The 57,671-nt window shown below is 53.9% G+C and carries 53 protein-coding genes and 8 pseudogenes (2 of these 61 cut by a window edge); 32 read left to right on the top strand and 29 right to left on the bottom strand.

Annotated elements, in window-relative coordinates; all coding sequences use genetic code 11:
• Positions 1 to 353: the end of a PHP domain-containing protein gene (locus EAO80_RS17840; protein ID WP_122091180.1), read on the top strand. Its footprint begins 460 nt before the window's first position; 353 of the gene's 813 nt are visible here — the last part of the coding sequence; the start codon falls outside the window, past its left edge; the stop codon is at positions 351 to 353.
• Between the two features lie 218 nt (positions 354 to 571).
• On the opposite strand, the gene EAO80_RS20505 is transcribed toward EAO80_RS17840, so the two are convergent.
• The gene (locus tag EAO80_RS20505; protein WP_245998732.1) at positions 572 to 721 is read right to left on the bottom strand and encodes a hypothetical protein; all 150 of its coding nucleotides are present in this window, start codon (positions 719 to 721) and stop codon (positions 572 to 574) included.
• On the opposite strand from EAO80_RS20505, the pseudogene EAO80_RS17835 reads away from it, so the two are divergent.
• Positions 678 to 1,459: pseudogene (locus EAO80_RS17835) on the top strand (CaiB/BaiF CoA transferase family protein). The gene EAO80_RS20505 and the pseudogene EAO80_RS17835 sit on opposite strands and share 44 nt — an antisense overlap.
• 578 nt (positions 1,460 to 2,037) lie before the next feature.
• Positions 2,038 to 2,544, top strand: a complete 507-nt coding sequence (locus EAO80_RS17830) for a universal stress protein (protein ID WP_122091179.1) — start codon at positions 2,038 to 2,040, stop codon at positions 2,542 to 2,544.
• Between the two features lie 164 nt (positions 2,545 to 2,708).
• Here EAO80_RS17830 and EAO80_RS17825 read toward each other — a convergent pair whose 3' ends face one another.
• From EAO80_RS17825 to EAO80_RS17815, 3 genes are all read right to left on the bottom strand, one after another.
• Positions 2,709 to 3,887: a carboxylate--amine ligase gene (locus tag EAO80_RS17825; protein ID WP_122091178.1), complete on the bottom strand. Its 1,179-nt coding sequence runs from the start codon at positions 3,885 to 3,887 to the stop codon at positions 2,709 to 2,711.
• A gap of 359 nt (positions 3,888 to 4,246) precedes the next feature.
• Positions 4,247 to 4,675, bottom strand: coding sequence for a universal stress protein (locus EAO80_RS17820; RefSeq protein ID WP_122091177.1), 429 nt, complete (start codon positions 4,673 to 4,675; stop codon positions 4,247 to 4,249).
• Between the two features lie 168 nt (positions 4,676 to 4,843).
• A complete protein-coding gene (locus tag EAO80_RS17815) occupies positions 4,844 to 5,467 on the bottom strand; it encodes a zinc-binding metallopeptidase family protein (protein WP_122091176.1) in 624 nt (207 codons plus the stop codon).
• Between the two features lie 24 nt (positions 5,468 to 5,491).
• Between EAO80_RS17815 and EAO80_RS17810 the strand changes: the two genes are divergently transcribed.
• The gene (locus EAO80_RS17810; protein ID WP_122091175.1) at positions 5,492 to 5,803 is read left to right on the top strand and encodes a hypothetical protein; all 312 of its coding nucleotides are present in this window, start codon (positions 5,492 to 5,494) and stop codon (positions 5,801 to 5,803) included.
• Positions 5,804 to 5,859: 56 nt separating this feature from the next.
• Here EAO80_RS17810 and EAO80_RS21045 read toward each other — a convergent pair.
• From EAO80_RS21045 to EAO80_RS17795, 3 genes and pseudogenes are all read right to left on the bottom strand, one after another.
• A pseudogene (locus tag EAO80_RS21045) lies at positions 5,860 to 6,012 on the bottom strand (DUF7509 family protein); the annotation flags it as partial.
• Positions 6,013 to 6,191: 179 nt separating this feature from the next.
• The gene (locus EAO80_RS17800; RefSeq protein WP_122091173.1) at positions 6,192 to 6,539 is read right to left on the bottom strand and encodes a hypothetical protein; all 348 of its coding nucleotides are present in this window, start codon (positions 6,537 to 6,539) and stop codon (positions 6,192 to 6,194) included.
• A gap of 261 nt (positions 6,540 to 6,800) precedes the next feature.
• Complete coding sequence (locus tag EAO80_RS17795) at positions 6,801 to 7,643, bottom strand: ABC transporter permease subunit (protein WP_122091172.1); 843 nt, start codon at positions 7,641 to 7,643, stop codon at positions 6,801 to 6,803.
• A 174-nt stretch (positions 7,644 to 7,817) separates the two neighbouring features.
• Between EAO80_RS17795 and EAO80_RS17790 the strand changes: the two genes are divergently transcribed.
• On the top strand, positions 7,818 to 8,720 hold the full coding sequence (locus tag EAO80_RS17790; RefSeq protein ID WP_122091320.1) for an ABC transporter ATP-binding protein: 903 nt from the start codon (positions 7,818 to 7,820) through the stop codon (positions 8,718 to 8,720).
• Between the two features lie 162 nt (positions 8,721 to 8,882).
• On the opposite strand, the gene EAO80_RS17785 is transcribed toward EAO80_RS17790, so the two are convergent.
• Positions 8,883 to 9,485, bottom strand: a complete 603-nt coding sequence (locus tag EAO80_RS17785; protein ID WP_122091171.1) for an LURP-one-related/scramblase family protein — start codon at positions 9,483 to 9,485, stop codon at positions 8,883 to 8,885.
• Positions 9,486 to 9,825: 340 nt separating this feature from the next.
• Here EAO80_RS17785 and EAO80_RS17780 point away from each other — a divergent pair, with 340 nt between their 5' ends.
• Complete coding sequence (locus EAO80_RS17780; protein ID WP_122091170.1) at positions 9,826 to 10,032, top strand: hypothetical protein; 207 nt, start codon at positions 9,826 to 9,828, stop codon at positions 10,030 to 10,032.
• 209 nt (positions 10,033 to 10,241) lie between these two features.
• Here EAO80_RS17780 and EAO80_RS17775 read toward each other — a convergent pair whose 3' ends face one another.
• The 3 genes from EAO80_RS17775 to EAO80_RS17765 form a co-directional block, all read right to left on the bottom strand.
• Positions 10,242 to 10,559, bottom strand: a complete 318-nt coding sequence (locus EAO80_RS17775) for an RPA12/RPB9/RPC11 RNA polymerase family protein (RefSeq protein ID WP_122091319.1) — start codon at positions 10,557 to 10,559, stop codon at positions 10,242 to 10,244.
• Between the two features lie 300 nt (positions 10,560 to 10,859).
• A complete protein-coding gene (locus EAO80_RS17770; protein ID WP_122091169.1) occupies positions 10,860 to 13,142 on the bottom strand; it encodes a copper-translocating P-type ATPase in 2,283 nt (760 codons plus the stop codon).
• Between the two features lie 150 nt (positions 13,143 to 13,292).
• Positions 13,293 to 13,490 (bottom strand): heavy-metal-associated domain-containing protein, encoded by a 198-nt coding sequence (locus tag EAO80_RS17765; protein ID WP_122091168.1) that lies wholly within the window; start codon positions 13,488 to 13,490, stop codon positions 13,293 to 13,295.
• 81 nt (positions 13,491 to 13,571) lie between these two features.
• Here EAO80_RS17765 and EAO80_RS17760 point away from each other — a divergent pair.
• Positions 13,572 to 13,865: pseudogene (locus tag EAO80_RS17760) on the top strand (heavy metal translocating P-type ATPase); the annotation flags it as partial.
• A 270-nt stretch (positions 13,866 to 14,135) separates the two neighbouring features.
• Here the strand turns inward: EAO80_RS17760 and EAO80_RS17755 are convergent.
• Positions 14,136 to 15,422, bottom strand: coding sequence for a DUF389 domain-containing protein (locus tag EAO80_RS17755; RefSeq protein WP_122091167.1), 1,287 nt, complete (start codon positions 15,420 to 15,422; stop codon positions 14,136 to 14,138).
• A gap of 1,169 nt (positions 15,423 to 16,591) precedes the next feature.
• Here EAO80_RS17755 and EAO80_RS17745 point away from each other — a divergent pair.
• On the top strand, positions 16,592 to 16,801 hold the full coding sequence (locus tag EAO80_RS17745) for a helix-turn-helix transcriptional regulator (RefSeq protein WP_122091165.1): 210 nt from the start codon (positions 16,592 to 16,594) through the stop codon (positions 16,799 to 16,801).
• Between the two features lie 106 nt (positions 16,802 to 16,907).
• Here the strand turns inward: EAO80_RS17745 and EAO80_RS17740 are convergent, their stop codons facing one another.
• Positions 16,908 to 17,156 carry a hypothetical protein gene (locus EAO80_RS17740; protein ID WP_245998708.1) on the bottom strand — a complete coding sequence of 83 codons (249 nt, stop codon included), beginning with the start codon at positions 17,154 to 17,156 and terminating at the stop codon, positions 16,908 to 16,910.
• Positions 17,157 to 17,233: 77 nt separating this feature from the next.
• Positions 17,234 to 17,788, bottom strand: coding sequence for a metal-dependent hydrolase (locus EAO80_RS17735; RefSeq protein WP_122091164.1), 555 nt, complete (start codon positions 17,786 to 17,788; stop codon positions 17,234 to 17,236).
• 237 nt (positions 17,789 to 18,025) lie between these two features.
• Here EAO80_RS17735 and EAO80_RS17730 point away from each other — a divergent pair, with 237 nt between their 5' ends.
• The 3 genes from EAO80_RS17730 to EAO80_RS17725 all read left to right on the top strand — a co-directional run bounded on the left by EAO80_RS17730 (position 18,026) and on the right by EAO80_RS17725 (position 20,090).
• The gene (locus tag EAO80_RS17730; protein WP_122091163.1) at positions 18,026 to 18,235 is read left to right on the top strand and encodes a hypothetical protein; all 210 of its coding nucleotides are present in this window, start codon (positions 18,026 to 18,028) and stop codon (positions 18,233 to 18,235) included.
• Between the two features lie 722 nt (positions 18,236 to 18,957).
• Positions 18,958 to 19,230: a hypothetical protein gene (locus EAO80_RS19950; protein WP_162994077.1), complete on the top strand. Its 273-nt coding sequence runs from the start codon at positions 18,958 to 18,960 to the stop codon at positions 19,228 to 19,230.
• A gap of 116 nt (positions 19,231 to 19,346) precedes the next feature.
• Positions 19,347 to 20,090: a minichromosome maintenance protein MCM gene (locus tag EAO80_RS17725; RefSeq protein WP_122091162.1), complete on the top strand. Its 744-nt coding sequence runs from the start codon at positions 19,347 to 19,349 to the stop codon at positions 20,088 to 20,090.
• Between the two features lie 207 nt (positions 20,091 to 20,297).
• Here the strand turns inward: EAO80_RS17725 and EAO80_RS17720 are convergent, their stop codons facing one another.
• A complete protein-coding gene (locus EAO80_RS17720) occupies positions 20,298 to 24,116 on the bottom strand; it encodes a glycoside hydrolase family 97 catalytic domain-containing protein (protein WP_122091161.1) in 3,819 nt (1,272 codons plus the stop codon).
• An 87-nt stretch (positions 24,117 to 24,203) separates the two neighbouring features.
• Here EAO80_RS17720 and EAO80_RS20495 point away from each other — a divergent pair, with 87 nt between their 5' ends.
• Together EAO80_RS20495 and EAO80_RS17715 are read left to right on the top strand one after the other, a co-directional pair.
• Entirely contained in the window at positions 24,204 to 24,350 is a 147-nt protein-coding gene (locus tag EAO80_RS20495; RefSeq protein WP_245998731.1) for a hypothetical protein, read from the top strand.
• Positions 24,289 to 24,504, top strand: a pseudogene (locus tag EAO80_RS17715) (Fe-Mn family superoxide dismutase); the annotation flags it as partial. The gene EAO80_RS20495 and the pseudogene EAO80_RS17715, both read left to right, overlap by 62 nt.
• 206 nt (positions 24,505 to 24,710) lie before the next feature.
• Here the strand turns inward: EAO80_RS17715 and EAO80_RS17710 are convergent.
• Positions 24,711 to 25,919 (bottom strand): hypothetical protein, encoded by a 1,209-nt coding sequence (locus EAO80_RS17710; RefSeq protein WP_245998706.1) that lies wholly within the window; start codon positions 25,917 to 25,919, stop codon positions 24,711 to 24,713.
• Between the two features lie 433 nt (positions 25,920 to 26,352).
• Between EAO80_RS17710 and EAO80_RS17705 the strand changes: the two genes are divergently transcribed.
• The 3 genes from EAO80_RS17705 (at position 26,353) to EAO80_RS17695 (ending at position 27,757) form a co-directional block, all read left to right on the top strand.
• Positions 26,353 to 26,574, top strand: coding sequence for a hypothetical protein (locus tag EAO80_RS17705; protein ID WP_122091158.1), 222 nt, complete (start codon positions 26,353 to 26,355; stop codon positions 26,572 to 26,574).
• Between the two features lie 570 nt (positions 26,575 to 27,144).
• A complete protein-coding gene (locus EAO80_RS17700; RefSeq protein ID WP_122091157.1) occupies positions 27,145 to 27,378 on the top strand; it encodes an antitoxin VapB family protein in 234 nt (77 codons plus the stop codon).
• Complete coding sequence (locus EAO80_RS17695) at positions 27,368 to 27,757, top strand: PIN domain-containing protein (protein ID WP_162994076.1); 390 nt, start codon at positions 27,368 to 27,370, stop codon at positions 27,755 to 27,757. Before EAO80_RS17700 ends, EAO80_RS17695 begins: the two co-directional genes overlap by 11 nt.
• 237 nt (positions 27,758 to 27,994) lie before the next feature.
• Here the strand turns inward: EAO80_RS17695 and EAO80_RS19945 are convergent, their stop codons facing one another.
• From EAO80_RS19945 to EAO80_RS17685, 3 genes and pseudogenes are all read right to left on the bottom strand, one after another.
• A complete protein-coding gene (locus EAO80_RS19945; RefSeq protein ID WP_162994075.1) occupies positions 27,995 to 28,144 on the bottom strand; it encodes a hypothetical protein in 150 nt (49 codons plus the stop codon).
• A gap of 97 nt (positions 28,145 to 28,241) precedes the next feature.
• Positions 28,242 to 28,442, bottom strand: a pseudogene (locus tag EAO80_RS20920) (hypothetical protein); the annotation flags it as partial.
• Between the two features lie 113 nt (positions 28,443 to 28,555).
• On the bottom strand, positions 28,556 to 29,935 hold the full coding sequence (locus tag EAO80_RS17685; RefSeq protein WP_162994074.1) for a carboxypeptidase regulatory-like domain-containing protein: 1,380 nt from the start codon (positions 29,933 to 29,935) through the stop codon (positions 28,556 to 28,558).
• Between the two features lie 340 nt (positions 29,936 to 30,275).
• Here EAO80_RS17685 and EAO80_RS19940 point away from each other — a divergent pair, with 340 nt between their 5' ends.
• The 3 genes from EAO80_RS19940 to EAO80_RS17675 all read left to right on the top strand — a co-directional run bounded on the left by EAO80_RS19940 (position 30,276) and on the right by EAO80_RS17675 (position 32,110).
• Complete coding sequence (locus EAO80_RS19940; protein ID WP_162994073.1) at positions 30,276 to 30,716, top strand: hypothetical protein; 441 nt, start codon at positions 30,276 to 30,278, stop codon at positions 30,714 to 30,716.
• 168 nt (positions 30,717 to 30,884) lie between these two features.
• On the top strand, positions 30,885 to 31,286 hold the full coding sequence (locus tag EAO80_RS17680; RefSeq protein ID WP_122091154.1) for a VOC family protein: 402 nt from the start codon (positions 30,885 to 30,887) through the stop codon (positions 31,284 to 31,286).
• A 272-nt stretch (positions 31,287 to 31,558) separates the two neighbouring features.
• On the top strand, positions 31,559 to 32,110 hold the full coding sequence (locus EAO80_RS17675) for a DUF7342 family protein (protein ID WP_122091153.1): 552 nt from the start codon (positions 31,559 to 31,561) through the stop codon (positions 32,108 to 32,110).
• A gap of 8 nt (positions 32,111 to 32,118) precedes the next feature.
• Here EAO80_RS17675 and EAO80_RS20980 read toward each other — a convergent pair whose 3' ends face one another.
• Together EAO80_RS20980 and EAO80_RS20910 are read right to left on the bottom strand one after the other, a co-directional pair.
• Positions 32,119 to 32,427 (bottom strand): hypothetical protein, encoded by a 309-nt coding sequence (locus EAO80_RS20980; protein ID WP_211330760.1) that lies wholly within the window; start codon positions 32,425 to 32,427, stop codon positions 32,119 to 32,121.
• Positions 32,428 to 33,113: 686 nt separating this feature from the next.
• Positions 33,114 to 34,372 (bottom strand): annotated as a pseudogene (locus EAO80_RS20910) (cytochrome P450).
• A 452-nt stretch (positions 34,373 to 34,824) separates the two neighbouring features.
• Here EAO80_RS20910 and EAO80_RS17655 point away from each other — a divergent pair.
• From EAO80_RS17655 to EAO80_RS17640, 4 genes are all read left to right on the top strand, one after another.
• Entirely contained in the window at positions 34,825 to 35,091 is a 267-nt protein-coding gene (locus EAO80_RS17655) for an antitoxin VapB family protein (protein WP_122091150.1), read from the top strand.
• Between the two features lie 2 nt (positions 35,092 to 35,093).
• Entirely contained in the window at positions 35,094 to 35,486 is a 393-nt protein-coding gene (locus tag EAO80_RS17650; protein ID WP_162994072.1) for a type II toxin-antitoxin system VapC family toxin, read from the top strand.
• A gap of 184 nt (positions 35,487 to 35,670) precedes the next feature.
• On the top strand, positions 35,671 to 36,228 hold the full coding sequence (locus tag EAO80_RS17645; RefSeq protein WP_245998703.1) for a type IV secretion system DNA-binding domain-containing protein: 558 nt from the start codon (positions 35,671 to 35,673) through the stop codon (positions 36,226 to 36,228).
• 741 nt (positions 36,229 to 36,969) lie between these two features.
• A complete protein-coding gene (locus EAO80_RS17640) occupies positions 36,970 to 37,257 on the top strand; it encodes a DUF5789 family protein (protein WP_245998702.1) in 288 nt (95 codons plus the stop codon).
• Between the two features lie 1,057 nt (positions 37,258 to 38,314).
• On the opposite strand, the gene EAO80_RS17635 is transcribed toward EAO80_RS17640, so the two are convergent.
• Positions 38,315 to 39,448: a PQQ-dependent sugar dehydrogenase gene (locus EAO80_RS17635; protein WP_162994071.1), complete on the bottom strand. Its 1,134-nt coding sequence runs from the start codon at positions 39,446 to 39,448 to the stop codon at positions 38,315 to 38,317.
• Between the two features lie 411 nt (positions 39,449 to 39,859).
• Here EAO80_RS17635 and EAO80_RS17630 point away from each other — a divergent pair, with 411 nt between their 5' ends.
• A complete protein-coding gene (locus EAO80_RS17630; RefSeq protein WP_122091146.1) occupies positions 39,860 to 40,279 on the top strand; it encodes a universal stress protein in 420 nt (139 codons plus the stop codon).
• A gap of 263 nt (positions 40,280 to 40,542) precedes the next feature.
• Here EAO80_RS17630 and EAO80_RS19935 read toward each other — a convergent pair whose 3' ends face one another.
• The gene (locus tag EAO80_RS19935; protein ID WP_162994070.1) at positions 40,543 to 40,683 is read right to left on the bottom strand and encodes a DUF7563 family protein; all 141 of its coding nucleotides are present in this window, start codon (positions 40,681 to 40,683) and stop codon (positions 40,543 to 40,545) included.
• Positions 40,684 to 41,400: 717 nt separating this feature from the next.
• Here EAO80_RS19935 and EAO80_RS19930 point away from each other — a divergent pair.
• From EAO80_RS19930 to EAO80_RS17605, 7 genes and pseudogenes are all read left to right on the top strand, one after another.
• Positions 41,401 to 42,006, top strand: a complete 606-nt coding sequence (locus EAO80_RS19930; RefSeq protein ID WP_162994069.1) for a carboxypeptidase-like regulatory domain-containing protein — start codon at positions 41,401 to 41,403, stop codon at positions 42,004 to 42,006.
• Between the two features lie 184 nt (positions 42,007 to 42,190).
• Positions 42,191 to 42,568: pseudogene (locus EAO80_RS17625) on the top strand (sensor histidine kinase); the annotation flags it as partial.
• A gap of 1,390 nt (positions 42,569 to 43,958) precedes the next feature.
• Complete coding sequence (locus EAO80_RS17620; RefSeq protein WP_245998701.1) at positions 43,959 to 44,498, top strand: hypothetical protein; 540 nt, start codon at positions 43,959 to 43,961, stop codon at positions 44,496 to 44,498.
• 4 nt (positions 44,499 to 44,502) lie between these two features.
• Positions 44,503 to 45,726 carry a hypothetical protein gene (locus tag EAO80_RS17615; RefSeq protein WP_122091143.1) on the top strand — a complete coding sequence of 408 codons (1,224 nt, stop codon included), beginning with the start codon at positions 44,503 to 44,505 and terminating at the stop codon, positions 45,724 to 45,726.
• Between the two features lie 707 nt (positions 45,727 to 46,433).
• Positions 46,434 to 46,967, top strand: coding sequence for a hypothetical protein (locus EAO80_RS19925; protein WP_162994068.1), 534 nt, complete (start codon positions 46,434 to 46,436; stop codon positions 46,965 to 46,967).
• Positions 46,968 to 47,775: 808 nt separating this feature from the next.
• Positions 47,776 to 48,582, top strand: coding sequence for a helix-turn-helix domain-containing protein (locus tag EAO80_RS17610; protein ID WP_122091142.1), 807 nt, complete (start codon positions 47,776 to 47,778; stop codon positions 48,580 to 48,582).
• A gap of 320 nt (positions 48,583 to 48,902) precedes the next feature.
• A complete protein-coding gene (locus tag EAO80_RS17605) occupies positions 48,903 to 49,784 on the top strand; it encodes a DMT family transporter (protein ID WP_122091318.1) in 882 nt (293 codons plus the stop codon).
• A 248-nt stretch (positions 49,785 to 50,032) separates the two neighbouring features.
• Here the strand turns inward: EAO80_RS17605 and EAO80_RS17600 are convergent, their stop codons facing one another.
• From EAO80_RS17600 to EAO80_RS17570, 5 genes and pseudogenes are all read right to left on the bottom strand, one after another.
• Complete coding sequence (locus tag EAO80_RS17600) at positions 50,033 to 50,551, bottom strand: hypothetical protein (RefSeq protein WP_122091141.1); 519 nt, start codon at positions 50,549 to 50,551, stop codon at positions 50,033 to 50,035.
• Between the two features lie 14 nt (positions 50,552 to 50,565).
• Positions 50,566 to 51,150, bottom strand: coding sequence for a DUF7437 domain-containing protein (locus EAO80_RS17595; RefSeq protein ID WP_122091140.1), 585 nt, complete (start codon positions 51,148 to 51,150; stop codon positions 50,566 to 50,568).
• 507 nt (positions 51,151 to 51,657) lie between these two features.
• On the bottom strand, positions 51,658 to 54,009 hold the full coding sequence (locus EAO80_RS17585; protein WP_122091139.1) for a heavy metal translocating P-type ATPase: 2,352 nt from the start codon (positions 54,007 to 54,009) through the stop codon (positions 51,658 to 51,660).
• Positions 54,010 to 54,075: 66 nt separating this feature from the next.
• Positions 54,076 to 54,824: pseudogene (locus EAO80_RS17580) on the bottom strand (helix-turn-helix domain-containing protein).
• Between the two features lie 331 nt (positions 54,825 to 55,155).
• Positions 55,156 to 56,214, bottom strand: coding sequence for an asparaginase (locus EAO80_RS17570; RefSeq protein WP_245998699.1), 1,059 nt, complete (start codon positions 56,212 to 56,214; stop codon positions 55,156 to 55,158).
• Between the two features lie 220 nt (positions 56,215 to 56,434).
• Between EAO80_RS17570 and EAO80_RS17565 the strand changes: the two genes are divergently transcribed.
• On the top strand, positions 56,435 to 57,334 hold the full coding sequence (locus EAO80_RS17565; RefSeq protein ID WP_122091137.1) for a polysaccharide deacetylase family protein: 900 nt from the start codon (positions 56,435 to 56,437) through the stop codon (positions 57,332 to 57,334).
• A 232-nt stretch (positions 57,335 to 57,566) separates the two neighbouring features.
• Here EAO80_RS17565 and EAO80_RS17560 read toward each other — a convergent pair whose 3' ends face one another.
• Positions 57,567 to 57,671, bottom strand: the 3' portion of a protein-coding gene (locus EAO80_RS17560; protein ID WP_122091136.1) for a serine hydroxymethyltransferase. Its footprint extends 1,152 nt past the window's final position; only the last 105 of its 1,257 coding nucleotides appear in the window; its start codon lies beyond the right edge, outside the window — the gene reads right to left on this strand; its stop codon occupies positions 57,567 to 57,569.

The raw sequence follows: 57,671 nt of genomic DNA, 5'->3' as shown, positions 1-57,671 counted from the left end.
AACTCATCGCCGATGGCCGCCCCTGTTACGTGCCACGCGAGATCCCCCCGTTCGAAACGGGAATCGAGTTGCTTTCCGAGACCTGTGGCGTGGTCAGTCTCGCCCATCCCTACCGCTACGAGGATCCCGAGGCAGTGCTCGAACTGGCACCCCGGCTTGACGCAGTGGAGTGTCGATACCCGTATTCGAGTCCGAACATCGCTTCCAGTTCGGATCTCGACGTGCAGACGGCCGAACGTCAGGACCTTCTTCTCACTGGTGGGAGTGACGCTCATACAAACGAGCTCGGTCAGGCGGGAATCCGTAAATCGCAGTACGAACGATTGCTTGATACAGGGGGATTCAAAGGATGACCAACGCATAACGTTCTTCGAGCCGGATGGAGGGCTACAAGGATAACACGCAGGTATCGCCGAACAGCCAGCAGTACTCTTCGTATACGTGTCGTGTTCCTGTATGTGATTGGCATGATTGCGATCGACAGGGACCCGAGGCTGGACACCGTTTTCACTACGACATACATAGACCAACAGGCACTGGAGGACGTCCACGTTATCGACCTCGGATAGATCTACAACGGCGCGTACAGCTCGCTGATGCTCTCGTATCTGGGGGCCGACATGACGAAGGTCGAGCCCCCCTTCGGCGAGGACGGCCCCAAGAGCGACCGGCTGGCGATGGACCTCATCGTCCAAGCCGAAAGCGGCGTGATGGACGTCATCGGCAACCCTGAGGACCCGCCGACGAAGACCGGCATCGCGCCAGGTGACTTCCTCGGGGGATCCACCTCGCAGCCGGCGTCATGGCGGCGCTCTATCAGCGTGAGCGCACTGGCGAGGGCCAGTTCGTCGAGGCGAGCATGCAGGACGCGGTCTATCCCTCCCTGATGTCTCAACTGGCGAACTACTACAACGAGGACGACACCCCTCCACGGACGGGTAACCGCCACAGCAGCCTCGCAAAGGCGCCCTACAACGCTTACGAAGCCGAGGACGGCTACGTAGCGATCCTCTGTATCTCCGACGAGCACTGGGAGACACTCTGTGGGGCGATCGACCGCGAGGACCTCGCCGACGACGAGCAATTCGTAAGCAACGTCGACCGGGTCGAGCACATGGAGACGATCGACGACGCCATCGAGGAGTGGACCTGCGAGCGCTCCCGCGAAGAGATCGGATCGGTTCTCTCGGCGGCCGGCGTCCTCTGTGGCTCGGTTCAGAGCGTCGAGAAGGTGATCTACGATCCCCATCTGGAGGAACGCGAGATAGCCGTCGAGATCGACCATCCTTCGAAAGGGGAAATCCGCGTTCCCGGCAGCCCGATTCGACTCTCGAAATCGAAGATGCCCGAGATCGAGCCCTCGCCGCGAAAAGGTGAGGACAACTACAAAGTCTACCGCGACCGGATAGGCCTCTCCGAGGAGAAAATCGAGCGGCTTAGAACTAACGGTGTGATCTAACGAAACGACTGTAATGACAACACTTTGAGGCGTGCGTCGACAAAGAGTTCGCTAAGGAACGAGGAGTCTCTGGCCCAACTCTCAAAACTACTCCACGGGACAGAGCCCGACTTGTTAAGCAGGCAATTGGGCCAGAGAGACGATGAATCGGACGGTTTATATATTATTACAACCACCAGAGAGCGCATCAATCACTTGATCGAAGAACGCCAACTGATGAGGTGCTAAACTAGACAGGGGCATCGATATACTACACATATCTTTCGGTGATTTGACTATTGATTCACAGCAACGATCGATGAATGCTATGTCCTCGAGACGGAACCCAAACATTCCGAAAGTCGAACGATTTCGAGTTGTCCGAGACGTATGAAAAACGGATTGTAGTCGGTCTCGAATCCGTTGAGATTCCGGACGGCAACTAACGCCGGTTATGGAACGGAGCGTACGCGATTCACGCCCGTTCCTGGACGCTTCGTGTCCGGTTGACAGCCAGCACCTCCGGTTCTGCTGACGCCTATGCATGCCATGCTATCGCAACCCTGTTCTATTATGCGAGTAGGTACCAATATGAGACCATGAATAACTCTATTCTCGTTCCGGTCAACGGTATCCCCCCAACGATTGCAGCTCTCAACCATGTACTCACGTTGGAAGGATCACATGAAATCACGATTCTACAGGTCTGCCCGATCATCGAACGAGAGGAAAGCATTCGCCAAACAGTTATTCCGGACGCAATTGGCGAGCAACGAGAGGCCAGTAGACGGACGGCACAACAGATCTTCTCGAAAGCAACGGACTATGCCGCTGAACACGACGTAACAGTCGATACGGAGATTAAATCAGGCCATCCTGCTGATCAAATCAGCGCATACGCTGCTACCAACGGTATTACTCGTATCGTTATTGGAACGCAAGAACAGTCGCTTTTCTCACGCATTTTGCGTGGGAGTCTGCCGGACGAAATCATGAAACGGTCATCGGTTCCCGTGACAACGATCCAGATGCCGACTGAATCAGCTACAAAAACCGATAACACCGATCAGAAACGACCACTCACCTTCTCACGTGGAATAAACTGAGTGTCCCTATAGGGAACGACGAGAGGGCAGACGGCATACTATAACTGATTACACATGCTATTTGATATTAAAATACTATAGGTATGATATAAAATACGTATGTGAATCTTACCAAGTCTTGTAGACAAGTAGCTAGCCGAAACTCCTTTGCAAGCACGACTCGATTAGTTTCCGATATTTCGGACTTCACGAATGAACGAAAACGGGTCATCAAGCCGAAGATAGTCGAAATACGGCATCTCATAACAGGAACGAGCGATTTCCCATCCCGTCTCTACGAGTGACGGTGTTTCGACCAACGGCGACTCTTCGCGCACGATACTCAGAAGGTGCTCAGCCTCACCATATAAATAGTGACTTCCAACACCAACCGTATAGCCCGGCTCAACTAGATCCAAACGACCGCCAGCCTGAAGCCAGTACCAGTACGGGAAGTCCGCATCAGCGTGGACGGCACACGCCAGTGATTGCCACATACGAGGGTTGATCTCCGCGACCTTGAATTCGCCAGTCTCCGCATCCTCCATAAATTCGACACAGGCAAGCCCATGCCACTCGAGTTCATCGAGCAATCCTCGCCCGACTTCTTCCAGTTCCGGAATATCGACCGTCTCACGATAGACGCCGCCACTACCCGTATACGAATTGCCTCGAATCTGTCGATGTTGGAACGTCGCTACCGCCTTACCGTGATTATAGAGCGCTCCAAACACATACTCATCGGAGCTCTGTACGTATTCTTGGACGATCGGCGTGTGATTCATCTCTTCACGGATCGTCTCGAGATCGGGCTGTTCTCCTGGTTGGAGGTGTGTGATTGTCTTGACGATCTCCGATTCGTTGGGTGCATACGAGTCGACGTACTCGTCAGCAAGGAGGTTGAATCGTGCTTTGACAAGCAACTCCGGGTCCCAGTTATCGACTTCGTCGAGAAGTCGTGTCTCGGGCATCGGAACCCCTGCGTTCGCAGCGGCTTCAGCCAACTGGAGTCGATCGTGAACGGTTCGTAACGACTCAAGGGGTGGAACGACACTGCTCACGTACTCTTCGAACTCGTCGCGATATTTCGCGAGAACGTACGGATCCTGAGGCCGGATCGGAATGATTGTTTTGACGGCAGGCCGAGCAGCAATCCCCAGTAGCGCGTTTTTATAGGCGAGCAAATCGTCACGTGCTGAGGGGATAATGACGGATTCATCGCAGTAGCGCGACGCAAACGTGGGTAGTCGTTCGTCTTCGGCAGCAACGATCGTGTGGACGCCGTGTTTCGAGAGCGAGCGGGCACACGCATAGCTGTGGGGAAGCGGCGATGCGGGGATGAGAACGGCGTGTTGTTCGGCCATAAGTAAGGTCTACATTCTTCTTTGAGGATCGCATAGAAATGAGTAGCGATACATAGAGATGTATTTAGATATTCAAAATAATGTAGTACTTTAAGAATGAGGTTGGACGAATTCGAGTACTCACGGAAGAATAGAAACATACGTCGATTCGAGTGCGGTGCTTAACGCTGCTACAGAGGATTGGAAAGAAGAGACGAAAACATTCGTACTGGAAACCAGTTCTAATAACGATCGATCACGACCTGTTTCATTCGCTCGCGACCACTAGTTCGGTCACCGGCAGACTCTTTTGTTGGGATGCGATATCCGACTTATACTTTCTCGGAGCGGTTCTCTTTCCGGAATACACTCCATCGCTATCAGGTTGTACTGATTGGAACAAGCATGACCGGAATCGCATACGTATCAAGAACGGCTTCAGACATGCTTGACAAGAAGAATTCCTCGATGGGGCCGCGTTCGATATTCCCCATAACGAGGTACTCGTAGTCCCGATCGGATGATTCGATTATATCGACCAGTTGCTTTTGTTTCGAAACTTTGGAGTGCTCGAACTTCTCCTGTACTGTGCCGAGTTCTTCAATTGCTATCTCGAATTCAACAGTAGGAGCCGTTTGCTGGAGTACCTGCTCTATTTCACCCCGAACTTGATCGGGTGAGTTATCTTCGGGTTCATTGATATGATACACGAAGAGATCATCGTTTGCGGCCGCTGCGCGTTCTACGGCGAACTCAAGTACTGTATTTCGATGGGGATCCTTTCCATACGCGACAAGAATGGTTCCCATTCCCTACTGTTTGTCAGGCCTGTCCTTCAACCTACCCCCGTTGGTACTATCTAGTTAGTGACCTTCCGACCAGCGTTCATCCGTTGAGCAATTGATACGACCGTTGGAAACTGTAGTAATGCACGAATTACTCGACCCGCTCGCATGCGCTCGCCCGACTGCCGTGAGTTAGTCACCGCCGACAGTGTTAATGTTTCCTCCAATATCCGGATTAAACGTGGGTCGATCAATACCAAGTAGGTTGTAGGAATCCGCATCATCGGGCATCGGCGACTCGTAGTCGTTTGCACCGCTTCGTTCGTTGAACTCAGCGATAACATCGGCGAGCAAATTCGGATCCGTGAGCAGCTGGACAAGTGTCCGGCCAATTGTATCTGCAGCGTACAGCATTCCTTCCATACCGGTCGATACACTAGCAGCAACGGCTTGCCAAGAGTGAGCTGGAGTTCCAACCGGCCATGTTGCCGTTGTCATTCGATCGAGTGGGACGACTTGGCTCACATCACCAGAATCAGTGGAATAGGCTCCAGTTTCTCCGATATCCGTCGCTTCGATCGGTTTTGTGAAGTAGGCGGAATCCTGTGCATGTTCCCTATCATTAGGATCGAGCTTTGCGAGTTGGCCGGATACATCGCCCAATGACGCTTGTAAGTCGGCTGCAAGGGCTTCGTCTTCAACGGTAAAGGAGCCGATATCAGTCATTGTATTCCGAATCGCATCACCGAGAGTTTCGTTCGGCCGGACACCGTAGATGCCGCTTACCTGTGTGACATCGATGTCGACATCGGCCATGAGTGCAGCCCCCGTTACAGCATCATGGAACCAATTGCTGATCTCCTCGACGAGATCGCGACTCGGTGCCCGGATGAGATACTCGGCGGTAGCTTCGGGTGGGACAACGTTTGGAGCAGCGCCGCCATTGGTGATCACGTAGTGAAGCCGTACTGGATCGGGAACATGCTCGCGCATATACTCGATAGCCCCTACAATATCACAGATGGAATTCCAGTAACATTCTATAACACCACTCTGTCCGGAGTAATCCTCCTTTTTGCGCCTTCTACATTCATTACAGGAGCGGCAAAGTCTAGTATGAACACCTCGCCACCCTCTATAGTTAACGAGTAGTATTACTTAACATAATGAGTGAAAAGAGACAGCCAGCAGTTCGCTATTAGTTTAGTAATACTATAGATGTACTCAAGAAACGACAGTATGAACGCAGTTGCATTGCTGTATCGGGTGTACTCAATGGTCTGGGTTGCCGTATCTACCTCGTCAATATCTACATTGACATCGAGTGCCAGAAACGCATTTATACCGGAATCAACGCGAAGTTTATCCTTGCACAAGCCCCGTTTTCTGAAAAACCCTTCGTAGATGACATACCTGCCTGATAGTCGGCTTAGAGTGATTCGCGTCGCTGTTGATTTTCCACAGATGGCCTGTTAGGGGCACCCAGCGCTATATACAGGTCATGTAGTGACCAGTCGAAGGTTGGCTATTTGGAGACGATCTACTGATCAACTTCTTCGTGCACCGATTCACCCTTTCCGGGCTTCGATTCCCATTCCCACTCATCTTCAACTCTAATACGACCATCGTCGAGAAGCTCGACATCACCAATGGAGTGGCCAGTAGCGGTTTCGTTTTCTGTATTTATTTGAGTGTATCGGATGTCCCACTGTTCCCCGTCGAAGGTTCCAACCAGATGTCCATCCACAACACTGCCACCAAAATAATTCGCATATATTCGCTCGCCCTCCTGCTCGAAGTGAAAGAGGGTATCTGCACTCACTTCTCCGTCTTCATCATTTGCAACGCCAGCAAGAGTCCGACCATCCAGTGAAATATCGTCTGCCACACGCTACCCGCGTCAACTCAACGAATAATACTTCTGGTGTTCTATTCGCACATCTACCTAATAGTTACTTCATCCTCTCAGCTGGGAACTGAAGGTCACATACAAATGAAGTATATATTGGTCAGTACAGTACAACGGCTGAACATGTACTGGTATTTATTAGTAACTAAAATTTCGCGTTACGTGCTAGTGCAGTAGACCATATTTGATTAGATTTTCGCCCGTTTATAGTAGAAGTGCTTCAACCAGTCTGGCAACAGCCTACTCAATATCCGCTCTGCTGAAACAGACATATCCAATAGTTACTGGAATTACAATCCACAGTGCAAGAACGATAAAGCCGTACCAGTCGACCCAGATATTCGTCTCTATATATGGAAATTGAGAGATCTCACGATATTCAGGTAGAACTGCTCTTGCAGTATGGGCAAACGCTGTCGAAGGATTTAGACTAGAGAAGATCGCTAACCAGGCCGGTTGCTCTCCTACCGGAACTTCGTAACCGATTATTGCCGTTTGTAATAGTGCCGTGATTACATCCCAAAATATTAGAATCACAGAGTATACAGCCACTGCACCAGCGAGCGCGCGCGCTCGCGACTTCGTACTTGCTGAAAATCCTATTGCGATAGACACACAGGCCAGAGCATATAGCAGTGTGAGTAACGTATAGAGCCCAAATTCAATGAGTGCGAATGAATCGTACGTGACCAGTGCGACGAGAGCAGCAGCACCATATCCTATTAATATTGCTGTTGAAACCACAGCAGTCTGACCGAATAGCTTACCGAAAAATATCTCCCTGCGGGTGTTTGGCAGTCCGAGAATAAGTCTAATACTGCCGCTTGAACGTTCGCCAGCAATTGCTTTGTACCCAACCATGATCCCAACTAATGGGACCAGATAGAGAGCGGGTTGTCTCATACTGTTCAGGAATGCTAGCGTGTTTACGTCTCCATTAGCACTAACACCAGACATATTCGGAATCCATTGAATACCTGCTAAAAAGGTGGTGAACACCACGAACAGCGCTATGAGTCCAATGAGTGTGTACGAACGTATCGAGTCGAGGTATTCTTTTCTCGTAACAGCGATTAAACTCATCGTTTCGATTATGATCTGTTTCTCACTTAATGATAGTGATTACTTTTCTCTATTGGTCGCTATACCGTGCTAGCTTCGCTATTTCAGTGCATACTTGGAATCCTACACTCTCGTAAGCAAGAATAAGAGGAGCACATCACACACTTTTATGAAAACAATACAAAACTCATGATAATGGCCGCAATCGATCTTGATGCTGTGACTAAACAGTACAATGGTGTCACCGCTCTTCGAGAGTTCGATCTGACCGTGGAAGAAGGCGAAGTCTATGGTTTCCTCGGACCAAATGGAGCGGGTAAATCAACGGTAATCAATATTCTACTTGATTTCATACGCCCGACAGCTGGTCAGGTACGGGTTCTTGGCTACGATACACAACAAGAAACCCAACGGATCCACGAGCGTGTCGGCGTTCTACCTGAAGGATTCAGCACCTATGGCCGACTAACCGGACGTCAGCACCTCAACTTCGCCATCGGATGCAAGCACGCAAATGATAATCCTGACGCGCTTGCTGAGCGCGTGAACATCGATGACGCAATCGATCGGAGGGCGAGCGGCTACTCAAAAGGAATGAGCCAACGGTTAGTACTCGCAATGGCGCTTGTCGGCCAGCCCGATCTATTAATCCTTGACGAACCTTCTTCTGGACTCGATCCTGCAGGCACACGTGAGATGCGCGAAATTATCCGAGAAGAACAAGCACGTGGCGCAACCGTCCTCTTTTCGAGCCATATCCTCGATCAAGTCGAAAGCGTCTGTGACCGTGTGGGAATTCTCCGAGATGGAGAATTGGTTATAGAGGATACTGTCGAAGGACTGCGTGAAGCCGCACAGGCCGAAGTGACGCTCCACATCGAAGTCGATCATCTATTGGATACCGAACTTGCAAAAGTGCGCTCGCTACCAGGCGTCTCAGAAGTGAGCGTTGATGACACTACTATCCACGTTTCCTGTGATGGTGATTCAAAGACTGCAGTACTCTCTGCTCTTGATGAAGTAGACGCGTCAGTCACTGATTTTACTACTGAAGACGCCTCACTCGAAGAACTCTTCATGAATTATACGACCGATTAGCCGAACCAGTCAGGAAAGCAGATCCGGAAGTCCGAGTATAAGTTAACTACCTTCTCCTGAATGAGTGAGTGCTTGATATATTTGTTCGAACATCTATATAAATATATGTTTTTCAAATAAATGACTCTATCTTCTCGTTCGGGAGTTATTGTCCGTAGAACGTTATTGATTCTCGAGAGCATCAAGGATGCACGCAGAAGCGATTACAGCCTCTTTTGGGATATCACTGGCATCGTCGATACTGACTGTGTAGGTATCCCGCAGTGAGAATTGTCCTTCAATGTCACCGACGTGATCACCGTCGGCGTCAAATATTTCGTACTTGTTCGGGATGAGGTTCGCAACGGAGACAAAGTGCCGAAGTGCTGAGAAGGGTTTGCTCTTTGATTGAATAGTCGCCAACACCGCCCCCGTGTCGGGGTCTCGAATCGTCCAGTTCTCCGCAAACAATGAATAGTCCTCGTCAAGGACAACGACTTCCTCGCCGGTGCCTGCGTCCGTGATGGTATAATTTCCTGCAACGTCCATGATACCGCCAGCTTTCACGGTGAACGCGTCCTCGCCGTCACCAGTGACGAAGGGGAACTCCTCTTTCATCTTGAACATTTTTTGTTTCCCGCGGAGGACGACATTGCCAGTGCTATCACGGACAACGTACTTGTTTCGGATTGATGACTGCGTAACCTCGTAGTAGTCGTCGTCAAGAGTAACTGTAGAGATGGCGTAGTCATCTGACGGTGAATTGGATTCTGAGAACTCAACCATATCTAACGGTGGATATAGAATATTATAAAAATATTCTTTTCTCTTTCAATTTCTGATTGTTTAGATATTTGATGTGCAAGGGTTAATCAATAAATAATAAGAAATATCCAATATGAATGAGTAGAAAGGAATCGCTATCGCACCACTAATTTTTGGAATCATCTTCATTGGTCAATCTCTTCGTCAACTTGCGGAGACTGGATTCTCACTGTTACTCGTTATTATTCTCATTAGCGGAGATAGCGCTGTTCTCGTCGGCGTTGGCATTATTTTTGGTTGGGGAGATTTTGGAACAGGAGAAATCGAATCAAACTAGTCGGGAGTAAATCCGAGGTGATCTGTGAGTGGTTCGCCGACCGCGACGAATTACAGCGCGAGATTGAGCGCACCCACCACAAGAAGCGTCTTATCCTGGAGCAACGCGACGGAGCACACTGAACTGGTCAACACTGTCAAAGAGGAGCAGAACCTCGCGAAACGGAAGGTCAATGCCAGCGTGCTCACGCGGGCGAAGTGGTGGCTCGTTGGTATGAGCGGTGAGGAGTAGCGCAGAAGTTTCGACTAGCAGTTTCACTGCAGATGAACTCACGGTGTTCAGTACATCTGCGAATTGAGTGGGTTGGGTTATCGGGGAGTCCGAACACTGCCCCATCTTCGGTTCCGTTTCTGGAGAGAGACTGTTCCAACGATTACCGCATCGATAATCGGAGGAATGAACATCCCAACAACGGTTCTTGTGACAGATGTTGTTGATCGTTAGGACTCGCGCCACTTGTGGCCGCACTCGATACATGTGAATAGCCGAACCTCGTAGGAGCCGCCCGGCTTCGGTATCATCTCGTAGTAGGCCCGGTCGCTGTCGCAGTCGTCCGCCGGACAGGGCTCCTGCATCGTCTCGGTAGAGTCCTGGGTCGCGTCGGCTACGGCGGGTGCCCCGTCGTCCTGCTGTCCATCCTGGGTCACCATCGTCGCTTCCGCTTGCGGGTCTCGCGGCTTCTCGCTCTCACAGGAGCGACACACCCACGTGTCGGCCTCCGTGTGCATCATCGAACCACACTCGTCACAGAATTGCATGTTGAGGAGGAATACTTGATTGTCGAATATACGTGTTAACTTCCGATCCGTCGTTGATTTCAGGCAACTGCTCATGCTGACGGTATTGAATACTGTCGAACGGTTGATCTGGAGTCATGGCTCTTGCTCGATGATTAATAGTTGAGGCAGGACGTTTCAATGCATAGGGCCACGGTTTCAGAGGTTGACTTTGTTGCGTGCCTTGATTATACTCTATCCTGCAACGGCCGTTAGGTAGATAGACTGACCCAACGTCCCTTCCAGAAGAACGATAGCAGAAATATCTGCCTTCCAAGTCGGTCAGTCCGCTGCTTGGGGCTCGCGTGGTGATGAGGTCTCCGAGAGCGTTGACAGCGACAGATCAACTCGTCGGAGTAGCTGCGCGTTAATCGCGACGATGATCGTACTCAACGACATCAGCAGTGCGCCCACAGCGGGCGATAGCAGGATTCCGATCGGAGCCAACACGCCCGCTGCAAGCGGGAGTGCGAAGACGTTGTACCCGGCCGCCCACACGATGTTCTCCTGCATCTTTCGGTAGCTCGCCTTGCTCAGTTTCACGAGTCGCACGACGTCCATCGGGTTGTTCTGCACGAGGATAACGTCAGCCGATTGGACGGCGACGTCGGTGCCGCTCCCGATAGCGATTCCGACGTCGGCTCGCGTCAGCGCGGGCGCGTCGTTGACGCCGTCGCCAACCATCCCAACGAGGTTGCCCTGGTCTTGGAGTTCCTGCACTTTCTTGTCCTTGTCGCCGGGGAGGACCTCCGCGAATACCGTGTCGATGCCCAGTTCGTCGGCAACAGCGTTGGCGACGTCTTGGGAGTCACCGGTCAACATCGCTACCTCGATGCCGAGGTTGTGGAGGGCGTCGACGACGGCGTAACTCTCCTGGCGGATCACGTCGGCCATCGCGAACGCGGCAATCAACTCACCTTCACGAACAAGATACACCACGGTCTGGGCATTCTGCCCAGCTTTATCAGCGAAGCGCTGGAGGTGGTCAGGAATCTCTCTATCGAGTTGGGTCAACAGGTTCGGCCCCCCAACGTACACCTTGTTTCCGTCGACGTTCGCGCGGACACCTCGGCCTTTGATCGCCTCGAAATCGGTGGCGTCAGGAACGGTCAACTCCCGCTCCGTGGCGGCCTCGCGGATGGCTCGCGCGATCATGTGCTCTGAGTCGCTCTCGACGGCTGCCGCCAAGGCGAGTGCGTCGTCCTCGCCGACGCCGTCGACGGTCGCCATGTCGACGACACCGTGCTCGCCCTCGGTGAGCGTCCCCGTCTTGTCGAAGATGATGGCGTCCAAATTTCTCGCTTCTTCCATCGCGATGCGGTCGCGAACGAGCATCCCGTTGCGAGCCGCGAGTGACGTGTTGATCGCGACGACCAATGGGATGGCGAGCCCAAGCGCATGTGGGCAGGCGATGACGAGCACCGTGACGACACGCTCGATAACCGTTGCGTCGAATGAGACCGCGATTGTCCACGCGATTGCTGTCACGACTGCTGCTGCGAGGGCGACGTAAAACAGCCAGCCGGCCGCTCTGTCGGCCAAGACTTGAGTTTGAGACGTACTCTGCTGGGCTTCCTCGACGAGTCGCATGATGCCCGCGAGCGTCGTCTCCTCGCCCGTCGCACCGACACGCACACGGAGACTGCCGTCACCGTTGATCGTCCCGCCGATGACCTCGTCGCCAGGTTCTTTCGAGACTGGTTTCGACTCACCTGTGATCATCGATTCCTCAACGTCCGAATCACCCTCCTCAACGATGCCGTCAGCAGGGACACTTGCGCCCGGCCGGACGAGCATGAGGTCGCCCTCGGAGAGTTCACTAACAGGGACTTCCTCGGTCTCCCCGTCGTCGGTGATTCGCTCGGCAGTATCGGGCATCAGCTTCGCCAGCTCGTCGACTGCGCTCGAGGCACGGCGTACCGACCGCATCTCGATCCAGTGGCCCAGCAGCATGATATCGATTAGCGTGACGAGTTCCCAGAAGAACGCCGACTGTGCAGGGAAGATGACGGTGGCCAGGCTGTAGACGAACGCGACCGAGATGGCCATCGAGATCAGCGTCATCATCCCCGGTGAGCGGTCTTTCAGCTCCGGCACCGCCATCTGGAGGAATGGAACCCCACCGTACACGAACACGATTACCGCGAATACGGGGTTGATCCATTCGCTACCCGGAAACACTGGGACGGAGAATCCGAGCCACTCCTGTAGCGTTTCGCTGTACAGGAGAACTGGGATCGAAAGGAGTGTAGAGACGAAAAAGCGCCGCCGGAACATCTGCTCGTGGCCCTCGTGCATGCCACCATGGCCCTCACCATGCCCCTCGTGGCCGTGGTTGTCCCCTTCATCCTCTTGTTCGGCGTGCTCATGCTGCTCGTGGAGAGACGCCTCACCCTCCGCGGCAGGTTGAGCTTTCTCCTCCAGTAGCTCCTGTTCTACTTGTTGCTCATCAGACTTATCGACCGCTTCATCGTGGTCGTCGAATCCGTGTTGGAGGTAACTGCCGTTGTCTTGCTGGTTTTCCCTTCCCGTGGGGCTCTCATTTGTATCTTGGTGGTCGTCCATGGGTTATATTTTCTCTTGAGGTGGATTCGCCGGCTTCCTGAATGTTTGGGCCCTGAAACCGTACGCCAGGTTCAGTGTGGGCAAACCCCGAAGAGAACGGCGGGCTGATCGCCCAGAAGCGTTCTGTGCTATCCTCAGACCGTGTTATACTCAGGTGTGAGCGGTGTACCCAGCGTCCTCGACGGCTTCTACAAGGGTCGTAGTATCTACGTCACCATCGACGCTCGCCTGTTCGTCGTCTCGGTCGACGGTCATGTCGGTTACACCGGACACGTCTTGAAGCGCCTCTTTGACCGTCTGTTCACAGTGACCGCAGGTCATTCCCTCTACGGTGATAGTCGTCGTCATACAGGAATACATACGGTCCCCTTTCTTTTGCGGATTTCCACTTTGATCGCGTGGTAATTAGGGCTCCTAACTTTAGATTCAAAGGCAATGATGGTGGGTGACGGCGTCAATGACGCGCCCGCTCTCGCGGTGGCGTACGTCGGGACGGACATCGGCTCCAGCACGGACGTCACACTGATGCGCGATGATCCGCTCAACGTCGTGAAAGCCATTCTCATCTCCGAGGCCACGCTCGTGAATATCAAGCAGAACCTCGTGTGGGCACTAGGTACAACACGGCCATGATTCCGCTAGTCTCCCTCGAGCTGCTCCAGCCTGCTGTTCCGCCGGTACACTCCCAATTACGACTACAAGCTGCTTGGCCGTCTCCGCTGAAGGTCTCCCTCTCGATGACATTCAATATTTTACATACCGGTCGAAAACCGGCTTGAGCAACAGTTAGAGACCGTAGGTCGCGAAGTTGGACTGTCCTGTGGTCGTTCCTAACGGGTAGTAGCGGCTATTTCCATGGACTTCCCAATTGAGACTATCGCTCTCGCGGTTGATCGAGTATACAGCCAGTATGACCAGCTGCCGCAGTCCTTCCCGCAGGACACTTCTTGACTACGATGGTACCTCCATCGTTTCTGAGCAGCAAACGATAGCTTACACAACTTCCGTCTGATTGGCTTGTTGGAATGTATTGAAGCGAACGGTTACTTGTGTGCTGCCACTCTCCGACTGAATCTGATTACGCAGTTGCTCTGATAAGTTCGGATATGATTCATTCGACGCACTAACCGTAACTGTCGCCGATTTAGACGAAGACGTCAGATCTCTCCCGATTCCGGCATATTCAGTTTGGACTGAAACCGAGTCAACGCCCGAGTAGGCTGGATCATCAAGAACGGTATCAACGCTCTGCGTCACTGTTTGCTGAAAGAGCGCTTGTTGAGAGACTGCGACCCCAGTAGTTGCAACCGCCACTACGATGAGAACGGCAGTAACGAATGCTGCTCGACTCGGGGTTCGATCTGCGAATGAGAGCTCACCCAAGTCATGATTCCGGTACAGCACCCATAATACGAGGACCATTGCGAGGTTCACAACCGCCATCGTACTCACTAAAAGGAGTCCACTCCCAAGTGCAACGAGATACTCATTCCACGCTATCGCGATTCCGACAGTTGCTGCAGCAGGAATGAGTGCGGCAGCGATCATCACACCTACAAGCGAGTTTGAGCCTTTCGTCGTGAGTCCGAACGCTGCAGCTGCGCCAGCAGCCGCTCCAACGATGATCGAAAAGGGTGTTGGAGCCGCACGAAGCGATATCAGTTGTAGTGACGTTATGTCAAGCGAAGAGGGAGCGAGTCCGATGGTTTTGGCAAAGAATCCAAATAGAACAGCACCGATCACGCCAGCGATGAGACCGAGTGCTTGGATCCGAATGCTGTCGATGAGCATAGGGCGATCGCCAGCAACAGCACCAACTGTTGCAGTAAGAACTGGTCCGACGAGGGGAGCGATGACCATTGATCCGATGACGATTGCCGGTGAGCCAACGAGCAACCCCGCTCCAGCGATGATAGCGCTCAGAAATATCATCGCCGCATACGAAAGCGGATCTTGGCTCTGATCGCGTGCTTTCGAACGTAATTCAGGAAGGCGAAGTGGGTCGTAGTCGTTGGCGTAGCGGGCTTGTAGGTCCTCAATATGAGGTGTGTTCGCATTCTCAGCATTCAGAACGATGATGTAATCATCGTCAAGTCCTGCTTCGCGAATCTTCTCGAGAATGAGTCCGAGACCATCGGTTGGAATCGGGAATTCAATCATCTTTGAGTCCGGAGAATCTTCATCACCTGGTGTAACGATGAAATCGATGTCGTTGTCGTTGAGAATATCAAATATTTCCCCAAGATGTTCTTCGTCGGCTAACAAACGAATGAGGCGCACAGTGGTATTGCAAACAGGAGGATCAAAACTGTTCGTTTGTGATCTTCAATATATTCCACGTCATCGTTTCTCTGAATAACAATACGGTAGTCGCACTTTTATTTGAAGAGGGAGAGTGGACACAGCGGGTACTCGCAAATGATGCCGACGGACGCCCCACATTGACGAAACTTTTGAATATATTGAATAGCGCTGGTCCTCAATAGTCGGTGTGGTGTTGTGAGCGACAACTGATCCGGTTCAGCCAACTGCAGAAGAATTCTCCGGACGGAAACTCTGGACCAAACGTCGAGGTACAAGAAATACACTCGGGATGGCAGGTGCCTGCACTACCTATTGGTAGAAGCTCTGCGTAGAAGAGTACGATAGGGCAACTATTGACGAAAGTGCTGAAGGCAAGACCGTCGTTACTGCCGATGGCTCGAAAGTAGGAACTGTTGTTGATGCTGATAATTCGACGGCACATCTCGAGCCAGATCCTAGCTTGACGGATGAAATTGCAGCCGAACTCGGCTGGGGTGACGGTGACGAAGAAACCTACGAATTGGATAACGACGCCGTTGAAACTGTCACGGACGACGAAATCAGACTCGAAGAGTAACAACCGACACTCGCTTTCCTATCAGTATCGTACCATCCCAGAGTAAGTCTATTGAGTATTAATAAGTGATAGCTCACACGGAAGCTACTATCATCAGCACATTCGGGACCAGTACCGATATACTCAGATTCGATAGAAACTACAAACTATCGTTGCAACAGCCCCGCTAGGGAGTTCCGGCCTTCTAGACCGGCCAAAGCCCGATCGCATCCTCCTCTCCTCGCCTGCCTCCATGATCCTGCTTGCGCCTACAGGGCGCTGTGCGGCTTCCCCAGGGGAGAGGATGCTAATGTGTCTCAGTCATCTCACGTCGCTCAGTTACAGAGTCATTTTGCTGGTAGGATTTGACCCGAATTCTCGGCCGCACCTCCGGTTAGTAATCCTGGTCTCCGAAACATCCGGCCCCGCTAAACCTACGTTAGTTTGATATATCTCATGCTAGTCGCTATCGTGGATCGAAGTCGTTGTATATTTGCGCTTCTGTGCTTGATGAATCTCCTGTTGATCTTCATCTTTGGAGCTGTCCACTGGCGTGTGACCCGGCAGTATAGATGAGCGTGGAGTGGTTATGAGAACTAATATTACTGCTTACCGTGAATGCGAAGGATTGAGTCAAGGAGAACTCGCGACAGCTGTCGGCGTTTCACGACAGACGATAAACGCGATTGAACGAAATCGGTACGACCCCTCATTAGAGTTGGCGTTCAAACTTGCGGCCTACTTTGAGTGCTCGATTGAAGTTCTGTTCGAGCCTGATATCGAACCAGTTGGAGAATGACCGATATGTACGTATATCTTGAAGGATATTTCAGATAGTTCTCAGCAAGTAAAGACAACCACTACCCAGATGCTTTCAACTAATTCCTTCCAATTGTTCTGTGGATTTATCGGAAGGCGCACTTCTCGGCGTGGAATTTTAAGCGTTCTACGTCCCCACGACTGGGCGACTCACGCCCACAATCCTCACACCTGAAGCACGTCGCACCACCCTGCTCGTCCAGTTCCGTCCACGGCCCGGTGATGAGCGTTTCGTCGATGTCGTCGTCCTGCGGGGCGGTCTCGGTCGCAACACCACCGTTGGTCACGACCACGGCATCCTCGGCTGGACGGTGCTCGACTGTCGAACCATCCAACCGTGGTACTGATCGCGAGCGGCAATCATCATCTCGACGTCTGTCTCCTCATCGAGATCGGGCACGCCGCGCCGTCCTCACTTCGGGAGTAGTCGATACCGGTGATTGATCGGAGTCGTCAGATATGCGAGTGCGATGTGCGCTACCACCATCACTGAAAAGAATCCAATGTTGATCCACGCAGCGTTGTACCATACAAGGTCAATACCAAGAGGCTGGGGATACAGAGGCCAGAACGGTTCTATCGGCGTCGAGATATCAGGTGCTGAAAGGATGTCAGCACTCAAGTGACTCAGACCTCCGACCAAGAATCCTATTGTCGTGAATACGAATAGACTGGACGTATCAAATCGCTCGCTTTGAATCCAGTTATCAATCTGAGTGCTGAACAAGCCGGTAAGAACTGTACCGACGACTATACTCGCAATAGTCACGACCAATACCGTATGCGTCACACCATGATGGTGTATTATCTCATGGAACCACCGACTGAGCCATAAATCGATGTCTGGAAACAGCGAGGCGACGACAGCCAGGAGGATGAATCCAATGCTGGCTCTATCATCCCAGAGAAACCACGCTGGAAGGGCGAACAAGAGGCCGAACGCAATGTGACCTGTTATGTCTACCATTGTTTCTGCATAGTTGGTATTCCCCTATATCCCATTTTGTATGTCAGCTGAAGAGATATGTCTTAGACGAGTGTTTCCAATGACCAATCTCTTTCTTGCAGCCCACACCCGCGAGAGGACGTTCATCGACGGAGTAGAAAGAGGGGTTTCCGCTATAGCTACCCATCCGTCCTCGGACTCTTCCTCGCTCGACCGATGGGCTGATTCATTCGGAAAGACCAGAACCAGTACAACTGGATGCTGGACGACTACTTTTCGGCGGACGTCACGACCGACGCCGAGAAGACACTCACGGCCGCTCGCGAGGAGCGAAAGGAACTCTTGAAGATCGGGAAGGGCGTGTTCGGACCGGGTAGCTGGACCTCGGAGAACGCCGAGAAATCGACGGGCGAACTTGAAGCGGGAGTGTTTGGTTCGGACACGCACCCGGTTCCGCGCTCGAAGTAGAAGGCGGACCTTCGAGAGACGGAGGCCGACGCTTTCGATCTCTGAGCGGCCTCGAATCAAACTAACCCAATGGACGAACAGACAACTCTCGCCGACTACGCTGACGTCGATAGCGAGGACGGGTACACTCCCGACACCTCCGAGGGTGGCACTCAGTACTGCGCTCCCGATAGAAACAAGGTATCGGTGGCTATGCCTCAAAGAGCGTCCGAAGGATGCACTCGGAACAAAGCGTCGCCCGCGCGGCGGTAGTGGCGGGTTCGACTTCGCGCCCGCACCGGTCGCACGCGATCATGTCGTTCATAGTACACCTCCGACAAGGTAGGCACCCGTAATAATTCCCCCGACGAGCGCAACGAGGAGCGCCAGGACGTGCCGACGGATCGCTTCTCTTGAGGTTGGCGGTATCACTACTGTCTCGCGCGAGCGAGGAACCCCCGTCTCAGAGCGGCCGAAGGCCGCGAGAATACGGCGTTTCTTGCTCACGAGCGAGGGTTCCGGTGTGCTAGCTGTGGGGTCAAAAACGCATCTCAAGGAGAGATCGGCGAAAGGCTGTATTCTACGGTACATACAAAACCGAGAGTAATTGTACACTCCTTTCTCCGAATCAGCGAGCTCGGATCAAAGGGCGAGACTCGCTCAATCACCTTGGTCACTCGATGACCACGAGACGTTGTCGGTCGGAACGTTATGTCTTTGTGATGGCGTAGTGGCGATACAACATGGCCTCTGACGTGTCCGAAACTCCTGCTGATTCCGGAGATAACTACAAACGACTGCTAGCACTGTTGAACGGCTACGGCATCTCAGAACGTCTTCAACGCCTGCTCGCACTCCAGCTGGCCGGTGGCTGTACTCGGACCGAGAATGAAAAAACTGTCCGCGGTGAGATCAACCTCCAGGTGGTTGTCGATCCAATTGTGGACCAGACTGGACTACTTGAGATCCTCTCTGGACTGACGCCCCCAGTACGACGATCAACGGGACCGATGTGAGCTTCAGCGGGTTGTTCGCAAATGCCTCCGGACGCTCGCTTGAGAATGGCGTCCTCCTCGATGACCAGTACCACTAGTATTTCATCTATCAAGCGTCCGATCTCAGCCACCAATCGATGCAGGCACTCGGTAGCCCGCTCGATTCGGGCACTCATACTGTGACTAAATCCGGCATCCACGAGTGTCTCGAAAACCACGCAAGTCACCTCTTGATTGATACGCCGAAATACGGCCACTGGGATTCGTATGAGCCACTGGTTGAGCAGATTTCCCCGTCTGGTGAGATCTCTTCGAAGGTCGACCTCGTTGCGGCGAGTTTCTCGCCCGAGCCAGTCTCGTACGACATCGAGGCGTTCACTGTCGATGAGGCCGCAAAGTATCTCGGCGCCGTGCGGATGATCACGCCGACAGTCTCCGACGTGTTGGCCGAGAAAATCGCCGCCTCCACTCACCAGATGAACGAGACTATCGAAGAGGCGGACGTTCCGCTGCAAATCCATCCTAACGCGGTGCCGCGATTAACCGAGGCGAACGCCCGTCTTACCTCCTTCGAGGTGGTTGAGGAGAGCCACCTCACTGACGTAGTGGTACTAATCGAGGAATGTCTCGAGCAGTTCGGCATCACCACTGAGGAGGAGGGTGAATACGACGTTGAGGTAATCGAGACCGGACGAGCGAAGACGGACCGCGAACACGTGGAGTGGATCAAGACTATCATCCGTGAACTGCAGGAGATGGACAACGGCGGGCGCGGTGCTCCCGAGGAGAAGGTTTACGAGCGTACTGGGCAGGAGGGCATACCGCCGAAGCGGACCAAACACGAGATCCAGAAGCTCCGCGACATGGGCGAGATCTACTGAGCCACTGGTCACTCGACCAAGACCACCTCCAATTTGTGTGAAAGGATCCTTCCTTTCAGGTATCCGCTGATATCTGAACGCAATACTACCGTACGGCGTGTTCGCTCGTGGGTCGCGTCGCAAGCGACCAGCGCGCATGGCATGGGGTCGCTTCGATGTACGGGTGAAACGGTTCCATCGACAGATCGCTGCGGGACCGGAGACCGTCTATAGCGACGTAAACGGAATCGTCGCGAACGACTCGGCGTCGTATGCGAGTGCCGCTTCCTGCTCGACTTTCTCGGGTATCAGGAGGTCAACGACCCGTGGGGCGTTCCCGACCGCGCCCTCCCGCGCGCCGCCGAAGACGAACGGGCCGGCCTCGACCTCGACCGGGCGAAGCGTTCCGTTGTCCTCGCTCCCAACAAGGGGTGCGATCTCCATGTCGGCCACGTCAAGGTCGCCCAGCGTGTCCTTCTCGACCGAGACGATCACCGTGTTGCTCGTGAAGTCGACTCCGAGACCCGGCGTGCCAAGGTCAGTTCCCTCGCTGTCGACGATCCCCCGTCCGAACCCGTTGGCGTCGATCCGGTAGTGCCACTCCTCGGCGAACTCGGCTGTGAGACCGAGGTCGCCCAGTTCCGTCGTCCGTCCGCCCAAACTTGAGGAGTCGCGCAGATAGACGAGGAAGTAGTGGGGCGAGAACTCGCCGCCGAAAGTGTCGTAGAGGTTCTCGACCTCGAAGGCGAAGCGGTACTCGGTTTCGATCTCGTAGACACCGACCGAGCGCAGGTCGAACGCCCCCTCTTCAAAGGCGCCGTCAGTCGGATAGACGTATCCGCCAGGGCCGTGGTCGTCGCCGCTCGGGTCCTCGAACTCGGCGATCAACTCGCCGGGCTCGACACTGACGGTCCCGGAGGCGACCTCAGCGCCGCTCTCGAAATCGCGCACGACGACATTGTAGGTTCCGATGGAACCGATTCGGTAGCCCAGTTCGACGGTTTCATCCGATGCACCGGGTGGAAGACGGACGTTGTCGACGGCAACGACCTCGCCGTCGACCTCGATCTCGACGGGCGTACCGCCGATGAACTCGCCGTCGTTCGAGCCGGTCGCCGTGATAAACGCCTCGTCCAAGCCGGCCTCCGACGTGACCGAATAGGTGATCTCCTGTTCGGGACGTTTGTAGCTCGGAAGCTCGCTTCGCTCCCGGCCCTTCGCCCGGCGGAGCCGAATCGCCGTCCCGCCGCTTGGCGCCATCGAGGCCAGGACCGTGGAACTCGGGTCGACGATCGCCTCGTCGATCCGCACGCTGGTCTGATCGGCGTCGACGCCGGCACCGACTCCATCCGAGTAGATTTCGGCGACGTACTTGGGGCCGCTTGGACCCTGCCCACGTCCGCCGCCGGACTTGCCGGGCGCGAGGAAATCGAGCGGCACGTCGATCGCGCGCCCGCCCTCGTCTGTCATCGCGCCGACGTACCACTCCTCACCCTTGCGTCGGGCGGTGACGATATAGTCGCCGATAGCCGAGTCGACCACACGGGTCTCGTCCCAGCCAGCGGCTGGAACGTCCTCGATGAACGAGAACTCAGGTTTCGCGTCGAAGTTCTCGTCTTCGGGCGTATAGCCCTCGTACTCGGCTGGGATCGGTGAAGGGTCGCCGGCTTCGGTGATCGCGATGGTATTAAGATTGAATCCGCCGACGTCGCCCTCGAAGGTATCGCCGTTCTCGTAGTCCAGTTCGATCGCGATCTCGTTGCCACCTTCTTCGAGGTCGATCTCGGTCGTGAACACCTCCCACTCGTCCCAGTAGTCGGTGAACCCGGGCTCAATCGTCTCGACCGAGTCGTTGACGCGAAGCGTCGCCCGCGGCCCGCCGGCCTCGATCACGCGCTCGGCGTTGTCCTCGGGCGCGCTCGCGTACCGGAGATGCAGGTCATACGTGCCCGCCGACTCGACGTCCCGCACAGTGAAGGAGACTGACGACCCGCTCGGCACACGGTTGGGGTCGACCGCGACGGCGTTCGTCCCGAAGGCGTTTCGCCACTCGTCAAGCGTGATTATCCCGTCGAGATCGCCCGAGGCCGCCTGGAGCGCCTCGCCGACCTCGAATCCGCTGTCGACGTACGCCTCCATTCGGTCGGCGGCCATCTGAAGCCCGCTCAGGTAGTTGGGATACATTGCGAGCTGCTTGGCCCGCGTCGTCTGGATCTGTCCGCCTCGGTCGTCGTTGAACGTCAGATCGAAGATGCCGGGCTGGTAGCTCGTTGGGCCGGCGAGCATCCGCGTAAAGGGCAGCGTGACGTGATGGTCCCGTCCGACGTCCGAGTTCAGATAATCGAATCCGTCGTACTCCTGGGCCTTAACGACCTCGCGGTTGGCGACGTTGGGATACGTGCGGATCTCGCCCGTAGGCCTGATTCCCTCGTGGATCTCGAGCATTTGCCGATCGGCCGCCGCCTCTTGCATGACCAGTCGGTGGTGATTGACCGCGAGCTGGTTGTGCTGGTTGTGTGTCGGCTGGGGGTTCTCGTCCTCATCGGTGATAATGAGGCCCGGGTCAGAGACGTAGCCGTTCTTGATCGAGTGAATCCCCTCGTCCTCGTACTGCGCGAAAATATCGTCCTCCGCAATCTGTGTCTCGTACTGTGGGAGGTTACCCGCCGTCTCGTTGTGGATGGTCATCTCGACCTCGTCGTCCAACTCCCGGCCGAACTCGGTGACCTCACGCACGTCGAAGTCCGAATAGGAACCGTCGACCGAGAAGTCGAGCCCCGAGCCGTCGCCGGGGTAGGTGTCCCAGCCCTCGTTCCACCCCTCGACGAGCACGCTGTCGATCCCGTTCTCGCCCGCGAATGCCATGTAGCGTTTCATCCGCTCGGTCCGGGCGCCGTGGATGTAGCCCGCGGCCTCTTGGGGGCTCTCGAAGGACTCGTCCGGCCGGTACTCCCAGTTCGCGGAGCCGGCGATCATCGTCCACCAGATGCCGACGTACTTTCTGGGAGTAATCCAGTCCGTATCGGGCTCGTCCCCGACGGTCGGGAATGCCGACTCCTCAAGCGGATCAGCTAGTAGTGGAATCAGCTCAGACTCTACGAGATCGCCCGGTGAGTTCCCGACCTGGATCGTCCGCCAGGGCGTCGCCGCCGGCAGTTCCAGCGAGGCCTTCGTCCCATCGGGCAGCGGTGTGAGTTCGGTTGTAAACTCGGTTCCGCCTTCCTCCGAGCGGGGCGCGAGCGTCGCCGCGGCATAGTCAGCGAGATTTGACTCGTGGACGCTCAGGTAAACGTCCTCGGCATCCACCGTCAACGGCGTGTGCGTGCCGTTTCGAATCTGGGTGTCGGTCGGTCGGGTCTCCCGTGTGCCGCCAGGAATCTCCGAAAGCGGCGATTCGGTGTACTCCTGTTCGAACCGGGGGTTCGTAACCTCGTTTCTGATCCACCACGCGATGTAGTCGTCCGCGAAGTCGAAGCCGGTGTTCTCGGAAGTGACGACCGCCCGCTCGGAGTTGCTTGAAAAACCCTCGTCGAGAACGAAGCGAAACCCCACGCCGTCGTCGAAGACACGAAACTCCAAGTTGACTCCCCGGCCGGGACCGTCCGTTTCCTCCAGTCCAACGGAGAGAGTGTTGTACTCGGCCGAGACGCTGTTGGTCGCACCCCAGACCGGCACCCACTCTTCGGTGGCCGACTCGTGCTCGCTGCCAGTTACTACGAGGGCGGCTCCGTCCCCTCCCTCGCCCGCGCCGAACGGAGGCTGATTTTGGAAGTCGAAGCCGAGCGTCGAGGGGGCGATGTAGGTCGTCCCATTGCAGGCCACTTCGTAGCTCGGGACCCCGTCGGCGACGTCGATAGTCACCGAGATCGAGCCGTCGGGCGAGGTGACACGCTGGACGTCGCCGTCCTTGTCGTTCGCTACACGGGCGGCCACCGCGGTGGGAATGTCCCGCGTGTAGGCCGCCGCGGCGACAAGTGCCCCGACACCCCCCAGAAATCCACGCCGACTCGACCCCGTGACCTCTCGTTGTGGTCTCTTCTCACTCATTTACGAGTGAACATCAACTATAACCATTAATAAACCTAAGGAGATATTATATATAATATGATTTTGATTTGAACCCGACGTGCGCGAGTGGCGGTCCTCGCCGACCTTGAAAAGGAGGACGTCGAATTGAAGAAACGGCGGGGCAAGAAGTTCGTTGTCGTCGATTCAGAGGGGACAGGTCGAAAGCCAGAAGCGCCTCGCCCATCAGAATTCGACGCCGTTGCTCGTCCTTGATATATGGGAGCACGCATACTATCTCCAGTATGAAAACGACCGTGGGAAGTACGTTGATGCTTGGTGGAACGTGTTCGACTGGAATGATGTCACCGGCCGGTATGAGGCGGCACCATCGTACTGGCAGTGCCACAGCCCCGCGATGTCAGGATAACCAATTGTGGTGGTTCTGTTGAACCTCTCAAAGAAAGACATTCGGAAGAGACGCTCTCCTTGCCACTCACGACCAAAGTCGTTGCAACTTACCTCGGTACGAAACCGCAAGACATGAAGAGAGTTTCAACAGAGCTGTTGACTCTAAGATACTGAGAGCAGCAAGTAATCCCTGACGACGTTTCTCACCGATCAATGGTTTGCCGGCTATCGATCGTTGAGATTGACCGGTGCGCCAACCCCTGGTTCATGCGGTTCGCCAAGGCCGTATTGATTGTCTGAAGACTGCCAATCATGCCAGCCGCTTCCGACGTTGACTTGCCGATACGGAACGGACTGACCGCTCGTATTCACGGGGTTCTCGAAGTCAGAATCGACGTCGTGGAGGAACCGGTTGTTCTCCGTGATGTACTTGTCGTCAGGATACCCGCGGAACGCGATCGCCTGTGTCGGATTGTCCGTAATCGTGTGAGTGAATGCGAACGTACAGCGACGGACTTCGACGCGACCACCGGCAGTGAGGTCGTCTCCGTAGCCATTCTCGGCCAGACTATGCATGTCGACCGCGTGGCTATACGTTATCGGACCGAATACGCTATCTTTGAGTGTGTATCCGCAGGTCGGATGTCCGAAGCCGATGATCGAGTGACGCGTCGCATTGAAGTAGCTCATCTCGATCGTCGGGTGACCATTCAATACGTCGATGACGTAGCCTGCACCCACCATCATACAATCGTGCCCGTAGATATGATGAATGTGCGGTGAAACAGCTATTGACGCCGAGCCAATAGAGATAGCCTGTATGGGCCAGCCGTAAAGCTCGCAGTTATCGACCTCGACGTCGTCATTTACGATCCGTATCCCACGAGCGTAGCGTTCCTGTCGCATCTCTTCGCGCTTTTGATAACTATCGGCGTCATCGAGTGGAATGTAACCTGGATAGGCGGGGTCGTCGTAGTAGTCATGATACGGCCCGCGGAGTCGGACACCACTGATACGCGACCCGCCGCGCATCGTGATCAGTCCCCGGCCTGAGGAACCGCCGTCCCATGCCGGAGAGTCCGCACCGTGATCGGTCGTGTACAACAGCGCTCCTGGTGAGCCATCGATCCCACGATCTGAGACAATCATCTGTCCCGAGAGTGTGAAGTCCCGACCCGAGAGGTCGATCTGGGCCGTACCGGGAACCCCGATGACATCAGCCGAGGAGTCGAGCGCATCGAAAAACGCCCCAGTGCTCTCGACGGTTACGTCGGCATCCTCAAGGCTAATGTCCGCACGGTGGCCGACACCGCCGCCAATCTGATGGCCCTCAAGGCTCTCGAGAATGCGTTCGGCGTTCGTGAGAGATTTTGCTTCTTGGGCTCGTACACTCGCGGTTAGGCCTGCGATGCCGGCCGCGCCAACCGCACTCATAAACGTCCGCCGTGTCCACTTGCTGTTCAGCTCTGTTTCGCCTGCAGTTGTTTCTTCAACCATTCTTTATACTGGTTAAATATTTCTCCCAGAAAATGTAATTTAGCTAACTATGTGGTTAGTGGATAGCGTACGTGAGAGTAAGGATGGTGTAGATTGGCGCTGCTAGTTGAGGACGTTTAAGAATGGAGTTGGTTGTAGCGAGACCTCACCGCCTCGTTCCGGACAGGCCGGCGGTTCCCGTTAGTCGGGATACGTCGATGTGAGTCCCATCCGTATCTAATAACAATATGAGGAGAGTTATTAGGTACTGGATAGTATACTGAGTTAGGTACGGATCACTGTCGATATGGAGCGCGGCGGCGACCTTCACGAAGTGATCAAAGTGTATGCAGAGACCGAAGGTATCCGGCTCCCCTAAGCGTATGCCAAGTTGCTTGAGCAGGCGATAACTGGGGATGATGACGCTGAAGACATAGAAGAGAGATTAGATATGAGTCCAATAGACGTGTTCCACCACAGCGGCGAATTGGTTTACGAGATACTGATGGCGCTCTCACAACTTGTCCTCGACATGACCGGCTACTCCGGCAGCCCGGAGGGTGTCTTTGGGATGCTCCTGATAGGAGCGATAGTTGCGCTGATCTTGAGCTAACAATACCGCCAATGAAACGGAGAGGCATGATCGCTGGAATAGCAACGACAGTAGGTGTGGCCGTAACGGGAGCAATGACATGGCTGTTCACACGCAACGATAGCAGTGACGAGAAGTCCTCTGAATCCGCTCCTAAGAGTGACGGGAACGGGGCGTGGAATGGGGGTCACGAGAATGGGACTGCACCCGAGGCGGGTAGAGAGGCCGTGCAGAATCAAAGCGAGCACGCCAAGGCAGCGAACCCGGAGCCGGACGCAGGCTCCCGGTCACCCATGAGTTACGGATTGAGTGTTCTCGCCGAATTAAAAGTACAAACCCGTAGCCGAAGCTGGCGAGTTCGGTGTTGAAACAGGATTCGTGGCCGTCGAAAACGGCCTCCTCGACCTCATGTCGACCGGGGGCTATTCCGCAAAAAACCGACCCCGAGGACGGCCGACGTAACAAGGCGTTGGTTGCCACTCTCGCCGCCGCGAGTGGGTTGATTGGTGGAACTTCGCGGTTACAGTGATCGTCTTATCACATATATGAAGGAGACAGTTTTATAGAACATGTGCACGTACACGTACGTGTATGGCTACAAAGACACTCACGATCACCGAGGACGCATATGAGCGCCTGAAAGCTCACAAGCGCGGTGACGAGAGCTTCAGCGATGTGGTAAACCGGCTCTCGAAGTCAAGAGATGACCCGACAAAAGCTCGAGGACTCTGGGATGACATCGATGCAGGGCGGGACCACGAGGAGAAACATCAGCAACTCGGCGAGGAGATAGACGAGCACTACGATGAGATGTTTGGACAATAGCGTCCTGAGCGACTATCTTCGCTCCGACAACCCTCACCATGAGCAGGCGGCCGACGTGATCGAGTCCTACGATGGGGCGTGGTATCTCCCGACGCCAGTACTGTGGGAAGCTCTGCGATACGGAGCACAGGCCTCTCGGAAGCCCGGTGTTACCGAGACTGAAGCAGCGCTAAATTGGGCCGATCCCCTTCCGGTGACAGCGGGCGCGGTCACGGAGACGGCCATGATTGAGGCCGAACTTCTCGACCAGGGCACACCGATCAACCCTCTGGATATGCTAATAGCAGGAATCGTCCGCGAAGCGGGCGCGGAGATCGTTACCCGTGATAGTGATTTCAGCCGTATTGGCGGGCTCCGAGTCGCCAATATTGACGAGTAGAATCTATCGTTGCTTACTCCTCGCCGTCTTCGGTCGTCTCGGTGCGGGTCTCACGCAGGGTGAGGTACTGTGCGTCTCCGTAGCGGCACTTCATCCAATAGAGGACGTTCACCAGTCTGAACGACCACCACGCCGTTAGGAGTGCCCACACGACGTGCCAAAAGAACAAACGTAGCGAGTGTGGTGGGTTTGTTTATCGCCCATGCGACGCCCGGCCTCGGTGCGGAGAGGATTGAATCATACCAATTCGTTCTCCAGCACCTCAACGAATTCACTGAACTTCTCCTCGCTAACAGTTTCCTTGCGCAGCTTCTCAATTTCAGTCTCTAACCACTCGTTCTCCTTCCGGAGTTCATCGACCTCGTCCTCCAGACGCTCAACGCGCATTTCATATCCATCAGGACGCTCGGTGGTCTCGGTGGCCCATTCGTCGGTTAACTCGCGACCTTTGTCGGTGAGTCCGAATATCTGTTCGGCGAAGCCCCTACCCTCGGTATCGTGGCCGACGATCTTGATGTCCCGAGAGTTGTTCAGCGTGAAGGCGGTGCGCTCGGTGACGGCCCTTCACTTGCTGGACGCGATCGAAGTTACGGAGCCGGTAGCTAAGTTCACTGAGACGCGTAACGTCTCCTTAACAAAACAACGATTCAAGACACCACTCTCTTTGGGGAGTGTGACACGTGTTTTTAAATGAGAACTAGTCGGGGCTAACCTCTGTAAGACCCTCTAAATATACCCGACTTGGTGGCTTTCAAGTTCGGAAGAGAATACCGGAAATGGTCGTGGGTAGAGGAACCGCTACACTGCGCTTTCGTTCGGGGGGTTAGATTCGTTCGGTTCGTCCGGGGGTTGCAGATGCTCCGACTCTAACGCAATCGTCCGGTTTGTATCGTCCGTTATCGAGATGGTCGGCGTCACCCCCAAATATCCGGGCGCTTTGATATTGAGTTCGTAACTATCGTGTTCGGCGGCCGTCGTCGAGAATTCACCGTTGGCGTTCGTCTCGCCGCCGAACATCATGTCCATACCGCTCGGCAGTCGCCCGCCAAGCGCCTCGATCGACGCCCCTTCGATGGGCTCGCCGGTCCGGTTATCGACGACGGTAAACTGCACGTCGTGGATCTCCGGGTCTTGAACGAGCTCCATTGTGATGTCGAGGTCGTCGCCCGTCGAAATTTCACTGCCGGGTGACGTGATACCCTCGACAGTCGAGTAGCCATCGACGTTCGCGTCCAACCCGACGTGGTAGGTATCGCCGCCGGGTTCACTCGTGTTCGGGAGGTCTTCGTCGAACGTGACCGTGCCGTCAGTGGTGTTGCGCGTGAGTTGCGTGCCGTACCCTTCTAGGTAGACTTGGACCTCGCCATCGAGGCTCTCGCTCGTCTCAGCGTCGACGAGTGTGACGGTCAGCGTAGTGCGCTCGTCGTCGGTCTCGTTGGACTCATTCGAGTCGTTGGAGTCGTTCGTTTCGTTGGGCTCTTCGGAGTCGTTCGGGTCCTCCGGTGGGTCCTCGGGCTCTTCAGGATCTTCAGATGGCTCCTCATCGGGGTCATCCCCGTCGGGAGTCTCTTCATCCGATTCGTCGGTGTCGCTGTCCTCTTGCTGCTCGTCGTTCTCGACGGGGGCGTCCCCGTCGCCACCAGAGGCATCACTGTCCGTCTCGAGCGTCGTCTCCGTATCGCCGTCAACTGTCACGGACTCGGTGGCCCCACCAGCCGAGAGGGCAAACTCGCCGTCGAGGACGTTGAAAACAACCGTGCCATCGCCGTCAGTAGTAAGTGTCCGTTCTTCGCCGGACGCCTCGTGCGTGGCCGTGACGTCGACCCCTTCGACCGGGTTGCCGTCGGTGTCAGTAACGGTGACGGTAAGCGAACGGTGTTCTGCATCGGTATCACCGTCGCTTGAGTCCGGGGCGTTGGCATCCGAATCACCGCTTGCTGATTCGCTATCGTCGGAGTCGCCGGACTGCAAACTCGTCGATGGCGGGTCCGAGTCGTCGCTCTCAGTATCGGATGTGTCCGAGCTTCCCTCGGAGCCGAGTGGCGTCCCCGAGGTGTCCTCGCTCTCGTCCGAAGTGTTGTTCTGTTCGTTCTCGAGATTGTCGGACTGGTTGGGCTCTTCACCTGGGTTGTCCCCTGCTCCGTCAGTTCCCCATCCCGTACATCCCGCCGTGAGCATAATGCTTACAAGCGCGATTGCTAGTAATTGCTGTCTACTCGGCATTATCAGAATTTTATCGTGATTCACCGTTAGTATTTCTTAAAAATAGTTGTCGTTTCTGTCCAGTGTTAGTTATCGAGATAGGCGCTCAAATGCAGTACCAGATATCCAAACTGTTTTTTATTATCTATTTTGAGTCATATAGTGATTTTCGGATTACTTCTTTGGGTAGGAAATTCTCTATACGCACGTTAGATGCACGCTCTCTACCCACCAGAGGGTCTCTCGATCTTGTTAGCAGCTAAGAATTCCAACAAAGTCCCATAATTACATATTGACAGACAATCAAAGTGTTTGTATGCCCGCAAACATCCCGACACGAACAGCCCTCCAAGCCACCAAGTTACTGCTCGCCGGAGCAGTCCTTCTCATTGCTGCAATGTCATTTAATTATCTCCCGCAACCATACTCAACGTGGCCAGCCATTGGATCAATACCAGTCAATCCTGAACTCGTTGTTCCGGCACTACTCGGCGTTGTTGCCATGGTTGAAGCGTTTGTAGAGCAATTTAGAATTGTGTCTGTCGCTCTTGCTATTCTCGGTGGGATGACGTTCTTATTCGGTGCAACAAGCTTATACACATTGTACGCAGCCGAATCTGGTGGGGTGTTCTTCGGTGGACTCTTTACTATTGTGGCAGGGGTTCTCCTTGCTTTCGGGGTTTTTCTCCACACAATCGTGCGAACAGAACGTTTCCAAACTGCTTATAATGAAATGACATCGTCAATTGCTAATTAGTTGGCTTTATTGGAATCCTATTCTTTAGACACACTGTAGAATGGAACAGCCGGTAGATGGGAATATCTACCTAACAGCTGCTTCATCCTCTCACCTGGAAATTGAAGCCGGCACCAACCGTTACATACAGAGCATAACCTTATCGCTTGTGTACCTCCCTTTTAAGGTATGGAACCGAAAATTACACTCGTAACCCTCGGTGTTGACGACATCAATGAGTCCATTCGCTTCTATCGAGACGGGCTTGGATTCCCAATGCAGGAACGGGAGGACGACAGTGACGTAGCATTTTTTGATCTTGAAGGAACGTGGCTTTCACTCTATCCACGGGAGAAGCCTGCCGAGGATGCGACTGTCTCTAACGACGAAACCGGATTCTCCAGAGTTACCTTAGCACACAATGTACCGACCAAGGAAACAGTTGAATCGATACTCAAAGAAGTAGAATCCGCTGGCGGTCGTATAATTAAGCCAGCTCAAGACGTCTTTTGGGGAGGGTATTCTGGATATTTTGCCGATCCCAATGGCCATCTTTGGGAAGTCGCATACCCTGAACTTACTGCTGAATAACTATCTCCCGATATGCTTGAATCGTGTCTCGATAGATTCGTACAAACCACCTACTAATTATTTCATTTAACTATCTAAGAAATTAAGAAAATATGATACCTATAGAGCGTGGGTCTCTGTATCGGCGTACCAGTGGAACCGGTATTCTCGCTGAGTCTCATTTCGAATTTCAACGTCCGGATCCCCACGGTCACGATCTCTTCGTGATTATACGAGAGGGTACAAACATATATGCAAATAAGACGCGAACAGTGTTGATAGAGGTACCCAGTATGTCCGAGTTCTCGCGAGATAGGGTCCAGTCGTGGACCAAGTCGATGAGCGCGCGCGAACGCATTCGGGCGGTCGCCGAGACGCTTCGCGAACCCCAATCAGTCAACTGGATCAGCGATCAAGCAGACGCCGCCTGGAGTACGACTAACGAGGAACTTCACGATCTCGTTGAGCAGGGCCAGCTGCGCCGCGTCGAGGCCGGCGAGAAGACACTCTATCAATCCAACTACACGCGATTGCTCTTTGAGGAAATCCGCACGCTCATCGAGGAGAATCCACGCGAGGAGCTTCGGAGCGAATTGACTGCGATCACCGAGGAGATTGAGGGGTGGCAGGCGACCTACGACGTTGAGACGTGGGAGGATCTCGAACTGTCGCTTGCCGACGGTACTCTCGCAAGTGATGAGCTCCGTGAACGCCGGGATGTCATCGCGTTCTGGCGTGAAAACGAGGAAGATCGTCGACTGATCAAGCACGCACTAGAACTCTACTCGGATGTTGAATCCGCTCGCGAACAGATGACTACTGTGACAGACCGTGCCACGAGCTAATTCTCGATTCACACTATGATTTTCTCGCTGGTCGTGACCGATATACACAGCGGACCCTCCTCCGAGACGTTCACGACCGATTGACGAATGAGGCTAGTTGTGAGAACGTGCGTTATCGCCCGTCTCGACGACGGCCTCGGTACGTCATCACGGATATCGATTTGGCAACATTTCTGGGTAATCCCTATGATGCGGAGAGGGCACGACTGGAGATTCGCTTCTGGTACCCGGCCGGTGTCGATCACGAATACTACCGCATCAACTGGGTCGAACCGGATCGAGGCCTGATACTCGGCTTTCATCAGGACGCCGATCATCCGGACCTTGGGTCCTGCCACATTCAACTTAATTATGAAGACACACCCGGCGATCGGCTCGCTTACCTGGGAAAATGGAACTCCCTCACTCCCTCCATGGCCGGTCTAGACAGCTAGTTCATCGAGCGTTTCTCGATGCGTTCAGATAGTCGTTGTAGTGACGTTCCCAGCCTCTGCAACTTCGGTTTGTGTCACCTACTGATCCCGTTCCAACCCATCCGGCAGGGCCCCCATCCTGTGCTTTCGGTATGACGACTGTCCTGAGCGAGCGAGGGTTCCGGTCGTAAGCTGTGGCTCGTATCAGAGGTCAGTTCGTATCTGGAGGACCGATAGATACAGGGTAGCGATGGGACACACTCGAATTGGAAGATCTAGTATTGAATGCTAACTCTAAAAGAGATCAGTCGGGTACGGTATCAGTCGAATTAGCTGCTTTAAAATCATTTTGCGTGGGTTGTTCTGAGGCTGGTAATGAATCCTGTAACTGGACGACGACTGAACGTGCTTTAGATTGGATGAGCCCGGAGACGGTGTGAGCACCCGTCTCACTCCCATTTTCTCACAGACTCGCTCCCCATTCGAGTTTAAGTAGTTCTCGCGATAAGGAGTATAGTAAGAGGAATTTTGCAGGCGTATGACCGAGCTTAGAGTATCAGTCCCTGCTAATCAGTAGACGACGTCCATGTTTACCTGAGTGGCTTGATCCTCGCTGCAACTCCCTTACCAGGACGGAGTGTCGGTGTGGGACGCAGATCTCGTAATTCGTGAGCTTGGACCCGGATATCAAATTTCTGTGTAAGACGAGCGAGAGAGAGCGTTGCTCCCGACAGGGCAAACTGCGACCCAATACACGCGTGCAGGCCAGTGCTGAACGGGAAATATGCACTCACTCCGTTCGGAGACCGGCGCTTCCAGCGCGATGGATCAAACTCAGCAGGATTGTCAAAGTATCGTTTATCCCGATGGACAGACCACTGCGGAAGGATCACCGCAGATCCCTCCACTACTTCGAAGTTGCCTAATCGAATATTTTCACTCGCCTGGCGAAACACCGCCCACGCCGGTGGATACAGTCGTAGACCTTCTCGGTACACGCGGCGAGTGTAGGAAAGATCTGTGAGATGCTTGTACTGGGGCTGTTCATCACCGATCACCCTGTCCGCCTCGCTGCGAACCCGCTCTCGAATAGTGGGATTCTGAGCAAGTAGACCGAGTGTATAGGTCAGACTGAGCGCGGTCGTCTCATGCCCCGCGATGAGAAATGTGGCGACTTCGTCACGGATCTGATTCTCCGAATACGTGACCTCGGGATCCGCTTCAGCGCGTAACAGGAGCGCAACATGTCCCGTGGCGGCTGGTCCTCGTCTACTGCCGCTAACTTGGCCCGTCGTTGCTCGATGATCTCCTCGCTCAGGGTACGAATGCCTTCAGCCGCCTGCTTGAACTCTGGTGAGATCCGTTGTGGAAGCCAGTTCGGACGCACAGTCGACGGTGAGAACTCGAATTCGATTCCAGCAATATGCATCCATTCATGGAACTGTTCTGCCCGCTTGCGGCCGAGGTCCTCACCCAAGAGAATCTCCGAGGCGACCCGGAGCGTCATTGCGGTCATCTCTTCGTGTAAGTTCCGCGTGTCTGGCCCTCCCGCCTCACGCCACTCTGCTGCGAGTTCGTCGACCATCTCACCGACAGCGTTTGCATAGGCAGTGACCTGTTTTCCTCTGAACGCTGGCCCCATAATCGAGCGCTGTTGACGCCAGAGTGGGCCCTCACTTTGGACAAGTCCCTGTTCGGCGATAAGGGCGGCCGGACCTTGCGCATGAACCCGACTGAACGCCTCCGGACGCGAGAGTACCTCGTGAATCAATGCCGGATTCGTGACGACAACCAATGGCGCTCGGCCGGGGATGGGAACTGAGACGATCTCCTTAAATCGTCCTTGCATCCCCTCAAGAAAACGAAACGGATCCGACCCGAATCGGAGTGCGTTAAGAATGCCAGCATCCGGTGGGTGCGGGATTGCCTGTTGCATATGCGATATACGGTTACTCTATCTTGATTCTATTGTTCACTCTCTGATACCCCTCCTTGTGCAACAATTGGTCTTGCACAGAGTGATATGTTGCACAAGGTTGACCAGGGCGTCGATAGCAAGGTGTGATACCAACAGTTCGGTGAGATCTAAGCAGTGGATATGTGGAAGGAGAACTATGGAGTATAAGAAATACTGCCAGTCCGAAGAGTGAGATGGGTTTCCGAAGATCCACCCACCCGGCGACGAGTATCCCCATCGTATGCCAGAGTAAAATGATATCTAACTATCACTTATAAGCTCACGGATATAGCCACGGTTCCGTGGCACAAATACTTATAGTCGTAGCACAGGTAGCTATAATCATGGCATCGACCGACACAAAAACGATCGCACTTAGTGAACGCGCATACGATCTGTTAGCCGCGAAAAAGCGCGAGGGAGAGTCGTTCAACGACGTTGTCGAGCGACTTGCAGGCGATCGCCCACTACTCGATATGGTTGGAACAGGGGAAGCTGACGACGGATACGAGCGCGCAGTCACCGACGCCCGCGAAAGCATTGACCGATCAACCGACCGCTACGCGAGCGAATTCGACGCAAATGAATCAGATTCGGCGGCGGATCACTAGCCGTGATCCTCGATACGAGTTTTCTACTAGACGTTCGACACGGTGATAGCGGGGCGATCCGACTGGCGAGCCAGCTTGATTCGGACCACGTCTATCAGCGCGTGTCATCGATAACCATTGCAGAACTCTTTGCGGGCGTTCCGCGCTCGTCAAACCCAAATAGAGAACAGGAAAACATCATTAGCGTCGTTTTGTCGAAGGAGGTCGTCTCAATTGATGAACGCATCGCACAGCGCGCTGGACGCCTACACGGCGAGTTCTACAACGATGGAACGCCAGTGGAGATGCACGACTGTCTTATTGGAGCAACGGCGATCGGCTTCGAGGAGCCTGTCGTGACGCGTAATATCGATCACTTCAATCGTTTTGATGACGTTGCTGTCCACGAGTATTGATATGAAGTATTAAAGCGGCGTATGACGTCACGGAGGACGAACTGTATATCGATATCTACCGAGACAGCAAGAAGATCGCTAATCACGAACTTACGTCACTGCTTTCAGCGAACGACGCAGTAGAGAGACCTGATCACGAGACCATCTGGCCGAGCATCTCGAAGGTACGTCGGAGATTCGAACAATGACATGGGATCGATCCCAGGAACCAATGCCGAACGCCGAGCTCGTGAACTACTTCTCACGAGCGACACCCGAGAAGATACACGAGCACCTCACTCGGGACGGTCACGAGGACCTGACGGCCGCCGCGAGTGCCATCAATCCTGAGACGGAACGGCAGGCTGGATCCGTATTCGTGACCGCGCAACAGCAGATCACGGATCTGTTCGTCGGTGACTTCGCGGAGAGCGGCGAGTTCTCGATTCGGGAGTACATCCAGAACCCCGACGGGCGGGTCTTGGTACTCAATTACCCAACCCGGCAGTCCGGCACGATCGCGTCCGTGTTCCGCTACCTGATCGACCAGTCGATCATGCACGGTATGGACAATCCGGACCGGTCGGCGTACTACCTCCTCGACGAGATCGAGCACCTGGACGCGACGATCAAGCGCCTCGGCGAACTGATCAACGTCGGTCGGGGCGTTAACTGTCAGGCGATTCTCTCGCTTCAGTCCGTGGCACAACTCGAGGACACGTATGGAAAAGAACGTGCCCATACGATTGAACCGCTCAATTGAGTAGAAACATCAGTTGTGTCACTCGATTATCCACAATTACTACGTACTGACTGATATGGTACTCTCGGCATATATTTCCCTATTTGTATTGAGAGTTGGTACGAATAAGGTCCCGGCCCTGAGGCCTCGGCCGGAACCGGGAGGGGTACCCCTCCCATACAAGAGGAGGAAAGACTGTCTCTTAGTTACCAGTAAGCTAATGTGTCATTTTACCGTTAGTCTCTAGTAACTACCTTGCGTGTTGGTATTTTTCGTTATATTCCACTAGTCTTATCCAACATAATAACAGATAGTCTTCCGGTTACGATCAGTATCTGCTCAAGCGTGCATGACTGCGGCTAGATGCTCATCAAGAGCCCCAGAATCGACTCTCTGATTGTATTCTCGAAAGGGCATGGACGCCTGAGTGCTGCGATCGAGCGGAGGAGTTAACTATGGCCTCAGACCTGCCCTCTCAGTCAGGCTAGGCCCATACCTTATAGTTAGATACGATACTACTAAACATTAAATCTAGTACCTAAATGATTATTATCCTATTTGTTCCGTTCACAGTCTACACAGAGTACTTATAGCGAGCGAATGGCTTCAAGCGGGTCGCTTCAGGACGAGATTCGAAGGACAGCTATCGGGTTGCTCTCCCGCCACAAGGGTGTCGCGGCGAATCCTTTTCTGTATCTGAATGGTTAATCATGTGTAATCGTATCCGAATCAAATGAGCGAGATCGAACGCGAGAGCAAGGTGTGAAGTTTGGGTCACTGGCCGACGATCTCGCAACCTGCGAGTACCCGGTTGACTGTACTGAGCTGATTGAGGCATACGGTGAAGCGACCTTGCAGCTTCCAAACGGGACACAATCGCTTCAGAACGTGCTTGTGCCCTTCGAGGACGAACGCTTTGATTCTCAGGAGGACGTCCGGCGAGCTGTTATCGGGTCGGTGAACAAAGATGGAGTCGGACGAGAAGGTTATAGTGATCGAACACCGCCGGCGCTTGGAGTTGACGACGATCGAGAGCCGGACTCCTTCTGAGCGGCCAGTAGTGGTAGAGGAGCGAAGTAGTTCGTTTCTGTGCCACTGACGGCTGTTTCTCCATAGGTGCGAGTGGTCTCTGCCTATTTCGCAATATCATCGTGCAGAGTTTGCTGTATGGATCAAGATGATGAAAACCATTGTGAGCAGTCGCATCGAATCGATACTCCATATTCGACCGGCCAGTGAACGATAAGCGAGGGGATCGAGCAGCGAATACGAGAAAAGGCCTCGAAAATAGGAACTGGAGGTGGTTCGATTCACAAGCTCCACAAGGAATTCGATCATGTGACGATTGTCTGGGCTCGAGAAGGAATCAGCCGGTAGCAGCCCCATTTTCTTCGCACCCACTTTGCTGGTGCTCGACATTGTACCTATGATCCTCAGCACTAGACCTGTTTTTCCTAATACTGATTATTGATCCGTGGCGTCCCAAAATGTACTCAGAAATGCGTAAATAGCTCTACTTCATAATAAGCGTATGGAAGAAACCGAACCTAACGTTATAATTGAACAATCCGATCCTTCAGTCTACCTGCCTGGAACACCCACCGTCTCGTTCACGGAGTCTGTTGAGCGGTTCATCAGCAGGCTAGTCCGTTGATGTAGTAACATCGAGATTAAAGGAAACCCGTACTTGACGGGGCTCATCTAACACCGTTGGTACCGGTGAATAGAGACAAGTCATCCTTAACGGACGCAAGTTATACCTACACCACTGCGATTCGAGCAGTCCAAGTCACTATATCCGCGGGGTGCTGACCTGTTCCTGTGTTTTGATGTATAGGACAGACGCTCTGAGCGGAGGACTGCTCGTTCGCCCGATCACAACAATCGTGATAGCGATCGGCTGCCTCGAAATCAACAATGACGAGCTTCTTGCCGCGACGTTTCGTCTGCTCAACGTCGGCTTTACCGAGCTTCTCGAGGATCCCGTTGAGCGAGACAAGCCTACGTCCCTTTCTTGTTCAATAACGGCAGTCCCTCACAGTACTTGGCAAATTCACCGGAATGGGCGTATTCACTCACATCGTTATGCTTCTGACTACTGGAATTCTCATTCCAAGGCGGGCTGTAGTTGCACAAGTACGTCGTCGTGCTCACGAGGGAACTGTCCGGCATCGGGTGCCAACCCATCTCGGTTTGAAGAAGTGGCTAAAAGCGTCCCGTCCGGGCCCTGAGCGACGTTCCGAATTCGGCCGAGTACCCCACTTAATGTTTGATGCGCTGTTGCCGTGTAGCGCTTGTCAAACCAATCTGCGTCGTACCGGTGTGCGTCCCCTTCTACCGGTGGTTGGTCCACATCGGGTGGGCGTAACGTAATGATCGACAGTCCCATCCCCTGAAGTGTTGCAACGAGCAGACGGTTGTGCCACGCAGGAATCGCATCGCCGGTGTACCGAACACAATTTGCGGGTGCCCATGTCTCGTCCGGCCCAGTATTAACAAGCGGGCGTTCGTAGTCAGGATGGGCCTCGTATTCGGGCTCGGTCCGAACGGTTGGCCACCCGTAATTTTCGCCGTCCAAGTGACAATTGAGCTCGTCGTGACCAGTGGGCCCGTGGTCAGTCAGAACCGGGACACCTGTCGGGAGCCAGTCAATGCCCTGTGGGTTTCGATGGCCGTAACTCACCACCCGTGGATCGGCATCGACGCCCAGCGATGGGTTCGACGGTGCCGAGTCGCCGTCGGGCGTGAGTCGAAGGACACTCCCGCCGAGAACGGTGGGGTCCTGCGCTCGCTGTTTGTCTTTTGTTCCGACCAGCACCCAAAGGTCGTCCTCCGGGCCGAACGCGACTCGGCCGCCGATCGTGTGATCCCCCTCGATACGGTTGACAATGATTTCGAGTGTCGCTTCAGGATCGTCCGCTTGCGGGTCGTAGCAGAGTACCTGATTGTACTGTTCCGATCCCTCCTTAACCGAGACGTAGACGTACAAGAACGATGGATTAGGAAATTCTGGGTGAGTGGTAATCCCAAGGAGATGATCGCCGAGGAAGCTGTGTTGGTTTACTGTAGAAACAGCGGTGGCATCGAGTGGAGCCGCCTCGTTTTCAGCGATGGCCAGTACATCGTCGGCCATGAACCGAAGCAGCGTTCCTGTCCGTTCAGTTACGAACAGGTCGTTCGTCGGTGTGAACGTGAGGTCCCAGGGCACGTCAAGATTGACGATGAGTTCGGTTGGTTCCACAGTCGTTTCGAAAGGTGAGATGGCCGTGGGAACCCAGCTGTCAGTTTGCTCCGTTTCGGGAGCGTTCTGGTCGGGAGACGTCGTACTGTCTCCAGTATCTGGCTGTGTCGTACAGCCGCTGGCGACGACACAGCACATTGCCGCAAGTGTCCTTCGCCGCGTCACTGGTCGTCGATCCTGGGACATAACCTCCTCAAACAGCCTCGCCGTAAAAAAGGCACCAGTCGTTGAATTACGTACACAGTACTCAGGACAGTCGACAGGTCTGTACTAAATGGATTACAAAATAGGACTGATGGTCAAACAGGATCAGTAGACGGGCCACTCTCCAAGTATCACTGCCAAGGAAGTAATGAGGTGGCAGGGGCAAGGACTGAATATACATGTCGACGACTCATTCCTTACTATGCTATGATATCCCATGTCTTGGCTCCGATGAATGACTCTGAGATGGCTACGAAGGCTTTCGAATTCGCGCTTGAAACGTATACTGATGCCGAATTCACGGTTCTCAACGTCATTGGTGTCCCTACGTGGCATATGGGTAGCGCAACCGGATTGGCGCTTTCAGGTGATCTTTCAGAGACGGCGCAAGCTCAAGCAGAGAGCGTCTTCGAGGCGGCTCGTGAAGTGGCTCGTAGACACGATGTCGAGATTACAACCGTCATTGATTTGGGCGATCCATCACAAGCGATCATTAAGCGAGCTGAAGACTTCGATATCGTCGTCATTGGGGGTCATGAACGCAAGCTTTCGTCACGGCTACTGGTCGGAAACGTCGCTGCAACGGTCACTCGCCAATCACCGGTGCCAGTGACGGTCGTTGAGTAATCAATAGCCCTCCAACACGCGAGACAGCATCATACTAATGTCTGTTTGCGCCGCTCACGAGGATCGGACTAGATCTCTCGTCCCACTGGTGGCTGTGATCGATTTTCGGAGGAATGTATCCATATGAGCTACTGGATCGCTAGCAAGCCAGTAGCGTAAGTGCAGGTTCGCTACCTCTACTTGTCTCTTCGCTACTAAAGAAGCAGACATTCACGTCGGTATCAGTCGCTGGTATCGCAGGAGGTTGATAGCTATTGAGCAGTTCAGAGGCCCGTTGCTTTCCCGTTCTTGATTGCGGTTGCACTCAGACAGTTTGGACAGCCGAAGAGCCTCCCGTCGTTATCGGCGAAGACGCGGTGGAAATCGGCCGTTACGTGGTGGTCACACTCATCACACTGGGGCATACCCTTCCCACTCTGTACATTTCTTATCAACTTTTGGTTGCAAAATGGGCTCCGCTACACGCCGTATCAGAACTGATGGTATTGTGACTGATCCAGCGGGTTCTCAGCTCCCAGCCGGTGAGTCAGTTATTTTTTCACTTTCACCGCGGTTGGCGCGTACTTTTGGCCATCGGGGACCTCTCGTTAGGTGGAGCCTGTCACACGCTCCATCTCTTTCGCTACCAGCGCCAGAACTGCCCTCTGCGCAATTGAAAGACCCAATCTTGAACAGAGATTTGGAGAGAAATTCACTGGCTCCATACGGACGAGAATGACCGAATATTGGTTGCTGGCGCTGCGCGTCACAAGTAGTTCGACCCTGATCAGAGATGAGCACGAACACAAAATCACCATCATCTAGAGAAAGGACTGTCCACTATTCCTCTACTAGCAATGTCTTCGCTGTCTCCGACCAACATTCTGCTCTGTAAACCTCAACAGTGTTGTACAAGGCATTCAACTGCGTCAACTTGTATGATTTATATAACCTATAAGATTGGTGAATTTTTCACCTAAAATACATAGTTTGAAGTGTTAGTAGAATAATCAATTGAAGTGACAGTATTGATGTCACAGGCTGTTTCCGTCATCACGAGGCGATTTCGAACGATCAGTGTACGGTCAGTGATCGGTTCCGGCCGTGACAAAATCACAACAGTGCGGTCATGGGGACATGCTGTGACGGTCGCCTTCGCCTGTTTATTTCTGGTGAGTTCGATTGTCGCAGTCAGTGGAGCCGTTATTGCTACTCCTACCTCTCTCGAAACGGCAGATCGGATTAACAACGTCAATACTGCGTGCGGTGCGGTCACAAGCTCGCTCTCGGTGGACCTTAGAGACCAGAACAATCGACCAATTGCTGATACATCTGTCACCATTGTCAACAAGAAAACCGGTGATCAGGTCTTCACTGGGTCGATAGACGCGAACGGGCAGCTGATCACTCAACTGCCAGAGGGACAATATGAAGTTATTGTCCCCGACCGATCGAAGGTTGTTTACCTCAACAAAGATAGATCGGTTGAGTTCGTCATCCCCGTGCAAGAGGTTGAAGAACCGCTGACTGCGGTCGATGACCCGCCAGTGGAGATCGGTGAACCGGCAGATGAAGCCGCCCTCGAAACAACACTACCACAGACAGATAACAGCACACCTGGTCCAGCTATCGAGATCGAGCCGGCTAAAGTACCGCACGCACTCTCTATTCTGTTATCCTCAACGCTAGTTAGGCATCTCTGTCGAATTAGTATAGACAATTTGTTTCTAACCATATTATTTAAATAGAATGCTATCAAAACAGTCTCTAACAAGTAATTACAATGTCAATTAATACTGACGCGATTAATGTGATTCACGTTGATGACAACTCAGACATAACTGAAATGGCTACTATCTATCTTGAACATAAGGATGACCGGATCAATGTCCAAACTGCAGGAAGCGTCGACGAAGGATTGGACAAAGCGATTCAGTTGTAATTAGCTGCTGGGAGACTGTGGAGACAGCTGATGCTACGTTAGTCACCGATATTGATCAAGCCGTTCAGGCCAATAAGAATTATCTGAAACGATTATTTGAGAATCTAATTCGCAATGCAGTCAAGCACGGTGGTGAGGACGTAACCGTAACAATTGGGGAACTGGACAACGGTTTCTATTTAGAGGATAATGGTCCCGGTATCCCCGAAAATCATCACGAGGAGGTATTCAAAGCGGGTTATTCGACGGATTCGGAGGGGACTGGCTTCGGTCTGAACATCGTCAAGCGAGTTGTCGAGGCACATGGCTGGGAGATCCGCGTAACCGAGAGTGTCGCTGGCGGCGCCCGATTCGAAATCACTGTCTGATTCAATCTTACCCCATGAGGTGTGTTGTTTCTTATCCGAAAGTATCCCATTAACTATAAAATATCCAGACGGAAAGAAGTCTGAGCCTTGTTCAAGAATCGCCTTTCTCACAAAGACTGACGTTTCACAAGGTGAGACGACTCGACTGCTCTCGCTTGTCGTTTGCTCGCAAATAGGTCGTGGGCGTGAACCCGAACGCCCCTCCACACTGCTCACACTAGGGCGAATCAGATTGAGTCAAGTAAGAGATATGACGACAACTATACCCAGAACGAACCATATTGCCGCCTCTGATAGATGAGGCGGCAGTTGGCGCCTTGGACGATTCGGTAAAATTTCTCTGTAACCTAGCTTTACGTCGTAAAAATCTCCGGATTGTACTCTCGTTTGCGGCTCTTACTCCTTGGGTAGCTGTATCTGTGCGTGAACCTACAGATGCTTGAATACACCGAGAGCGCCGATTAAGGCTACTCCGACAAGTGCTAGTCGGATCCTTGGTCTTAATGCGTGGATCGAAGACGATGCTATTAGCGGACAGGCGTTCGTTGAACGTATCCATGGCTCCGGTACGTTCTCGGCTAAGGCTGTGTCCTCCAGCCGAGATCGGTCCTTCGAGATGTCCCTACCGGTCGATAGCGGCCTTTCATCTCAGGCTCATTCAGTACGCTACGGGCAATGTATCTATGAGATCGAAACAGACAATAGGAATTATTTAGTCCGCTGATTGCACGTCCTGCGGCGCAGACACACTCGAGAGACTCCGCATCGAGAGAGCTATCCACCGAGGGAACTGTGCATTGATTGCGACAATCACTGTACTCAGCGTTTCACCAAGGTACATGTCGAAAGAAGGGATCTCAACAGAGCTGTGAATTATGCTGAGATCGGGACCAAAATTGGAGATAGACTATCGGGCGCATGTGTCGTGTAGTGGGAGCGTTTCGGAATCTACAGTTTCCGAAACACTTACTACCTCCTTCGAATCACTTTATCCGCTTACTTATTTGAATTAGTTATTATAATATATTATTCTAACTAGTAGCAGAGAAAATAAATACTTCCGAAAAGAGATACCAAGACGAGGTAATTACCTCTCCCTGATTGCCTCCCTCCCTGACCCCCTCCTCTAATCCGCTATCCAAGTAAGTCCCTCCCCTGGGTTCGCTCCCATTACCGGTAGCTAAGCAACGATACACTGTCCTTACCCTCACGTAAGTTATCGGCTAACCCCGTAGTTAGATGAACTATATGTAATGCGAGTGGATTTTCATCATTGCAGACAATGGTTAACCAAACACCCACAGACGAGACCGAGCTAACCAGCACATTAGCTCGACAGACATTCCTGAACAGGTCTGGCACAGCTGGTAGTACAGACTCGACCCCGAATATGCAGGTCGAGAATACGAACACTGAGACCACTAACAACGAAAGTGTCGACCTGCGAGCCTTCGACGATGTACTCGGTCGACTTGAAGCCGCCGCGGACGCCCTCGAATTCCCCGCTCGACAGGTTGGCCCGGCCCCACAGGGTACCCAGCACGGCGCGACCCGCTGGGGGATCCACTTCGAGACCGAGCGATCGATTCACCTCGGTGAGGCGACCGTCGACGCCGGCCAATCCGGCACGTTCACCGCCGTCGTGGGCGAGTACGATGGCAGCAGCTTCAGTCCCGTTCACGAACGCAATATCGGTGTCGCGGAGGGTATCAACACGATCGATCTCGATATGGCTCTCGAACCCGGCGAGTACCTCCTGACGCGCGACGGGAGCTTCCCGCTGCGCCGTAGCGAATGGTCGGACTGGGAAAGCCAGAGCCGCGATGGGCTTGAACTCATTGGCGGTGCTCATCCGGACTATGCCAGCAACCAGTTCTGGTACTACTACTTCGACCTGAACATCGCCGCAAACGAAAACACCCACCTCTAAACCAATGCCCCAATATTTCACCAACGACCGCGTGCTCGAGTGTCTCGAAGGGCGTCCGATCGGCGGTGGCGTCGGTCACCGCGCCAATATCGGCCTCGCCGACGCCGATGTGACTGTCGAGAGCACGGGGGCGTTTTTCGACGCGCTCGACTCGTCGGCCGACGTGATTGGAGTTCCCGGTCACGTCCAGATCGACCTCTCGGGTCGGGACCTCACGCTCTCGGGACAGACGATCGTCTCGAATCGTGGTATCGATGGCTCGCCGGGAGCACTGCTGTACACCACTGATCATGGCGAAGACTCCCCAGCCTGGGACGGCGGGTCGAATGGCCGAGGATTAATCACGATGGAGGGCGGGTCGCGCATCAGCGGTGTGCGCCTCCGCGGACCGTATCACGACTACTACGATGACCCCGCGTACCCGGGCTACATCCCGCTCGATGCGGGCGATAACTACCAGGAGCGCGAAGCGATGCGACAGGAACGCTACGCCCGCGGAATGCGGATCCTCGATGACGACGTCGAGGTCGACAACTGCGAGATCTACGGCTGGCCCATGCAGGCAATCAGTGTTGGCACCTCGTCGACGGCCGTCTCACCGCACATCCATCACATCTACGGGCACGATTGTATGATGGTGGGTGCGGGCTACGTCATCGACGTGTTGAACGGCCACCCAACTATCGAGATGAGCTACTTCAACGCGACGCGCCACGCGATCGTCGGCTTCGGGTTCTCGACCTGCGGGTACACGCTCGAAGATAGCGTATTCGGGCCGACGACCTACAGCCACGCTGTCGACATGCATACGTTGGCTGAAAACGGCTACGGAGACGACCTCACTGCCGGTGGTCGCGTCGAAGTGCGTCGCTGTACGTTCGCGTTTACCCATTCGATCCAAGACAACCCAACACAGGCGATCGCGTTCCGTGGGTATCCCGACGAGGAGTACGTGACCGAAAACTGCCGGTTCGTCCATGAGATCGACGGAGAGGAACCACCCGAGAACGTTTCGAATGACGGTGGTCTTGCGCCGTATCGTCAAGTGAACGTCCCACGTGGGGAGTGGCACGACTGGACGTTCCGGAACAACCAGTACGGGCTCGGCGAACCCCACGAACCAGGGGTCGGTGCACCCGTCAATCTCGACGATCCGATGGCTGGGAAACCCCTAATCGGTGAGGAACGTCGCCACGGGCTACTTGCTGCCCTCCGCACGTTAGAGTAAACAAAATAGGCGTTACTCGTCCAGTTCCGTGGTATCTGTGTGCAGTACTCCGTTCCAGTGTATTTCTCCCAACAGACGGTTGTGAAGAGTCGTGTTTTAGAATAAGATTTATTACTAATAATATATTATGTATCTATAAATATGAATGGAACAAGATACGACAACTGCACCGACTGTGGAACTCGATCAACGAGTACCAATCAGGTGCAACTGCTTAGCACTGGGGAGTCCGAATGGGTCTTTTTCTGTGACAACTCCCATTGTGAAGGAAGTTGGACGATCCCTGTCAGAAGCATATAATCGAACCATCACTGCCAACGGGTCAGTATCTCCGAGACAGGGACAATCTGCCTGCTGGTACACTCATAACATACCGATGGTTTTGATCTGAATGGAGTGCCGCAGTTCTGACAGGCGTATTTCCACGAATAGGCGTCCGTATTCTGTCCATTGTATACCATTTCTATCTATAAGTAGTGTATACTTGACACTATATTATTTTTTATCGCATAATATAGAGATAGCTGCTGTGACACAGTTCTTCAGAAACAGGTTATATCATTAGTCAATCTATAACTGTATAGAGCCAATTCTATTATGCACATTTGATTATCTATCTTGTGCAACAATACCTGATCACCGCGATCGCTGTTGCACAAGGTAATGTGCACCTATCTTTAATTAGCTGCAGATATTATTGAAATAATATGGCCGCGTTAGAATCGAGTGCTTCAATTGACATCAGCTACGACAGAACACCAGAGAAGGCAATCCTCAATGTACTCCAAAAACATCCTGACTTCAACGCGTGTGATGCCGACTATGTAGGAAGGCGACCAGGGTTTTGGAACGTCGAACCACACGAGTTTCATTCGCACGACTGGGGACAATACGAATGGGGCGAATCGTTTGAGTCGGACGTTAAAGGGTACCCACTTACCATTTCGGTGTGCGATCGAATCGATCCTGTCCCCGAAGGAAAGGAAGGGCGAAAACACCTAACAATCGAGAATATTCTCCTTAACGTCAGGCGTGCCAAGCCAGAAGGAGAAGAAAAGGGACGGGCAAGCGTCAGATTCCAACTCACGCTCCAAATGCGACAAAGTGTTTGGAACGAGATAGAGAGTGCATATCCTGGTGATCTTCAGTGGCGTGCTGAACGGATTAGTACTCAATTTATTGATGGATATTCTAGATACGGCGCAGACGTCATTTTCGGACGATATGATCAAGAGGAATAGGAAACAGTTCCGGCCTAGAGAACTCCACGTTCCTATCACTTGAGAAGTTCTATACAAATGGCCAGTCACAACTCCAGTAGAAGAAAGGAGTTACTATACAGAATTTCATATTTTGTCAACAAGGCATAGGAGATCCGAGGGATGTATCGCTCATCAGCCTGCGGAGCCATATGAAGTGCCTGCTTCACAAAACCGGAACATCCGAAACATCCGAAACATCTGTAACACTAGTCAAAGCAACGGTAATACCAACGGTGTTAGTATAGATGCCCAAACCATCCAAACCGAGCTAGGCAAAAGAGGCGACAGTCGCTTAAAACACGCTGTCGGTGACGGGGATCATGTAGTCGTCGTGCTCTTCTTCGGGCGGCTCACTCATCCACCCAGATACTCTTCCAGGAATTAGGAAGATAGTTCTTCGGCTCTGTTGAAATCCTAGTATTCAGATACGTTAATCAGTAAGACACCTGTGAGGTAGTAGTGTACCTTCCGATTTACAATGACGACGTCTTTTGCGTCGCGTCGCGCCTGGTAGTCGCCTCATGGTCCCTCCCTTCCGGCGGTATTGACATGACTAACCACGACCGGGTCGGTGTCGGGGGCATCAGTGATCCGAACCCGTTCGGCGTCGCGGTTCGACCAAAGGGAATCGACACTCCTCTACTCTGTCCCGGTGACGTTGTTTTGAGGCGTCCAGCGTCGTCGCTATCGAGTATCTTGACGACGTGAATTAGATGGATCGTCGTTCGTTTTAAGGCCTCTTAGGTGGAGCTATAGGCTAAGTAAATAGGTCGTCAATGCTTCCAATATGCGCGAATACGTCTTCCTCCTCGAATACGATCGTGGTGTCCATCCAATACGGGACTTCTTTATCGACCATCCGGAGATTGTAGCGACAACTCTCAACATGTCGATCGCTTCCGATGGCGGTTGGCGGATCGAACGCGTCACTGGCCCCGAGCAGGATCTCGACACGCTCGAATCCGTCTATTTCGACGAGCACTGCAACGACTGTACGTACCCCACACCTGACTGCGACACAACGTTCTCATACCAGGTCATCGAGCGGGAACCGACCGCACGAACGATCTACCGGCACGTGACGGACATGAGCTACTGTTCGTCGCTCGGCTATCTCGCGTACGAGACCTTTGGGGATGGGCTCGTGTTCGACGCGACCCAGCGCGGCCCGTACTACGAATGGCGTGTACTCATCCCAACCGATCGAGACGTCGACGCATTTCACCGAACGCTGCAGGAGGACCTCCCGGATGGTGTCACGCTCGCCGTTCGCCGGGTCGGTACGCCTGAACGTTGGGCGGGAATCCACCAGCCACAGTATGACACTGATCTGCCCTACAAGCAGCGTCAAGCGCTTGAAGCGGCAGTACGAATGGGATACTACGACCACCCGCGCAATGCAACGCTGGGAGACCTCGCTACCGATCTTGATCTTCCCGTAACGACGCTTCGCTATCGGTTGCGTCGAGCCGAGGCGTGGGCGGCCACGATTTCCCTCGACGAGATTGGAGCCCGCCTCGGCGCTACCACTGCTGACGAGTGTGAGCGATCCGAGAGCATCTCCATGCCGGTCGCGCCACCAGATGAGGACTGATTGTACTGAGTGCATCAGTTTGCTCGATGACCTTGCGCTGATGGCTCAGCGCCACTCAACTCGGTCTCGATCCCTGTTTACAATAATACGAACTCAGTGTTATGGAATATCGTGTTCATATATTATACATGGTACCGCGATCGAATCTGTGGCGAATCTCTCCATACCAGGATTCACCAAACTGGGGCCACCGTGTAGACCGCTGGACAGTCAAAGTTGACCGAGAGTCCAGTAGCCAATTCTGCCTTGTCAGAGGAACATAGGTGCGCTTAGCTCTCCGATCACATCAACAGAATGCTGGCCTATTTGGAGTGTACTGCGTGGTTGGAGCACTCGTGTTTGTTGGCTCAAAGATGGGCCTGCCATATGCTCCGCCACTCGTCCTCGCTGCCCTCCGCCTCGATGTCGCCGGCTTGCTGTTAGTTCCGGTTGTTGCCTTCCAGTACGAGTATTGGCTTCCTCAAACTCGCCGCGATCTCATTGGAGTGGCCCTGACTGGCATCTTTACGCTGGGGATGACGAACACGCTACTGTTGACCGGCCAACAGTACGTCAGTAGTGCAGTGGGGGCGATCGCCTATAGTCTCATGCCGATGCTGATGACGGTCTTCGCTGTGCTGATCCTCCCAGCGGCGGGCCTCGATCGATCCGACGCTGTCGGGATCGGTCTCGGATTCATTGGGGCACTCATTGTTGCCAATCCGACCCCAGCGACCCTCCTGACGGCGCAAGTAGTGGGAGTCGGTATTATGCTCGCAAGTGTTGTAATCTTCGCGCTGGGCAGCGTGCTGACTCAGCGCCTCGATCCATCGATGCCCCGAATCACGCTGACCGCCTGGGGAGCACTGTTGGCCGGCCTGTTCAACCACGCGGTGGCTCTCCGATTTGGTGCGTCGCTGACCGCTGTTGATTGGACGATCCAGACGGTTTATGCATTATTCGTATTGGGAGTCCTCGCGACGGCAATCCTCTATACGGTGCATTTCGAGCTTGTCGACCGGATCGGCCCTTCACGAGCGAGTCTAACATTTTATGTCCAACCGATCGTCGCTGCTCTATTGGGCTGGCTACTGTTCGGAAGTCAGGTTACTGCCGGTGTCTTTGTCGGATTTCTTGTGATAGTCTCGGGGTTTGCTCTCATTGAATACCGGCTCCTGTTCCGATTATGGCGGAACTTCGTAGGCGTCGGCAGCCGTAAGTGACCAGCCGCTCGCGTCTCTCGACAGTCTCTCCCACTGATGGTCTGCACTATTGTTCGTCAAAAGTCGATGCACAGCGCCTTGTGCAACAGCCCTCCCCAGAAAGACATCTATTGCACAAGATATTGCTACCTAATCACACTGTGGAATAATATACTCACAAACGTAGAGCCATTATAAGGAGTTCTGACGAGCTACCAGCCAGCAAGAATATTGATGTCAAACATAGGTTGACCGCTAAGGCAATATACTCATGTGATCGATTCAATCAGTTCAAATCCATCTTTCAACGTAATCTGATCGGTGAACCCTGCTGCTTCGATCGCCGTAACGGTCCCCTGACCAGCATCAATATCTGTGGTAATGAGACACACAGATGATGCAGACCCCTGCAGAAGGAGTTGGACTGCGACGCCTGCAAGTGTGGTGTCTGCCCGCTCAATCTGGTCTTCAGGTCGGTTGGACGAATTTGCAATATAGCTTCGTGTCCTATCCAGCACTGTTGATACAGTACTGTTTGTATAGTCAAGATCCTCAGCAACTGTCACCCAGCCACTAGCGATTGCACTATCAATTGGTATCTGTCCCGGTGTACTCTGTGCTGGTGCACCGGTGAGCTCTTCGTAGACCTGCTGTGGAATGATGAACGTAATCTGATTGTGCGTTGCAAACCGTTCGAGGGCTATGTATTTGGTATTCTCTTGACGGCCACATGCAATGAACAGTCCTGAATCAGCAACCCAGGCTTTGCTATTAGGAGGAATAGTCATAGAGGCGGGCTCGTCTATGAATCGCGATCAGCTGCTTCAGTTCGGGCATTTCGAATCTCGTCGAAGTACGGGTCGTGTGTGTGCATCTCTTGGATGACCTCCCGGAGTGCGTGTAAGACGGCAATTCCAACCGCCGGTTGGAGATCGAGTTCACGAGCAGCAACCCGTTCGGTCATCTCGCCGTCTACGTATGGAACGGCATACGTCACTGCAGCAGCGAGTTTGCCGAGGCCGTATCTCTCAACGATAAAGGCGAGATCCTGATCGTTCGATGTGCGACCAACGGCTTCGATAAGCGTGGGGGTAATCGTATACGTATCGCCGTCAAGATCCGTAGTCAGTTTAATCGGCGTTGCCGTGTAGGTGTGGGTTTTCTCGGATTCATCACGCGTGAGCAGTCCTAATTCAACTAGGGTGCCCGTATCAGCGTAGGCTGTCGTGCGTGGTGTCTCCAAGTCAGCAGTGATTGTATCGACCGTTACCTCGCCCTCACGAAGGATATACGTATAGAGGCGAGCGAGGCGTGGCTCTTCGAGAACGTGAGCCACTGAAAGAAGCCCATTGATTGCTCGTTCCAAGGCGCCAATAGCCTGTGACATACAATTCATGATTCGTGTATTGAGTAATAACTCTTGTTGCAGGGAGTACGATGTAGTCTCCGTGGCGGAAGCAGACCGTACTAAGCCCTTGTGCAACGAGAGATACTACAGGAAGAGGACTGTTGCACAAGGCAGTGTCTGACGGATCATACCGTGGTGTGATATGCTCGTGAAGCCAGAACCGACGAAACCGTTTCTACACCCTCCACTACTACTATACCAAGGGAAGGCTGTTCGGAGTTGTGACTAGGAGCGGAGGCGTGCGTGGGGTGGTTGGTTCGAACTCTGCTCGTTAGTGTCATCATTTTGTTAGGACATTACGCTCTCTGTGGGGACTTGCTCAAGATCCCTATTACAACGATCGTGAGATCGGTCAGCCGCCTCCTCATTGATAACAACGAATTTCTTCCCGCGCCGTTTCGTCTGCTCAACGTCGTCTTTTCCCATCTTTGCGAGGAAGTCCATGACGCGGGCCACAGTCTGCGTGTGCGGCTTCGTTCCTACCAATTACTCAGGCGTGATTCGAGAGAGCCGCATTGCGTTGCCCGTCACCCCAAAACTCATTCCCATATCACCTACCACAACGGCGAGCGCGACACTTACTAATCCCAGCGGGACACCTAACGCAAGAAGGAACTTCACGCCGAGACTCGCCCAGATATTCTGCCGGATGACACCGTTTGCCGTATGAGATAGTTCATACAGGTACGGAAGCTTCCCAACATCGTCGCCCATCAACGCGATGTCAGCAGTCTCCAATGCGGTGTCGGTACCCGCCGCACCCATCGCGATACCGATCTCGGCAGTTGCCAACGCCGGCGCGTCGTTGATGCCATCTCCGACCATTGCCACCTCGCCGTATTCGGACTGTAGTTCTTCGATGGCAGCGACCTTCTCATCCGGCAGCAGTTCAGCACGGTACTCGTCGACACCGACCTGCTCGGCGATTGCTCGTGCCGTTCCTTCGTTGTCACCGGTTAGCATTACGACGCGTTCGACACCCAACTCCTGCAGACGTGCAACTGCCCGCTTCGACGCAGGACGCACCTCGTCCGCAATAGCGATAGCACCCAACAGCTCCAACTCGGTACCCACGAGGACGACCGTCTTGCCTTCTTGCTCCAGCGTGGCGAGGGTATCCCCGGTAACCGTCTCTTCGTCGTCAGTCTCGATTGTGGCCGCGGTCGGAACGCCGCCGTCGGTCTCACGGGTTCGTGAAAGGTTGAATCCCAGCTCGTCGAACAATGCAGGCTTACCCGCGTAGTATGTCTTGCCGTCGATCTCTCCACGGATGCCTCTCCCCGTTAGGCTCTCGAAACCGGTCAGGCTGGGCAGGTCATCCACACCCGCCTTGCCAGCACGGTCGAGAATTGCCTTGGCGATTGGATGCTCGCTACGTCGTTCTAGACCGGCAGCGTAGCCCAGTAGCGTCGCTTCGTCCGTGTCGCCAATTGGAACGACATCCGTGACCGCGAGTTCGCCCTTCGTGAGCGTTCCCGTCTTATCCATTGCGACGACATCGACTTCGCCCATCGCCTCGAGATAGTTGCCACCCTTGACAAGAACAGCGTTCTTCGCGGCGCTCGTGATGCCCGAGACGACCGAAACCGGTGTCGAGATGACGAACGCGCACGGGCAGGCGATTACCAGCAGGGTGAGTCCGCGGATGAACCACGTCTGCCAGTCACCAGCGAAGCTGAGCCCGTAGCCCGCTACATCCACTGAGATGGGGTCAGCGATGACCAGCGGTGGGATGGCGGCAGTCAGGATCGCCAGTGCGACAACGACGGGCGTATAGTAGCCCGAAAAGCGATCAACGAACTGCTCGGTTTCGGTCTTCTTTGCCTGCGCGCCCTGCACCATCTCGATAATGCGCGAGAGGGTGGAATCGCCCGCTGTCGACGTGACCTCCGCCTCAAGATAGCCCTCCTCGTTGATCGCGCCGGCATATACCTCATCGCCGGTGATTTTGTCGACAGGAACACTCTCGCCGGTGATTGGTGACTCATCGACTGCACTCTCACCCTCAACGACCGTGCCGTCGAGCGGGATCTTATCACCAGGTCGGACGATTACGATCTCGCCAACAGCTACGTCCTCGGTAGGGACAGTTACCTCCTCACCGTCCCGCTGGACGGTCGCTTCGTCGGGCGACAGTTCCATCAGTTCACGCAGGGAGTCACGCGCCCGATCCATCGCGTAGTCTTCAAGTAGCTCAGCGATGCTAAACAGGACGGCCAGTGTGGCAGCCTCAACGAAGTAGCCGATGCCAGTCGCGGCGATGATCGCCGTCCCCATCAGCAGGTCGATATCGAGACTCCGGGTCTTCGCCGAGTAGTAACCGCTACGGATAACAGGAAGGTCGCTGATGGCGACCGCGCTCAGAAACAGCACGTCCGCACTGTGGAGCGGGTACTCAAGGATGCTCGCCACGGCGATATTCTGGCCCGGAAGGAGAAACTCGAAGATAAGGCCAAGGGTGACGAACACCGCGCCAAGCCACGTCTTTTTCGCTCGTGGACTCGTCCAAACCTCCGACGGTGGGGCAATATCGACGCCGTCGTTCGTCTCGTCCGTCTCGGAATTAGAATTCGTCCCTCCGACGACCTCGTAGCCAGCAGCCTCGATTGCCTCGACTACGTCCTTTTCGCTTGTACGATCAGGGTCATATGTGACGGTGGCTGTGCCGGTGGTCGGCTGGAGCGTAGTATCGACGATACCATCGACGCGCTGGAGGCTTTTATCGACTTTCTGTGCGCAGGATGGGCAGTCCATCTCGGGAACAGCGAGACGGGCGGTCAGCTCTCGTCGCTGGCCGCCTCCACTTGGCTGTCTCGTCGCGTTCGAATCGTCTATCATTACTTCGGAGTAGGCGACTCAGTTCGATAAGCCTTCATTGGAACATTCCAAGGTAGTGTGAGCGTGTCAGAGTGACGTCGACTGTTCCTGTGTGACTTGACTGTGTGCAACGTGCTCCTTGGCTAAGTGTTCCTCAGCCCGCCTGAGTCGGTAGGTAAGTGTCGAGCGTGGCACGTCGAGATGCTCGGCTAGTTCACTAACGTCAACCTTGCGGGGGGACTCGTAGTAGCCGTGTTCGACAGCGGACCGAAGTGCAGCCTCCTGCTCGGGCGAAAGGTTGCTCACCTCATCGATCGCGCTGCTCGCTGATGCGTTGGTGTCCGCTGTCCGAAGTATCTCCATCCTGGCACAGTCACCGACGGCTGCCGTGAGGTCGTCAAAGAACGTGGCCACATCACCCTTGCCTGAGTGGATGAGCCGCCATGTGTAGTGTCGGCCCTCGTGACGAGTTTCGAACAGTACGCCATCGCCGAGGTGGTTGCGGGCAATGTGTGGAACGGACGCGCAGTCGGGCGTGCGCTCCCAGTGAGAGTAGAGGACAAGTGTGTCGTCGTGCGGTCGAGAACCTCCGTGGTTTGCGTAGCACCGCAGTCCTCGGTGGCCAGACAGTCTGCGTAGTAGTCGCTGGTGAGGAATGCATCCTCAATGTCGTCGAGAGCGACCGGAGTGCCCGTAGCGTGGTCAACCCGCCAGAGGCTCTCGCTGGTGACGTGCAGCGACAACGAGCGGATACGGGCGCCAGGGTGGTCGGCGAGCGTATCGGCCACCCTGTTGCACCCAGGCTCATATTCGAGAGCGAAGGCTAGTTCACGCATGTAGCCAGCGTAGGGATCGCGGATATATAACTACAGACGTGAGGCCGTTCGCGGAGAGCTTAGATGGGATCCTCCGGGTCATGGATTTCAGCCATCCCTCTTAACGAACACGAAAGGACTGATTGTACAGACTAATCAAAGAGTCATTATGCAGGGACGGCTTGACGACAGTGACAGGCGTATCCTCTACTACCCTCGGGTGGACGCACGGAACACGACCGCACCCATGATCGCAGAGGAGGTCGACGTTTCGGCAGCGACGAGTAAGGCAACGTTCGTATCTCGCTCTAATCCGGGTAACTACCAGCATCAGCTCAATCTTGAAGATTCCTCACCAGGAGCCGAAGTATTCACGAAGTTCAGTCATGCTGTTCGTTGCTTCAAGTGCTAATAGGAGCTTGATTCGTGCTTTGTGAGCCGGTAAATCCTCGCCACTGAGCGCACCGTGATCCTGCAGTGTTTGCCCACCGCCATTTCCGTAGACCGCATTGAGTGTGCCTGCATGCGTCCGCGACGTCACAACAACGGACATTCCAGTATCGACTGCATCCCGGACAGCATCGCTCAAGGTTTCGCTGGTGTTTCCGAGGCCGAATCCATCGAGAACGAGTCCATTATCACCCTGTTCGATTGCAAACCGAATCTGCCGGTCATCCATCCCCTGTCCGGAGGCGGCGATTGACACCGTTTTGTTGGGACGGAGTTCGGGAAGCGATATGGAGTAACTTCTCGGTTCACGGTACAATCGTGCCTCATCGCGTGTAAACACTGCAACCGGGCCTTTATCCGGCGATTCGAACGTTTCCAGCTTGCTCGAGTGCGCCTTCGTTACATCACGGGCTGCATGCAGTTCCTCGTTGAAGGCGATGTAGACGCCGCTACGGATCTCATCATGTGTCGCAGCCCGGAATGAGGTTACGAGATTCGCAGGCCCATCCGTACTCACTTCGTCCGGCCGACGCTGGGCACCAGTGAAAACAACCGGGACGTCGAGATCTAGCGCCAAATCCAGATGGTATGCTGATTCTTCCATCGTATCGGTGCCGTGGGTCACGACGATACCGTCGACAACGTCCTCGACGTCGCGAGCGGCCTCGCCGAGATCGGCGACATCATCTTGATCAAGATTGAAGCTACCGAGTTGTGTGACTTGATCGACGAGGATCTCGTCAGCATAGTCGTTTAGTTCAGGGACCGATTCAATCAATGCTTCACCACTTTGAGAGGGGGATGCCCCACCCTCTCCTAGGGTGCTTGCAATCGTCCCACCCATACTCAGTACTTGCACGACAGTCCCATCGTGTTCCGCTGATTCATCGTCTTCCGCCTCGTCCTCGGTTCCAGCAGCAGTACTGCTTGCCAGTCCTGCGCTACCGGTGATCCCCATCATCTGTATGAATGATCGTCGTTTGAAGTCATATGAAGCCATCCATGAATCATGGGAACAGTACGCACAATAATGATCCGGATACCTGTAAAAAGGGAGGACTTGGTAGGAGCAACCTCCAGATCATTGATGCCAATCTCGGAGATTCTAATAGTACGCTTGGCTCAAAGAATTCTGGTAGACATAGACCTATTCCCCTGGAGAAAGTAGTTCCTCTTGGATCATGGGTGATATTGACGTAGCCATTGGTGTCGATGCGGACTGTGTCGCTGGCTGGCTAGGGTCATACGGTGGCGAAGACTCGCCAGCAGATCTGTCGCGAGGCCTGTCCGCTGGAAACGAAGGCATTCCTCGAATGGTACAACTATTCGAGGATGAGGATATCGATACCTCGTGGTATATCCCAGGACATACAATCGAGACGTTCCGCGAAGAGGTGCAGGCCGTCGCGGACGCCGGCCATGAGATCGGTGTCCATGGCTATTCTCACGAGAATCCTACTGATCTTTCTCGAGAGCAGGAAGACGAAATTCTACAGCTCTCGAAAGATCTGATCGAGGACGTAACTGGACAAGAACCGGTTGGCCATCGAGCGAGCTGGTGGGAATTTAGCGAGAATACGCCGGAGCTCGTCGAAAAGCATGATTTCCTCTATGATAGCAGCCTGATGGAACGTGAGTTTGAACCGGGCTGGATGCGCAAAGGCGATAGCTGGGAGAAGATCAAATACGATCAAGATCCCGAGACATGGACCGAACCCTATCAGTACGGGGAAGAGACGGATATCGTCGAAATCCCAATCAGCTGGTACCGTGACGATATTCCTGCGATGTTGTTCATCAAGCAGCCGACCTATCATGCCGGCTATAAAAACCCGGAGATGATGTACGAACAGTACTACAAGAAGCAGTTCGATTATCTGTACAATCGGCGGGGCGCCGGCGTTTATACGTTCACGATCCATCCGGATCTGCATGGACTACCGCACATGATTCCACACTTGGAGGACTTCATCACGTACGTCAAAGGGCATGAGAACGCAGAGTTCAGAACGCTCGAGGAGATCGCACACAAGTACAAAGATGACCCGTCAGTCTATGAATCCGAGAGCCAGTACATCTAATCGGTGAAATCGGTTCTATAGATCCTCTACTCCTGGCTCACTGGGACCAGAGACAGTTGTTCAGAGGGAGTACTAGAGAGTGAACCCGAAACCTACTGTTCTGTTCGCTGTTGAGCCGTGTACGTCTCACTGCTGTCGTCATCACTAGTCACGTTACCATTGAAGGGTCTAGTTCCGCCGATCTCAATTTTGCTGAGGCTATGGATATTACTTCGTGCCAATCGTGTCTCGCTCACGCTTCCGTATCCGAGATCGGGTACTGATGGCACAAGGCTGCTACATTCTGTGCAATTCGGTTGCGTTCCTCTGGATCAGTAGCGGCGTTGAGGGCACGGAC

It is taken from the genome of Halalkalicoccus subterraneus, assembly GCF_003697815.1.
In the GTDB taxonomy this organism is placed as follows: Archaea; Halobacteriota; Halobacteria; order Halobacteriales; family Halalkalicoccaceae; genus Halalkalicoccus; species Halalkalicoccus subterraneus.
The sequence above is the reverse complement of the archived record's forward strand: the minus strand, read 5'-3'. Positions and strand labels throughout refer to the sequence as shown.

Bases quoted from the DNA above. Each gene is read 5' to 3' on its own strand.
- EAO80_RS20505 (WP_245998732.1), bottom strand. From the start codon at position 721: ATGACGTCCATCACGCCGCTTTCGGCTTGGACGATGAGGTCCATCGCC.
- EAO80_RS17830 (WP_122091179.1), top strand. From the start codon at position 2,038: ATGAATAACTCTATTCTCGTTCCGGTCAACGGTATCCCCCCAACGATT.
- EAO80_RS17825 (WP_122091178.1), bottom strand. From the start codon at position 3,887: ATGGCCGAACAACACGCCGTTCTCATCCCCGCATCGCCGCTTCCCCAC.
- EAO80_RS17820 (WP_122091177.1), bottom strand. From the start codon at position 4,675: ATGGGAACCATTCTTGTCGCGTATGGAAAGGATCCCCATCGAAATACA.
- EAO80_RS17815 (WP_122091176.1), bottom strand. From the start codon at position 5,467: ATGGCCGATGTCGACATCGATGTCACACAGGTAAGCGGCATCTACGGT.
- EAO80_RS17810 (WP_122091175.1), top strand. From the start codon at position 5,492: ATGGAACCAATTGCTGATCTCCTCGACGAGATCGCGACTCGGTGCCCG.
- EAO80_RS17795 (WP_122091172.1), bottom strand. From the start codon at position 7,643: ATGAGTTTAATCGCTGTTACGAGAAAAGAATACCTCGACTCGATACGT.
- EAO80_RS17790 (WP_122091320.1), top strand. From the start codon at position 7,818: ATGGCCGCAATCGATCTTGATGCTGTGACTAAACAGTACAATGGTGTC.
- EAO80_RS17785 (WP_122091171.1), bottom strand. From the start codon at position 9,485: ATGGTTGAGTTCTCAGAATCCAATTCACCGTCAGATGACTACGCCATC.
- EAO80_RS17775 (WP_122091319.1), bottom strand. From the start codon at position 10,559: ATGCAATTCTGTGACGAGTGTGGTTCGATGATGCACACGGAGGCCGAC.
- EAO80_RS17770 (WP_122091169.1), bottom strand. From the start codon at position 13,142: ATGGACGACCACCAAGATACAAATGAGAGCCCCACGGGAAGGGAAAAC.
- EAO80_RS17765 (WP_122091168.1), bottom strand. From the start codon at position 13,490: ATGACGACGACTATCACCGTAGAGGGAATGACCTGCGGTCACTGTGAA.
- EAO80_RS17745 (WP_122091165.1), top strand. From the start codon at position 16,592: ATGAGAACTAATATTACTGCTTACCGTGAATGCGAAGGATTGAGTCAA.
- EAO80_RS17735 (WP_122091164.1), bottom strand. From the start codon at position 17,788: ATGGTAGACATAACAGGTCACATTGCGTTCGGCCTCTTGTTCGCCCTT.
- EAO80_RS17730 (WP_122091163.1), top strand. From the start codon at position 18,026: ATGCTGGACGACTACTTTTCGGCGGACGTCACGACCGACGCCGAGAAG.
- EAO80_RS19950 (WP_162994077.1), top strand. From the start codon at position 18,958: ATGGCCTCTGACGTGTCCGAAACTCCTGCTGATTCCGGAGATAACTAC.
- EAO80_RS17725 (WP_122091162.1), top strand. From the start codon at position 19,347: ATGCAGGCACTCGGTAGCCCGCTCGATTCGGGCACTCATACTGTGACT.
- EAO80_RS17720 (WP_122091161.1), bottom strand. From the start codon at position 24,116: ATGAGTGAGAAGAGACCACAACGAGAGGTCACGGGGTCGAGTCGGCGT.
- EAO80_RS17710 (WP_245998706.1), bottom strand. From the start codon at position 25,919: ATGAGTGCGGTTGGCGCGGCCGGCATCGCAGGCCTAACCGCGAGTGTA.
- EAO80_RS17700 (WP_122091157.1), top strand. From the start codon at position 27,145: ATGGCTACAAAGACACTCACGATCACCGAGGACGCATATGAGCGCCTG.
- EAO80_RS19945 (WP_162994075.1), bottom strand. From the start codon at position 28,144: ATGCGCGTTGAGCGTCTGGAGGACGAGGTCGATGAACTCCGGAAGGAG.
- EAO80_RS17685 (WP_162994074.1), bottom strand. From the start codon at position 29,935: ATGCTCACGGCGGGATGTACGGGATGGGGAACTGACGGAGCAGGGGAC.
- EAO80_RS19940 (WP_162994073.1), top strand. From the start codon at position 30,276: ATGCCCGCAAACATCCCGACACGAACAGCCCTCCAAGCCACCAAGTTA.
- EAO80_RS17680 (WP_122091154.1), top strand. From the start codon at position 30,885: ATGGAACCGAAAATTACACTCGTAACCCTCGGTGTTGACGACATCAAT.
- EAO80_RS17675 (WP_122091153.1), top strand. From the start codon at position 31,559: ATGTCCGAGTTCTCGCGAGATAGGGTCCAGTCGTGGACCAAGTCGATG.
- EAO80_RS20980 (WP_211330760.1), bottom strand. From the start codon at position 32,427: ATGATCGGCGTCCTGATGAAAGCCGAGTATCAGGCCTCGATCCGGTTC.
- EAO80_RS17655 (WP_122091150.1), top strand. From the start codon at position 34,825: ATGGCATCGACCGACACAAAAACGATCGCACTTAGTGAACGCGCATAC.
- EAO80_RS17645 (WP_245998703.1), top strand. From the start codon at position 35,671: ATGACATGGGATCGATCCCAGGAACCAATGCCGAACGCCGAGCTCGTG.
- EAO80_RS17630 (WP_122091146.1), top strand. From the start codon at position 39,860: ATGATATCCCATGTCTTGGCTCCGATGAATGACTCTGAGATGGCTACG.
- EAO80_RS19935 (WP_162994070.1), bottom strand. From the start codon at position 40,683: ATGCCCCAGTGTGATGAGTGTGACCACCACGTAACGGCCGATTTCCAC.
- EAO80_RS17620 (WP_245998701.1), top strand. From the start codon at position 43,959: ATGCAGGTCGAGAATACGAACACTGAGACCACTAACAACGAAAGTGTC.
- EAO80_RS17615 (WP_122091143.1), top strand. From the start codon at position 44,503: ATGCCCCAATATTTCACCAACGACCGCGTGCTCGAGTGTCTCGAAGGG.
- EAO80_RS19925 (WP_162994068.1), top strand. From the start codon at position 46,434: ATGGCCGCGTTAGAATCGAGTGCTTCAATTGACATCAGCTACGACAGA.
- EAO80_RS17610 (WP_122091142.1), top strand. From the start codon at position 47,776: ATGCGCGAATACGTCTTCCTCCTCGAATACGATCGTGGTGTCCATCCA.
- EAO80_RS17600 (WP_122091141.1), bottom strand. From the start codon at position 50,551: ATGACTATTCCTCCTAATAGCAAAGCCTGGGTTGCTGATTCAGGACTG.
- EAO80_RS17595 (WP_122091140.1), bottom strand. From the start codon at position 51,150: ATGTCACAGGCTATTGGCGCCTTGGAACGAGCAATCAATGGGCTTCTT.
- EAO80_RS17585 (WP_122091139.1), bottom strand. From the start codon at position 54,009: ATGATAGACGATTCGAACGCGACGAGACAGCCAAGTGGAGGCGGCCAG.
- EAO80_RS17570 (WP_245998699.1), bottom strand. From the start codon at position 56,214: ATGATGGGGATCACCGGTAGCGCAGGACTGGCAAGCAGTACTGCTGCT.
- EAO80_RS17565 (WP_122091137.1), top strand. From the start codon at position 56,435: ATGGGTGATATTGACGTAGCCATTGGTGTCGATGCGGACTGTGTCGCT.